General features: G+C 70.9%; 41 protein-coding genes (1 of these 41 running past the window's edge). 16 read left to right on the top strand and 25 right to left on the bottom strand.

Going from position 1 to position 40,556, the window contains the following annotated elements:
• Both FKR81_RS29250 and FKR81_RS29245 read left to right on the top strand, forming a co-directional pair.
• A partial coding sequence (locus tag FKR81_RS29250) for an integrase core domain-containing protein (protein WP_146350006.1) occupies positions 1 to 125 on the top strand: 125 nt, incomplete at its 5' end.
• A 27-nt stretch (positions 126 to 152) separates the two neighbouring features.
• Positions 153 to 863: a class I SAM-dependent methyltransferase gene (locus tag FKR81_RS29245; protein WP_146356623.1), complete on the top strand. Its 711-nt coding sequence runs from the start codon at positions 153 to 155 to the stop codon at positions 861 to 863.
• 1 nt (position 864) lies between these two features.
• Here the strand turns inward: FKR81_RS29245 and FKR81_RS29240 are convergent, their stop codons facing one another.
• The 6 genes from FKR81_RS29240 to FKR81_RS29215 form a co-directional block, all read right to left on the bottom strand.
• The gene (locus FKR81_RS29240; protein WP_146356621.1) at positions 865 to 1,785 is read right to left on the bottom strand and encodes a cation diffusion facilitator family transporter; all 921 of its coding nucleotides are present in this window, start codon (positions 1,783 to 1,785) and stop codon (positions 865 to 867) included.
• Between the two features lie 57 nt (positions 1,786 to 1,842).
• The gene (gene manA, locus FKR81_RS29235; RefSeq protein ID WP_146356619.1) at positions 1,843 to 3,057 is read right to left on the bottom strand and encodes a mannose-6-phosphate isomerase, class I; all 1,215 of its coding nucleotides are present in this window, start codon (positions 3,055 to 3,057) and stop codon (positions 1,843 to 1,845) included.
• Between the two features lie 16 nt (positions 3,058 to 3,073).
• Positions 3,074 to 4,135: an SIS domain-containing protein gene (locus FKR81_RS29230; protein WP_146356652.1), complete on the bottom strand. Its 1,062-nt coding sequence runs from the start codon at positions 4,133 to 4,135 to the stop codon at positions 3,074 to 3,076.
• Positions 4,136 to 4,140: 5 nt separating this feature from the next.
• A complete protein-coding gene (locus tag FKR81_RS29225; RefSeq protein WP_146356617.1) occupies positions 4,141 to 4,338 on the bottom strand; it encodes a Trm112 family protein in 198 nt (65 codons plus the stop codon).
• Positions 4,339 to 4,348: 10 nt separating this feature from the next.
• The gene (locus FKR81_RS29220) at positions 4,349 to 5,701 is read right to left on the bottom strand and encodes a phosphomannomutase/phosphoglucomutase (protein ID WP_146356615.1); all 1,353 of its coding nucleotides are present in this window, start codon (positions 5,699 to 5,701) and stop codon (positions 4,349 to 4,351) included.
• A gap of 72 nt (positions 5,702 to 5,773) precedes the next feature.
• Positions 5,774 to 6,127 carry a DUF3499 domain-containing protein gene (locus FKR81_RS29215; RefSeq protein WP_186763226.1) on the bottom strand — a complete coding sequence of 118 codons (354 nt, stop codon included), beginning with the start codon at positions 6,125 to 6,127 and terminating at the stop codon, positions 5,774 to 5,776.
• A gap of 91 nt (positions 6,128 to 6,218) precedes the next feature.
• Here FKR81_RS29215 and FKR81_RS29210 point away from each other — a divergent pair, with 91 nt between their 5' ends.
• Entirely contained in the window at positions 6,219 to 6,662 is a 444-nt protein-coding gene (locus FKR81_RS29210) for a metallopeptidase family protein (protein ID WP_146356613.1), read from the top strand.
• Positions 6,663 to 6,722: 60 nt separating this feature from the next.
• Here the strand turns inward: FKR81_RS29210 and FKR81_RS29205 are convergent, their stop codons facing one another.
• The 4 genes from FKR81_RS29205 to FKR81_RS29190 all read right to left on the bottom strand — a co-directional run bounded on the left by FKR81_RS29205 (position 6,723) and on the right by FKR81_RS29190 (position 11,706).
• Complete coding sequence (locus FKR81_RS29205; RefSeq protein WP_146356611.1) at positions 6,723 to 7,130, bottom strand: hypothetical protein; 408 nt, start codon at positions 7,128 to 7,130, stop codon at positions 6,723 to 6,725.
• A gap of 102 nt (positions 7,131 to 7,232) precedes the next feature.
• Positions 7,233 to 8,207, bottom strand: coding sequence for an ArsR/SmtB family transcription factor (locus FKR81_RS29200; protein WP_146356609.1), 975 nt, complete (start codon positions 8,205 to 8,207; stop codon positions 7,233 to 7,235).
• Positions 8,208 to 8,267: 60 nt separating this feature from the next.
• Complete coding sequence (locus tag FKR81_RS29195; RefSeq protein ID WP_146356607.1) at positions 8,268 to 11,438, bottom strand: glycosyltransferase family 2 protein; 3,171 nt, start codon at positions 11,436 to 11,438, stop codon at positions 8,268 to 8,270.
• Between the two features lie 31 nt (positions 11,439 to 11,469).
• Positions 11,470 to 11,706, bottom strand: a complete 237-nt coding sequence (locus FKR81_RS29190; protein WP_186763229.1) for a WhiB family transcriptional regulator — start codon at positions 11,704 to 11,706, stop codon at positions 11,470 to 11,472.
• 308 nt (positions 11,707 to 12,014) lie between these two features.
• On the opposite strand from FKR81_RS29190, the gene FKR81_RS29185 reads away from it, so the two are divergent.
• The 4 genes from FKR81_RS29185 to FKR81_RS29170 are packed head-to-tail and all read left to right on the top strand — an operon-like array spanning position 12,015 to position 15,596.
• Positions 12,015 to 12,764 (top strand): site-2 protease family protein, encoded by a 750-nt coding sequence (locus tag FKR81_RS29185; protein WP_146356603.1) that lies wholly within the window; start codon positions 12,015 to 12,017, stop codon positions 12,762 to 12,764.
• A 24-nt stretch (positions 12,765 to 12,788) separates the two neighbouring features.
• Positions 12,789 to 13,757, top strand: coding sequence for a 2-phospho-L-lactate transferase (gene cofD, locus FKR81_RS29180; protein ID WP_146356601.1), 969 nt, complete (start codon positions 12,789 to 12,791; stop codon positions 13,755 to 13,757).
• Positions 13,750 to 15,072, top strand: a complete 1,323-nt coding sequence (locus tag FKR81_RS29175) for a coenzyme F420-0:L-glutamate ligase (protein WP_146356598.1) — start codon at positions 13,750 to 13,752, stop codon at positions 15,070 to 15,072. The genes cofD and FKR81_RS29175 overlap by 8 nt, the downstream gene beginning before the upstream one ends.
• Complete coding sequence (locus FKR81_RS29170; protein ID WP_146356596.1) at positions 15,069 to 15,596, top strand: NUDIX hydrolase; 528 nt, start codon at positions 15,069 to 15,071, stop codon at positions 15,594 to 15,596. Before FKR81_RS29175 ends, FKR81_RS29170 begins: the two co-directional genes overlap by 4 nt.
• Positions 15,597 to 16,166: 570 nt before the next feature.
• Here the strand turns inward: FKR81_RS29170 and FKR81_RS29165 are convergent.
• Both FKR81_RS29165 and manB read right to left on the bottom strand, forming a co-directional pair.
• Positions 16,167 to 17,057 (bottom strand): DNA-3-methyladenine glycosylase family protein, encoded by an 891-nt coding sequence (locus FKR81_RS29165; protein WP_146356594.1) that lies wholly within the window; start codon positions 17,055 to 17,057, stop codon positions 16,167 to 16,169.
• Positions 17,050 to 18,117 (bottom strand): mannose-1-phosphate guanylyltransferase, encoded by a 1,068-nt coding sequence (manB, locus tag FKR81_RS29160; RefSeq protein ID WP_146356592.1) that lies wholly within the window; start codon positions 18,115 to 18,117, stop codon positions 17,050 to 17,052. Before manB ends, FKR81_RS29165 begins: the two co-directional genes overlap by 8 nt.
• Before the next feature lie 98 nt (positions 18,118 to 18,215).
• Between manB and FKR81_RS29155 the strand changes: the two genes are divergently transcribed.
• On the top strand, positions 18,216 to 18,596 hold the full coding sequence (locus FKR81_RS29155) for a hypothetical protein (RefSeq protein WP_146356590.1): 381 nt from the start codon (positions 18,216 to 18,218) through the stop codon (positions 18,594 to 18,596).
• Here the strand turns inward: FKR81_RS29155 and FKR81_RS29150 are convergent.
• The 4 genes from FKR81_RS29150 to FKR81_RS29135 form a co-directional block, all read right to left on the bottom strand.
• Positions 18,593 to 19,462 (bottom strand): glycosyltransferase family 2 protein, encoded by an 870-nt coding sequence (locus FKR81_RS29150; RefSeq protein WP_146356588.1) that lies wholly within the window; start codon positions 19,460 to 19,462, stop codon positions 18,593 to 18,595. The two genes, FKR81_RS29155 and FKR81_RS29150, sit on opposite strands and share 4 nt — an antisense overlap.
• Position 19,463: 1 nt before the next feature.
• Complete coding sequence (locus FKR81_RS29145; protein WP_146356586.1) at positions 19,464 to 19,904, bottom strand: DUF4396 domain-containing protein; 441 nt, start codon at positions 19,902 to 19,904, stop codon at positions 19,464 to 19,466.
• A 67-nt stretch (positions 19,905 to 19,971) separates the two neighbouring features.
• Positions 19,972 to 21,099 carry a glycosyltransferase family 4 protein gene (locus FKR81_RS29140; protein WP_146356648.1) on the bottom strand — a complete coding sequence of 376 codons (1,128 nt, stop codon included), beginning with the start codon at positions 21,097 to 21,099 and terminating at the stop codon, positions 19,972 to 19,974.
• 81 nt (positions 21,100 to 21,180) lie between these two features.
• Positions 21,181 to 22,161: a glycosyltransferase family 4 protein gene (locus FKR81_RS29135; RefSeq protein WP_146356584.1), complete on the bottom strand. Its 981-nt coding sequence runs from the start codon at positions 22,159 to 22,161 to the stop codon at positions 21,181 to 21,183.
• A 20-nt stretch (positions 22,162 to 22,181) separates the two neighbouring features.
• Between FKR81_RS29135 and FKR81_RS29130 the strand changes: the two genes are divergently transcribed.
• From FKR81_RS29130 to FKR81_RS29105, 6 genes are all read left to right on the top strand, one after another.
• A complete protein-coding gene (locus FKR81_RS29130) occupies positions 22,182 to 23,090 on the top strand; it encodes a glycosyltransferase family 2 protein (protein WP_235921834.1) in 909 nt (302 codons plus the stop codon).
• Between the two features lie 69 nt (positions 23,091 to 23,159).
• Positions 23,160 to 23,696, top strand: coding sequence for a hypothetical protein (locus FKR81_RS29125; protein ID WP_146356582.1), 537 nt, complete (start codon positions 23,160 to 23,162; stop codon positions 23,694 to 23,696).
• A complete protein-coding gene (locus FKR81_RS29120; protein WP_146356580.1) occupies positions 23,696 to 24,268 on the top strand; it encodes a hypothetical protein in 573 nt (190 codons plus the stop codon). Before FKR81_RS29125 ends, FKR81_RS29120 begins: the two co-directional genes overlap by 1 nt.
• Positions 24,265 to 24,810, top strand: coding sequence for a hypothetical protein (locus FKR81_RS29115; RefSeq protein ID WP_146356578.1), 546 nt, complete (start codon positions 24,265 to 24,267; stop codon positions 24,808 to 24,810). The genes FKR81_RS29120 and FKR81_RS29115 overlap by 4 nt, the downstream gene beginning before the upstream one ends.
• A 3-nt stretch (positions 24,811 to 24,813) precedes the next feature.
• The gene (locus FKR81_RS29110) at positions 24,814 to 27,303 is read left to right on the top strand and encodes a glycosyltransferase (RefSeq protein WP_146356576.1); all 2,490 of its coding nucleotides are present in this window, start codon (positions 24,814 to 24,816) and stop codon (positions 27,301 to 27,303) included.
• The gene (locus FKR81_RS29105; protein WP_146356574.1) at positions 27,296 to 28,375 is read left to right on the top strand and encodes a glycosyltransferase family 4 protein; all 1,080 of its coding nucleotides are present in this window, start codon (positions 27,296 to 27,298) and stop codon (positions 28,373 to 28,375) included. Before FKR81_RS29110 ends, FKR81_RS29105 begins: the two co-directional genes overlap by 8 nt.
• A gap of 4 nt (positions 28,376 to 28,379) precedes the next feature.
• On the opposite strand, the gene FKR81_RS29100 is transcribed toward FKR81_RS29105, so the two are convergent.
• On the bottom strand, positions 28,380 to 28,853 hold the full coding sequence (locus FKR81_RS29100; protein ID WP_146356572.1) for a peptidase inhibitor family I36 protein: 474 nt from the start codon (positions 28,851 to 28,853) through the stop codon (positions 28,380 to 28,382).
• Between the two features lie 147 nt (positions 28,854 to 29,000).
• Between FKR81_RS29100 and FKR81_RS29095 the strand changes: the two genes are divergently transcribed.
• On the top strand, positions 29,001 to 31,814 hold the full coding sequence (locus tag FKR81_RS29095; RefSeq protein WP_186763225.1) for an AfsR/SARP family transcriptional regulator: 2,814 nt from the start codon (positions 29,001 to 29,003) through the stop codon (positions 31,812 to 31,814).
• Between the two features lie 255 nt (positions 31,815 to 32,069).
• On the opposite strand, the gene FKR81_RS29090 is transcribed toward FKR81_RS29095, so the two are convergent.
• Genes FKR81_RS29090 through FKR81_RS29065 form a run of 6 tightly spaced genes read right to left on the bottom strand, consistent with a single transcriptional unit; the run spans position 32,070 to position 38,315 of the window.
• Positions 32,070 to 33,200, bottom strand: a complete 1,131-nt coding sequence (locus FKR81_RS29090; protein WP_146356568.1) for an acyl-CoA dehydrogenase family protein — start codon at positions 33,198 to 33,200, stop codon at positions 32,070 to 32,072.
• Positions 33,197 to 33,949, bottom strand: a complete 753-nt coding sequence (locus FKR81_RS29085) for an SDR family NAD(P)-dependent oxidoreductase (RefSeq protein ID WP_222598437.1) — start codon at positions 33,947 to 33,949, stop codon at positions 33,197 to 33,199. Before FKR81_RS29085 ends, FKR81_RS29090 begins: the two co-directional genes overlap by 4 nt.
• Positions 33,937 to 34,347, bottom strand: coding sequence for a hypothetical protein (locus tag FKR81_RS44450; RefSeq protein ID WP_222598436.1), 411 nt, complete (start codon positions 34,345 to 34,347; stop codon positions 33,937 to 33,939). Before FKR81_RS44450 ends, FKR81_RS29085 begins: the two co-directional genes overlap by 13 nt.
• Positions 34,344 to 35,660, bottom strand: a complete 1,317-nt coding sequence (locus FKR81_RS29075) for a class I adenylate-forming enzyme family protein (RefSeq protein WP_146356564.1) — start codon at positions 35,658 to 35,660, stop codon at positions 34,344 to 34,346. The genes FKR81_RS44450 and FKR81_RS29075 overlap by 4 nt, the downstream gene beginning before the upstream one ends.
• Positions 35,661 to 35,712: 52 nt before the next feature.
• A complete protein-coding gene (locus FKR81_RS29070; protein WP_146356561.1) occupies positions 35,713 to 36,717 on the bottom strand; it encodes an alcohol dehydrogenase catalytic domain-containing protein in 1,005 nt (334 codons plus the stop codon).
• The gene (locus tag FKR81_RS29065; protein ID WP_146356559.1) at positions 36,714 to 38,315 is read right to left on the bottom strand and encodes an HAL/PAL/TAL family ammonia-lyase; all 1,602 of its coding nucleotides are present in this window, start codon (positions 38,313 to 38,315) and stop codon (positions 36,714 to 36,716) included. Before FKR81_RS29065 ends, FKR81_RS29070 begins: the two co-directional genes overlap by 4 nt.
• A 107-nt stretch (positions 38,316 to 38,422) precedes the next feature.
• Here FKR81_RS29065 and FKR81_RS29060 point away from each other — a divergent pair, with 107 nt between their 5' ends.
• Complete coding sequence (locus tag FKR81_RS29060; protein ID WP_146356557.1) at positions 38,423 to 39,265, top strand: patatin-like phospholipase family protein; 843 nt, start codon at positions 38,423 to 38,425, stop codon at positions 39,263 to 39,265.
• On the opposite strand, the gene rfbD is transcribed toward FKR81_RS29060, so the two are convergent.
• The gene (rfbD, locus tag FKR81_RS29055) at positions 39,262 to 40,083 is read right to left on the bottom strand and encodes a dTDP-4-dehydrorhamnose reductase (RefSeq protein WP_146356555.1); all 822 of its coding nucleotides are present in this window, start codon (positions 40,081 to 40,083) and stop codon (positions 39,262 to 39,264) included. The genes FKR81_RS29060 and rfbD overlap by 4 nt on opposite strands.
• A gap of 1 nt (position 40,084) precedes the next feature.
• Positions 40,085 to 40,556 carry the 3' portion of a dTDP-glucose 4,6-dehydratase gene (rfbB, locus tag FKR81_RS29050; protein WP_146356553.1) on the bottom strand. The gene runs 521 nt beyond the window's last position, so the window shows 472 of its 993 coding nt (coding positions 522-993); its start codon lies off the right edge, out of view; it ends in the stop codon at positions 40,085 to 40,087.

Here is a 40,556-nt window from a genome sequence, read left to right as displayed (position 1 = left end):
AGGCCTTCACCAGCAACACCGAGCGCACTGCCGCCCTTGCTCCCTGGCTCGAGTACTACAACACTCGACGCCGCCACAGCGCGCTCGGAGGCTGCCCGCCCATCAGCCGACTGTCACCAACCTGATGGCCAGATACACCTAGGGTGGCCCGAATGGATCTCTCCACCGTTGCCGTCCCCCACACCCTCACCCACCTGAAGCCGCTGCTGCCCGCACCGCCGGCGCGGGTGCTCGAGGTCGGCTGCGGCCGCGGCGCGCTGGCCGCCGCACTGGCCGACGAGGGCTACGAGGTCACCGGCCTGGATCGCAACGCCGAGATGGCCGCCGCGACTCGCGAGCGCGGCGTGCCCGTCATCCAGGCCGACGTCCACGACGTCTCCGGCGAGTACGACGTCGTGCTGTTCACCCGCTCCCTGCACCACGCCGAAGACCTGGACGGCATCCTGGCCCACGCCGCCACGTTGCTCGCCCCGAGCGGGCAGATCATCATCGAGGAGTTCGCCTGGGAGCGCGTGGACCACGCGGCCGCCGAGTTCGTCTACGACAACTGCGCGCTGCTGGTCGCCGCCGGCCTGCTCACCGCCGAGACCCCCGCCGACGACCTGCTCGCCACCTGGGTCACCGGCCACGACCGACTCCACCAGGGCTCCGCCATGCTCGCCGCACTGGACCGCGCGGGCTCGGATCTGACCACAGTGGAGACGGCCATCCTGTGGCGCCTGCTCGACGGCCGAGGCGGTGCCTGGACCGAGCCGGCCAGCCGCGTCCCCGACGCACTCAACGCACTCCGCCGAGCCGAGGAACGCCGCATCGCCGCGGGCACGCTTCCCGCGGTCGGCTTCCTCGCTTCGGTCCGCCGGTAGGTCAGGACTTCGCGAGCGACCTGTCGAGGTCGGGCTCCAGGTAGATGAGCTTGGCCTGCGGCACCTTGTTCCGCACGCGCAGCTCCGCATCGTCTATGGCCCGCGCGACCTCGTCGAGCGGGGTGCCCGGCGCCAGCGCGATCTTCGCGGCGACGAGCATCTCGTCCGGGCCGATGTACTGCGTCTTGATGTGGATGACGCGCTGCACCTTGCCCGCGGCGATCTCGTCGACGATCACGTCGAGGTCGGCCGCCGAGGCGCCCTCGCCGATCAGCAGCGACTTCATCTCGATGATCAGGATGACCGCGATGACACCCAGCAGCACGCCGATCGCGATGGTGCCGAGCGCGTCGAACACCGGGTTGCCGGTGACCATGGCGAGTCCGACGCCGAACAGGGCCAGCACCAGGCCGATCAGCGCGCCCGCGTCCTCCAGCAGCACGACCGGCAGCTCCGGGGTGCGCGACTGGCGGATGAACTGCCACCACGTCGCGTTGCCCTTGATCAGCCTCGACTCGCCGATGGCGGTGATGAAGCTGTAGGTCTCCAGGCCGATCGCGACGACGAGGATGCCGACCGCGACGAACGGCGACGACAGGGCCTCGGGGTGCTGGAGCTTGTGGATGCCCTCGTACAGCGCGAAGACCGAGCCGAGGCTGAACAGCAGCAGCGCCACGACGAACGAGTAGAAGTACCGGTCGCGGCCGAAGCCGAACGGGTGCAGCGTGGTCGCCTTGCGCTGTGCGGTCTTCTGGCCGAGCAGCAGCAGGCCCTGGTTGGACGTGTCCGCGACCGAGTGCACCGACTCGGCCAGCATCGACGACGAACCAGTGATCAAGAATCCGACGAACTTGGCCGCCGCGATACCTGCGTTGGCCACCAACGCCGCGACGATCGCCTTCGTCCCGCCCCCTGCTGACACGCGCGCTCTCCGATCAGGAAGTCCGTTTTGTCTGGCTGGTTCCGGTCAGGCAGCACATTAGTCGGTGCCGGCGGTGGCGCGGAAAAGCTGCGCACTTTCGGTGCCTGAGGGCCGCACCACAACCGCCGGGTCGGACGCCGCGAGCCAGACCGACTGGCCCTGGAGCAGCTCGAGCCGGTCTCCGAGCTCACTGACCAGTTCCACCGAACCGCGCGTGCACAGCATGATCTGCGGGCCGTCGTGGTTGACCCGCGTCTCGCCGGTCACCTCCAGCCGCGACAGCTCGAACTCGGGCGCGGGCGTGCGGTAGACGCTCACGCCGGGCGTGGTCTCCTCGCCGCGCAGCACCGGCATGTCGCCGCACGTGAAGTCCAGCACGCGCAGCAGTTCCGGCACGTCGACGTGCTTCGGCGTGAGACCGCAGCGCAGCACGTTGTCCGAGTTCGCCAGGATCTCGATGCCGGTGCCGTGCAGGTACGCGTGCAGGTTGCCCGCGGGCAGGTGGATGGCGTCGCCCGGCTGGAGCACGATCCGGTTGAGCAGCAACGCCGCCAGCACGCCCGCGTCACCGGGGTAGGCCTCGCCCAGCTCCAGGATCGTGCGGCACTCGGCGTCGAACTCGCCGTGCTCCTTCACGTGCAGCACGCACGCGTCCAGCACGTGCGGCAACAGCGCGCCGAGCGCCGTCTGCGGCAACGTGATCAGCGTCGTGAACAGCGCGCGCAGGCCGCCCGAGTCCGGCTGGGCGGCGAGCAGCTCGGTGTACGGCGCGAACTCCGGCACGTCCAGCGTGCGCAGGAACGTCACGGTGCGGTGCGGCTCGCGGAAACCGGCCAGCGCGTGGAACTCCGTCAACGCGCAGATCAGCTCCGGCTTCGCGGCCGGGTCCTTGTAGTTGCGGATCGCCGAGTCGCGCGGGACGCCCGCGGACTCCTCGGCCGCGAAACCCTGCGCGGCCTGCTCGGCGGACGGGTGGGCCTGGAGGCTCAGCGCCTCCTCGGCGGCGAGCACCTTCAGCAGGAACGGCAGCCGGGTGCCCCAGCGGTTCGCGCAGCGCGTGCCGAGCTGGCCGTCCGGGTCGGCGGACAGCAGGTCGAGCAGCGAGCGCTCGACACCGTCCGCACCCACGATCCGCGACGGGTCGCCGGGGTGGGCGCCCATCCACAGCTCGGCCTCCGGGTGCGGTGTGGGCACCTCCTTGCCCAGCAGCTCGGCGATGGCCGTGCGCGACCCCCACGCATACGGCCTCACCGCGTTGTGCAGCAGGTCCACTGTTCCGTTCAGCTCCTCAGTAGGGGTTGCCGCCGAGCGAGCCCGCGGCGAGTCCCAGGTACAGCGCGGCCAGCTCGAACCGCAACGCGAGCAGCGCCGCGCACACGGCGTCGCCACCCGTCACTTCCTCGGCCGGCTCAAGCACGTCTGCTCCCGGCAAGGTGTCTTCGGCGGCCCGGCGCGCGGCCTCGGCGGCCGGGCCCTGGCGCACGGCGAGCAACAGCACGCGCACGAGCCCGCCCTGTTCGTCTTCCGGGTCCGCGAACAGGTCCGCGCCCGATGTGCCCTGCACCGCGCGGCGGTGCAGCACGGGCCGGGTCAGCGCCTGCGGGTACCCCGCGACGTCCGACGCGACACCGGCGTAGCCCGCCAGCACGTTCGCGCCGTGCACGCCGACCGCGGTGGCCACGTCGTCCAGGCCCCACAGCAGCGGCACCCGGTCTGCCACGCGCAACGCCAGCGACTTCGCCGGGTTCACGAACGACTCGTGCATCGGGTGGTCGCGCTCGGCCTCGCGGTCCAGTTCGTCCGCGATCTGCGCGACCTCGACCTTCACCAGGCCGAGCGACTTCAGCACCGTCAGCCAGGCGGCGAGCGCCCGCGGGTAGCTGAAGCCGGGCGGCACGGTGATTCGCGGCGGCAGCAGCACGGCCTTGCCCGCGGCGGCCGCGGCGACCGGGCCCTCGTTCGGCGCGGTCAGCAGCACCCGCGCGCCACGACGGCACGCGCGGTCGATCGACTCGGCGAGCTCACGATCGCCGGGGTCCTCGGTGTGCGTCAGCACGACGTCGAGCGCGCCCACCCAGGGCGGCACGTCGTCGGACACGACCACCGGCACCGGGCAGGCGGGACCGAGCAGCGCCGCGACGAGGTGCGCCACCGCCAGGCCCACACCGGGCCTGACGACGAGCACGACCGCGCGCGGGCGTTCGGAGAAGATCCGCTCGACGCCGGCCTCGGCGGCGGCCTCGGCCGTCGACCGGACCTGCGCGCCCGCGCGGGCAGCGGCGCGCAGCCAGCCGCCGGTGTCCGCGTCGGCGAGCCTCGTCGGGTCGTCGAGCAGGGTGTCGTCCAGCACCGTGGTCACTCCGCTGAGGGTTCGACAGCCTCGTCCAGCAGCAACACCGGGATGCCGTCGCGGACCGGGAAGGACCGGCGGCACGCCGTGCACGTGAGGAAGTCTGCCTCTGGGTCGTCCGGCGTGCCCACCTGCAACGGCGCGTGCTCCGGGCACGGGCAGGCGAGGATCTCCAGCAGCTGGGCTTCGAGCTGTACGGCCACGTTGTCCCCCTCAGGCCCGCACGATCGCGAGGACCTCGTCGCGCAGTGCGGCGACGGCCTCGGGAGTGGCGGCTTCGACGTTCAGGCGCAGGAGCGGCTCGGTGTTGCTGGCCCGCAGGTTGAACCACGACCCGTCCGGCAGTGCGACGGTGAGACCGTCCAGCTCGTCGAGCGTGACGCCGTCCTTGGCACCGTAGGTGTCCTTGATCGCCTTCAGGCGGCCGGCCTGGTCGGTGACCGTGGAGTTGACCTCGCCGGACGCCGCGTACCGCGCGTAGTCACGCGTGATGTCGCTCAGCGGACTGTCCTGCTCACCCAGCGCGGCCAGCACGTGCAGCGCGGCCAGCATGCCGGTGTCCGCGCGCCAGAAGTCGCGGAAGTAGTAGTGCGCGGAGTGCTCACCGCCGAAGATGGCGCCGGTCCTGGCCATCTCCTCCTTGATGAACGAGTGGCCCACGCGCGTGCGGACGGCCTTGCCGCCGTGCTCGGTGACGATCTCCGGCACCGCGTGCGACGTGATCAGGTTGTGGATGATCGTGCCGCCGGGGTCCTTCTTCAGCTCGCGCACGGCCACCAGCGCGGTGATCGCGCTCGGGCTGACCGGCTCGCCGTGCTCGTCGACCACGAAGCAGCGGTCCGCGTCACCGTCGAAGGCGACACCCGCGTCCGCACCGACCTCCCTGACCTTGGCCTGGAGGTCGACGATGTTCTTCGGGTCCAGCGGGTTCGCCTCGTGGTTCGGGAAGTTGCCGTCCAGCTCGAAGTACAGCGGGATGATCTCGAACGGCAGGCCGGCGAAGACCTCGGGCACCGTGTAGCCGCCCATGCCGTTGCCCGCGTCGACGACGATCTTGAGCTGACGGTTCTGCCTGAGGTCGACCAGCTGGTTCAGGTACGCCGCGTACTCGCTGAGCATGTCGCGTTCCTGCAGCGAGCCCGGCGTGACGCCCTCCGCGTCCGGCACCTCGTTCTCGGCGTCCTCGCGGATCTGACCGAGCCCCGTGTCCTGCCCCACCGGCGCCGCACCCGCGCGGCACAGCTTGATGCCGTTGTACTGCGCCGGGTTGTGGCTGGCGGTGAACATGGCGCCCGGCAGGTTCAGCTTGCCCGAGGCGAAGTACAGCATGTCCGTGCTGGCGAGCCCGATGCTCACCACGTCGACACCCTGCTTGGTGACACCCTCCGCGAACGCGGCCGCGAGGCCGGGCGAGGAGTCACGCATGTCGTGACCGATGACGACGGCGGGGCCGCCGACCAGACGAGCGAACGCCGCGCCGAAGTCGCGCACCACATCCGCGTCCAACTGCTCGCCCACGACTCCGCGGATGTCGTAGGCCTTGACGATGCCGGACAGGTCGCGCACGCCCACTCTCCCTCTTGACGACTACTGGGGAGGCAGCCTACCGGCGCGAGCATCAGTGCTGCGTGTGGTCGCTCAGTCCTCGTGCGGATCCGGCAGAACCCGCAGGTGACCGCGCCTGGACGTGCTGATCTCGGGCAGCTCGACCGGCCGGTCGGCACGCCCCGCTTCCCGCACTGCCTCGGCCAGCGCCGTCAGGTCGTCGACCGTCGGCTCTGGGGCCGCGAACTCACCCTGGTGCCGCACGACGTCCCATCCGCGTGGCGCGGTGAGCCGGACCGCGTGCTCCTCGCACAGGTCGTAGCTGTGCGGTTCCGAGTACGTGGCGAGCGGCCCCACGACCGCGGTGGACTCCGCGTAGGCGTAGGTGAGCGTGGCGACAGCCGGGTTAGCACACCCGGTTCGCGAGCACCGTCTCACGCTCCGCACGCGGGGGACGATAGCGCGTCGGACCGGGAGCGTGTGTGAGCCACGCTGTGTTTGCTTGTCAGACGCGCCGACTAGGCTTCTAGATGTGGTGATGGCTCGGGGATCTCGGCGACAAGGGTCGTCTCGGCGACGCAACCGCGACCGGCACGGTCGAGGGCTGCGCGGGCCGCTGTACCCCGCGACGCTGCCCGCCGCCCGTTCGCGGGCCGAGCGGTTCGACGCGTTGGTGATCGAAGCGCTCGAGCCGATCGAGGCGCGGTGGCGCACCGAGCTCACGCAGCTCGACGTGGCCGTCGACGACGTGCCTGACGTGCAGGTCGAGGGTGAGGACGGGGTCGTCGAGGACGGCAACGTGCCACTCGCCCGGCTGCTGCCCGCGGGCACGGACAACCGGGCGCGGATCGTGCTCTACCGGCGGCCGCTCGAAGCGCGCGCCAAGGACGGCGCGGACCTGTCCGACCTGGTGCACGACGTGCTGGTCGAGCAGATCGCCAACTACCTGGGCCTCGACCCGGACGTGGTCGACGAAGGCTGAAGATCCCGAAGATCCCCTTGCCGCGGAGCGCGACAAGGGGATCCCGTTCGTGGAGCTCGGTCAGCCGGGCGTGACGCCGACCCAGCCGCCGATACCCGCGTCGCCAGCGGCCGCGCGCCGCTGGCACCGGACGTTGAAGCCGGTGTTGTCCGGGACGTTCTGCGCCAGGTACTTGCGCCCGCCGTCACCGGCGTTGATGTAGACCCACGGCGTGTGACCCCGGCCGTTGATGAACAGCCGGCAGCGCTCGCCACCGGCCGCGTGGTTGTCGATCCGCACGTAGATGTCGACGTAGCCGATCGTGTAGATGGGCGCCGGGTCGCACACCGTTTCGGTGTCGGCACCCGCGCAGTAGAACGAGAGCTCGGCCAGCGCGCCGACCGACTGCTCCGGTGCCGCCGCCGATGCGATCGACGGCGTCGTGAACAGTGCGCAGAACGCGATGAGGACAGCCAGCATTCGTGTCATTTGATCTCCCCCTGGAGACGAACGAACTCGACGTGCCCGAGTCTCGCCAGGCCGGGTGGCCGCGACGACACCATTCGGCCGGTGCCGAATCGAGGTCCCACGTCATGCGTCGAGACATCCCCTGACCAGGCCTGATCCCAGTCTGGTCGGGCAGTGCAGGACCGAGCGCCCCTGGCGGCGGGAGGCCAGCAGGCCCGAGTCCCGCAGCACGCCGACGTGCTCGCTGACCGACGCGGGCGACACCCGCAACCTGCGGGCGATCTGGCTCGTGGAACTGCCGTAGGCGGCGGAACGCAACACCGCGGCCCTGGTCCGGCCGAGCAGTGCCTCGAGGTGCCGGTCCTGGTCCGGGAACCGCATCCAGTCCGGGTCGGGATCGACCGGGTAGACCAGCACGGGCGGCAGGTCGTCGTCCGCCAGGCTCACCGGGGTCAGGTGGCAGAAGAACGACGGGACGAGCAGCAGGCCGCGGCCGCCGAGGTGCACCTCCCGGTGCACCGGGTAGTCGACCTCCAGCACCGGCGCCCGCCACCGCATGAGCGGTCCGAAGCCGGACAGCATCCGTTCGGTCCCACCGGCGAGCAGCTGCGCGACCCTGGCGTTCCGATCGGCGTCCAGCCGCTGCCCGATCCGGTTCCAGTGCGGTCCGATCAGCACGTCGTGATAGGTCCGCAGCGCCGCGGCGAGGCCGTCGAGCTGGGCGCGAGCGCCGTCGCGCAGGCCCTGTCCCCACTGCGGCAACCGGTCCAGCCTGCCGAGCTCCTCCCGAAGCCTGCGGCGCGGCGTCCGGACGACGATGTCGATGCCCTCGTCGATCGAGGCGAAGTGCTCGGGCGGGGTGAGGAAGTCCGGGAAGTACCCGCGGACCGGGATCAGGGTGCCGAGCACGCGCGCGGCGGCGTGCGCTCGTGAACTGCCGATGGTGCGCACCCAGCCGGTCCAGTCCTCGTACGACCTCGCCGAGCGCGGCCGGTGCAGCCGGTGGACGCTCAACGTGAGCTCCCACAACGGATCGGACGCCGGGGCGAGCCGGACCCGTGCCAGGTCCTTGTGGGAGAACACCAGTCTCAACGCCACGAAACCGCCCCCCGATCCCCTTGGGGCGTGAACGTAAGAGCGGCGGCTTTCAGGTCCCTTTCAGACTCGGCGGCGGGACGGGATCGCGGTCAACAGCGTGAAGAGCACCGCCGCGGCCTGAGCGAGCAGGAGGAAGTCGCGCAGGGTCGTGGACATCCGGACGTGCACCTCGGAGGCGGTCGCGGGCAGCGGCACCCCCACGAGATGGCCCCACGAGCGGACCACGGGCACCTGACGCCCATCCACGTCGATCTTCCAGCCCGGCTCGTCCTCGGCCGCCAGCACGAGCAGCCGTCCCTCCGGCCCCTCGGACACCCGCACGTCCACGTCCGGCAGCGGAGTCTCGACCGACGCCACCCCGGCCGTGGTCACCTCGGCCGGCGGCTGGCCACCGGTCCGCGCCCGCCGAGCCAGCTCGGGTGAGATCAGCACGGCGTTGTCGGCGGTGAGCACCAACCGCAGGACCGGACGTCCGTCGGACGTCCGGTTCGCCTCGGCGAGCAACGTCCCCGCCGCGCCGCGCATGCGTTCGGAAGCGGCGGTGTCGGGCAGCACGACGAAGCCGACACCGGAGGCGGCGGCCTGCGCGAGGGTGACCTTCACCGACTCGGACGAGCCGCCCAGCAGCTCGGCGTGCCAGCGGCGCAGGCGCGAGATGGACGACGCGGTCGGCACGAGGTCGTCGTCGCCGAAGCGGGGCGTGCGGCCGCCGACCTGCCGCGTCACGGCGCCCAGGATCAGCACGGCGCGACCGGTGCGGGCGACCTCCTGCTCGACGGTCGACGGGAGGCGCACGCCGCCGTCCGCGCGGACCGGGCCCTGGCGCAGGTCGAGCACGCCCGCCACGGCCAGGCACAGCAGCGTCACGACGCCGACCAGCGAGACCGCGCGACGGATCCGGACGCGTCCGGCGAGGCCCGGCGTGACACCCCGGCGGCACGCGGCCAGCACGATCCACACGATGCCCCACGCCAGCATGACCAGCGGCGTCCCCGGCCACGCCTGGACCGCGGCGCACGCGGCCAGCGCGCCGATCGCCAGGACCACGACGGCCAGTCCGGGGAGCATCGCGGCGTTCGGGCGCAGCACCGCGGCCGCGAAACCGGCCACCGCGAACACCGAGCACACGATCAGGTTCGGCGGCGGCGAGGTGAACACGCCGCCCACACCCGACAGGACCATCTCGGGGTGCTGCAACAGCACGGCGGGCCACGGCAGCAGCAACGCCAGCGGCAGCAGCACGACCGCGAACAACGCGGCGATGCGGCGAGGTCCGCCGCCCGCGACGGCGACGAACCCGACCAGTGCGCCGATGAGGGCGACGATGTGCGCGAGCGGCGAGAACGCGCCCAGCACGGCCATCCCCAGCGCGGTCCCGGACGCGATCGGCAGCCACGCCGACGACGAGGCCGCGCGCAGCACGGCCACCGTCCCCGCGAACACCAGCGGGCCCACGACGTGCACGACGACGACGTCCAGGCGTCCCTCGCCCGCGGCCGTCGTCGCGACCGGCAGCAGGCCGTACGCGGCGCACACCACGGCGCGCACCGAACGCCGCACCCGCATGCCGCGGCTCGCGATGTACGCGGCCAGCGCGGCGAGCGGGATGTTGCCGAGCAGCAGCAGCGCCACCGCGAACTGCGGACCGCCCGGCACGATGCCGAGAACGGCCAGCGCGGCGGGCGCGGGCGCGGCGGTGCCGCCCTGCACCGCGTGCCACGACGCCAGGTACTCCGACCACGTCGACACGAAGTCCGGCACGGGCAGCAGCCGGCCACCGGCGAGCGAGAGGCCGAGCCGACTCCAGTTCGCGATCAACGCCACCAGGCTCAGCCCGGCGACGAGCAGCACCGGTGGCGACAGCAGCAACGAGCGCAGCACGCGGCCCTGGTCGACCTCGTAGAACACGACCTCCGCCGGACGCGAGCCGCGCGGCATCGGCGACGGGCGGGGTTTCGGCGACGGGAGAACCGTGCCGGGCAGCGTCGCGTCGACCGGGACGACCGACGGCGGGCGGCGCAGTCCGGCCGAACGCGGACGGCGCAGCGCTCCCGCGGGGAGTGCCGCCGGTCCGACGACCGGACGTCCGTTGTCCACTTCGGACGGTTCGAGCCACGACGTGCCCGCGTCGGACGCGGGCAGCCTGCCCAGCGCGGCGTCGGCCTCGACGCGGCGGCGGATCAGGAACGCGGCCGCGGCGCGGACGGCGTTGCGAATGCGGGTGAGCCTGCTGGTGAACAGTCCACGAACAACGGCCGATCCCCGGCGGCGGCGCCGGCCTGCCGCGAGCTTCGCGCGGCCGCTCAGCAGATAGCGCAAAGCGCCCAGCTCGGCGTGCGCGTCGGAGAATCTCCGCAGCAGCGAGAAACCCACCGCGCGCAACACCGCGAGCACGGGGAGTCGCAAGATGCCGAACAAATAGGAAATCGACGAGGTGTTGATCAGAAAAATGCGCATTCCGTGCGCGCGGTCAACCCCTCGAACGGATGGACCTGGTCGAGCTACGGCGGCGTCGAGTCGTCGCAGACCGCGAGAAGCGGCACGGGCGTGCCTCATTCGTGCGACCGGGACGCACAGCACCAGGTGACCGGCGCGGTTGACGCGCCAGCCGAAGTCGAGGTCGTCGCGCAGCAGCGGCATGACCTCGTCGTAGCCGCCCAGCTGGTGCCAGACCTCGCGCCGGATCAGCGATCCGGCCGACGACACGGCGAGCACCTCGCTCGACTGCTGGAAGCTGCCTGCGAACTCGTGACCACCGATTCCGGTCTGCCGATGACCGGATGCGTCCGTGGAGATCCCGGCCTCGACGACGAGCCTGGGATCCACCCAATCGAGGCACAGCGGGCCGAGCACGGCTGCCGAGGGTGACACGTCGGCTGCGGTGAGCAACGTTGCCAGGCAATCAGGTTCCGGCGCGCTGTCGTCGTGGAGCAACCAGATCCACTTGCCGGGATCGCCCCACCGCTCGACGGCGTGCTCGACCGCGTGCCGCACCGCCGTGCCGAAACCCGTGCCTCGCGGCAGGGTCAGCACGCCGTCCAGATCTTCGGCCTCGGCCAGGATCTTCGCCGTCCGGTCCGTCGAACCGGTGTCCACCGCCAGCACGTGGCGTGGGCGAATTCGCTGACGCCGCAAGGCGGACAGCGCGGTGCTGAGCCACTCGTCGCCGTCGTGGCACACCACGATGGCCAGCACCGGCGCGGTCCGCAGTCGCGGTTGAGGACTCGTCACGTCCTCAAGCTAGAGCACGAAGATCACGCTTCTAGACGGCTCGCTTCTTCAGCTTGCGGCGCTCCCTCTCCGAGAGACCGCCCCAGATGCCGAAGCGCTCGTCGTGCTGCAACGCGTACTCCAGGCACTCCGAGCGCACCTCGCAGCCGAGGCAGATGCGCTTGGCCTCCCTGGTCGATCCACCCTTTTCGGGGAAGAACGCCTCGGGGTCGGTCTGCGCGCAAAGTGCCCGTTCCTGCCAGTCCTGCTCGTCGCCCTGGTCGAACATGTAGAGCTCACCCAACTCGTGGGTGCTCCCCTGCTCGACGCGATCTTCTTCGAATTCACGCATTTCGTCCGCCTCCTCGCCTTCCGCTCTCCCCGGTTGGCGGACGCCAGTCGCCGTTCCCACAACGACGAATGACACCGATGTGATTACACCTGCGTCACAGCAAAGGGTCAAGCGGAGTCCACACGTCGGGGGATATTCGCGCGGATGGCCGCAAAAACCTTGACTCCTCCTACCGTCAGTGCTCATGCCCGCGCAAGTCGGCCCCGAACGGCCCACGAGCACAGAGGACACGCCACACTGATGTGGTGAAGCGATCAGCGGTGCGCCCCAGTCCACTGTTCATCGGCTTGCTCGTGGCGACCATCGCCGGAGCCGTCCTGACCCTGGTCGACACCAGCGCGGCGAGGATCGGCGGAACCGTCCTCTTCGTGCTCGGCGGGTGGGCGGTTTCCTTGTGCCTGCACGAGTTCGGCCACGCCGCAGTCGCCTACAAGGGTGGTGACCACTCGGTCCGGGCGAAGGGTTATCTGACGCTCGACATCCGCCGTTACACCGATCCGGTGCTGAGCATCGTGCTGCCGCTGGTGCTGCTCGCGTTCGGCGGAATCCCACTGCCGGGTGGCGCTGTGTGGATCAACCACCACGCCCTGCGGTCGAAGAAGGTCGAGTCGCTGGTGTCGCTCGCGGGCCCGATCTCGAACCTGATCCTCGGCGGAGTGCTCATCGCGGCCGTCGCGATCTTCAACCCTCCGTGGGCGCTCGGCGCCGCGCTGTCGTACATGGCGGCGCTGCAGATCATCGCGTTCGTGCTGAACATCCTGCCGATCCCCGGCCTGGACGGCTGGGGCGTGCTGGAGCCGTTCATGTCGTACCAGGCGCAGCAGTTCGGGGCCAAAGCACGGCCGTGGGCGCCGCTGATCCTGTTCGCGGTGCTGATCGGGTTCCCGGCGATCAACCGGCTGTTCTTCGGGTTCGCCTACAACGTCTTCGAGATGCTCGGCGGCGACCGGAGCTCCGCGGCGTCGGGTATGGAGAACTTCTTGTTCTGGCTGTGAGGCCATGTGGAAGCATGGCCCGCCGTGAAGGTTGTCGTACTGGTCGGCGGAGTTGGCGGTGCACGGTTCCTGGTGGGGCTCAAGGCCTTGCTACCAGGAGCGGAGCACGAGATCACCGCGGTGGTGAACACCGGTGACGACGTGTGGATGCACGGCCTGCGGATCTGCCCGGACCTCGACACCTGCATGTACACGCTCGGTGGCGGCATCGACACCGAGCGGGGCTGGGGCCGTTCCGGCGAGTCCTGGACGGTCAAGGAGGAGCTGGCCGCGTACGGCGCCGACCCGGACTGGTTCGGGCTCGGCGACCGGGACACCGCGACGCACCTGATCCGCACGCGCATGCTGCGCGCCGGGTACCCGCTGTCCGCGGTGACCGAGGCGCTGTGCGACCGCTGGCAGCCCGGTGTGCGACTGCTGCCGATGTCCGACGACCGGGTGGAGACCCACGTGGTCGTCGAAGACGCCGACGGCGCGGAGAAGGCGATCCATTTCCAGGAGTGGTGGGTGCGGCACAAGGCGCAGCTGCCCGCCCGGTCGTTCGCGTCCATCGGTGCCGAGCAGGCCACCGCTGGTCCGGGCGTGGTGGACGCGATCACCTCCGCGGACGCGGTGCTGCTGGCGCCGTCGAACCCGGTCGTGTCGGTCGGAACGATCCTGAACGTGCCCGGTGTGCGGGACGCGCTGCGCAAGACCGAGGCAGGCGTGGTCGGCCTGTCGCCAATCGTTGGCGGGAAACCGTTGCGCGGCATGGCGGACGCCTGCCTGGACGCGATCGGCGTCGAGACGTCCGCCGAGGCCGTCGGACGGCACTACGGGTCGCGGCAGTGCTCGGACTCGGGCATCCTCGACGGCTGGCTCGTGCAGACCGGTGACCGCGCTGACGTGCCAGGAGTGGCGGTGCGCGCGGTGCCGCTGCTGATGTCCTCAGTGGACGCGACGGCCGAGATGGCCCGGATCGCACTCGATCTCGCGGGAGTGGGCGTTGACTGATCACGCCGCGGCCGGCTTGGAGCTGCTGCCGGTCCCCGGCCTGCCCGAGTTCCGCCCAGGTGACGACCTCGCCGGTGCCATCGCCGCCTGCGCGCCGTGGCTGCGCGACGGCGACGTGGTGGTCGTGACGTCCAAGATCGTGTCCAAAGTGGAGGGCAGGCTGGTCCGCGTGCCCGCCGACCCCGACGAACGCGACGAGATCCGGCGCGCGCACGTCGAGGCCGAGGCCGTTCGGGTGATCGCGCGCAAGATGCGCACGCTGATCACCGAGAACAAGCTGGGCATCGTGCAGGCCGCGTCCGGCGTCGACGCGTCGAACGTCGCAGGTGACGAGATCGCGCTGCTGCCCGTTGACCCGGACGCCTCCGCTTCGGCTTTGCGTTCGGCGCTGCTCACCCTGCTGGGCGTGTCCGTGGCGGTCGTGATCACCGACACGATGGGCCGCGCGTGGCGGATGGGCCAGACCGACGCCGCGATCGGGTCAGCCGGGCTGCGGGTGCTGCACAACTACGCGGGTGCCGTCGACGGCCAGGGCAACGAGCTGTTCGTGACGTCGATCGCGATCGCGGACGAGATCGCGGCCGCCGCCGACCTGGTCAAGGGCAAGCTCGGCGCGGTACCGGTGGCGGTCCTGCGCGGGTTCCCGATCGAGGACGACGGCTCCTGTGCGCGCGATCTGACGCGTCCGGTGCACGAGGACCTGTTTCGGCTGGGGACCGAGGAGGCGCTGGCTCAGGGCCGCGCTGAGGCCGTTCTGATGCGGCGGTCCGTCCGGTACTTCTCTTCTTCACCAGTGCCCCTCGATGCCCTGCGGCGTGCGGTGGGGGCGGCTCTGACCGCTCCGGCGCCGCACCACACGTCTCCGTTGCGGTTCGTGCACGTGCGTGAACGACGTTCCGCGCTGCTCTCCGCGATGCGCACGCAGTGGGAGTCCGACCTGCGCGCCGATGGTTTCTCTCCCGAACAGATCGCGCGCCGCGTACGCCGCGGTGACCTGCTCGTGGAGGCCCCGGAGATCGTGGTGCCGTTCCTGGTGCGCGATGGTGCGCACTCCTACCCGGACGCACGGCGTGCCGCGGCCGAACACACGATGTTCACCGTCGCCGGTGGCGCCGCCGTGCAAGGCTTGCTGGTGGCACTGGCCGCCGAGGGCCTCGGCTCGTGCTGGGTGTCGTCGACGATCTTCTGCGCCGACGTGGTGCGCTCGGTGCTCGATCTTCCACCAGCGTGGGAACCCCTGGGCGCGGTCGCCGTCGGGTGGCCGCTGGACCCGCTGACCCCACGCGACCCGCGCGAAGGACTGATCTCGCTGTGAGCTTGCACGCCGACGCCGTCTCGGTGCTCTCCCGGTTCGCCGGCCAGGACGCGCTGCGGGAGGCCTACCTCGGCTTCCTCGCCGCCCGTGAGGACGCCTGCCAGCGGTCCTGCGCCGCCGGGCACATCACCGCCTCCGCACTCGTGCTGGACGCGACCGGGTCGTCGGCCCTGTTGACGTTGCACCCGCGTGTAGGGCGGTGGCTGCAGCTCGGTGGGCACTGCGAGCCGACCGACTCGACGTTGGCCGGGGCCGCTTTGCGTGAGGCTTCCGAGGAGTCCGGGATTCGCGGGTTGCGGATCGAGCCGACGCCGATCCACCTGGACGTGCACCCGATCACCTGCTCGCTCGGGGTGCCCACTCGGCACTTCGACGTGCGGTTCCTGGTGCGGGCTCCTGTTGGGGCTCGGCCTGTTCGGTCTGCGGAGTCCGTTGACCTGCAGTGGTGGCCGCTCGACGCGCTTCCGTCCAACGTGGACGACCTCTACCCGTTGATCGAGTCCGCCCTGGCCCGGCTGCGCTAAGGGTGCTGGGCCGCGAGGAGCTCCTTGACCCTCGCCCGGTACGCCTGAACACCGCGGCTGAACTCCGTCCCGTCCTCATCCAGGGGCGAGGCGCTACCAGGCAAGTTCGCGCCTACTACCGCACCGGTAGTCGTCGCGCTTGAGAACCTCCATGCGCAGCCTGCGGGTGGGCGCACGACGAGTCGCCGCGTCGTTGTCGAGATGCTCGGTGACGATGAACCCGACACGTCCGGCACCAGGCGCTCCCGATGCTCCGCACGACAAGGGCGTTTCCACCGAGCCGCAGGTACAACGCGAACTGATGTTCCGAGTGAACAGCGCCCCAGCCTTGCCCAACGTCGTCCCGCAGGCTCGCCATCGCACAGGGCTTCACCAAGCTGCTGTCCGGATCTCCCAGCCCTCACAGCGCAGTGTCATCCAACATGGCCGACCTGTACCAGCTGATCGAGTCCGCGCTCAGCCGCCTGTGCTCACGCAGAGGTCCCCGCCAGGGGGTCCCCTGCTTTCAGCTTGCCGCGAAGCACCGACAATCCGGGGCGCGAGCGGCGCAGCCTGTGGACAACTCGGCGATCAGAAGCCGCGGTAGTCGCGCGGCGAGAACCGGGGCGCCCGCCGAGGCCGCTGCACCCCGGCAGCCTCGATGTACCGCACAGCCCGATGCCGCTGCGGCGCATAAGGCGCGAGCAACTCAGCCATCCCGTCATCATCAACAGGCGTACCGGTGAGCGCGTACCCGACGTTCTTGGCGATGTGGAAGTCCCCGAAACTGACGGCGTCGGGATCGCCCCAGGCCCGCTGCGCCACCTCGGCGGCGGTCCACACGCCGATGCCGGGCACCTTGCGCAGCAGCGCCCGCCCCTCCTCGCCCCGCAGCTCAGCGGCCTTCTCCAGCCGATGAGCGACCTGCGCGCAGGCGACCAGGGCCCGCCGCCGGGCCCCGTCGAGCCCGGCCCGGTGCCACTCCCAGTCGTTGATCCGCAGCACGGCGTCCGGCGTGGGCGGCACTTTCAGCCCCAACGGCCCAGGCGCGTCCACGCCGAACCCGCGGCACAGCGCGCGCCACGTGCGCCAGGCCTCCTTGCCGGTGACCTTCTGCTCCAGGATCGACGGGAACAGCGCGTCCCAGACGCGCCCCGTCGACCCCAGCCGAAGCCCTGGCAAGCGCCGCTGCGCCTCCGAGACCAGCGGGTGGTGTGCGACGAAGTCCGAAAGCGGGTCATCGGCGCCCAGCAGGGCGGGCAGCCCGTCGAGCAGCCAGACCGCCCCGTCGCCCCAGGCCGAAGCGTGCACGACGCCGGACGAGCGCGTCACCTGCAGAGTTCCCGGCCCGCACGGCGTGTTGGCCGCGAACGCCAACCCGCCAACGGTCGAGAACGCCGGGTCCCCCGCGCCGCGGCGCAAGGGACCCAGCACCGCCCCCACATCAAGCAGGAACGGTGGTGTCCAGTCCCGACTATGCATCCGTGGAGAAGCGCACGCCGGCCTCCGGCAGCACCACTCCCGGCCACACTCGCGCCCCGCCGATCAGCTCGCATCGCGCGCCGATGACGGCGCTGTCGCCGATCACCGCGTCGCGCAGCACGACGCCCGCCTGCACCAGCGCGCCCGCGCCGACGATGGAGCGTTCGACCACGGCGCCCTCGCCGATCACGGCGCCGTCGAACAGGATCGAGCCTTCGACGACCGCGCCGGCGGCGACCGTGCAACCGGCACCGACCGCCGAACCGCCGCGCACGATCGCGGTCGGCTCGACCACCGAGCCCTCGAGCACCAGGAAATCACCCGGTTCAGCGACCGCGGCCGAAGGCGCCACACCTCGCACGAGGTCCGACGAGCCCTGCACGAACGCCTCGGGCTTGCCGAGGTCCAGCCAGTACGAGGCGTCCACGTGGCCCTGGAGGCGACGGCCCGCGGCCAGCAGGCCGGGGAACGTCTCGCGCTCCACCGACACCGGGCGACCGGCCGGGATCTCCTCGATGACCTCGCGGCGGAAGACGTAGCAGCCCGCGTTGATCTGGTCGGTCGGCGGGTTGTCGGTCTTCTCCAGGAACGCCTGCACGCGGCCCTCGGCGTCGGTCGGCACGCAGCCGAACGCGCGCGGGTCCTCGACCTTCACGAGGTGCAGGGTCACGTCCGCCTCGGAACTGCGGTGCGTGTCCACGATCGCCGGAAGGTCGACACCCGAAAGAATGTCGCCGTTGAAGACCATCACGTCCTGCTCGCGCAGCTTGTGCGCGACGTTGCGAATGGCTCCCGCCGTATCAAGTGGCACGTCCTCGACGACGTACTCGAGCTCGAGTCCGAGCCTCGATCCGTCGCCGAAGTACTCCTCGAAAACTTCGGCCTTGTACGAAGTTCCGAGCACCACGTGCGTGATGCCGGCCTCCTTGATCCGCGACAACAGGTGCGTCAGGAACGGCACACCCGCCGTCGGGAGCATCGGTTTGGGGGCGGACAGGGTGAGGGGACGAAGGCGGGTACCCTTGCCGCCCACCAGGACCACCGCTTCGACGCCGTGCACCTTTTTCCTCCTCCGCGTTACAGCATGCCGTTCGACGGAATACTCTGACACGAAGCAGATCGACGGACGGGCAGTGGTCCCGGCAAGGAGTAATCCGAATGGACCCCCGCGACCGGGCCGACGCGCTCCTAGCCCGCGCCCGCGCGCGCGGGCGGAACATCGTCACGCCGGACAACATGACGTCCCCGATGGACGCGTCCGACACCCAGCAGATCCCCCGCACGCTGGTCAACTCCGTGGACCCGCGGATGGACCCGGACTCCACGATGATCCTTCCCGCGGAACGGATCCAGCACCCGCAGCAGCAGTACCACCAGCCGCCGCCACAGCCCCACCACCACCAGCAGCCTCAGCCACAGATGCAGCAGCAGGGCGAGGTCACGCAGACCGTCGTCGCGCCGGGTGCGGTGCCGACCGTGCAGCACCACAACGTCTCCCGGCCCTCCCTGTCGCAGCGGCTGAACGGCGGCGAGAACTAACCCTTCAGGGTGAGCAACTTCACCCGCAGCGCCAACCCCGCCTTGATCACGACCAGCAGCGGCTTCCACCGCACGCCCTGGTGGCGGTCGGCGAGGTAGCGGTACGCGCTGTTGTGGTGCTCGGCGAGCATCCGCGTGGACGCGCGCGCCGTCGAGTGGCCGCCGATGTGCACGACCTCGGCGTCCGGCACGTACACGTTCAACCAGCCCGCGCGCGCGACGCGGTCACCGAGGTCGACGTCCTCGAAGTACATGAAGTAGCGGGAGTCGAAGCCGTCGACCGAGTCGAACGCCTCGCGCCGCATCAGGAAGCACGAACCGGAGAGCCACTCCGAGGTGCGCTCCTCGATCGCCGCCTTCTCCTGCCGGTACTCCCGCGTCCACGGGTTGCCCGGCCAGATCTTGCAGAACACCGCGTGCCCGACGCCGCGGCCCAGCGACGGCAGCAGCCGTGCGGACGGGTAGACCTCGCCGTTCGGCTCGCGGATCAGCGGGCCGAACGAGCCGCCGCGCGGCCAGCGCTTCGCGGCCTCCAGCAGCTTGTCCAGCGAGCCGACGCCCCACTCGATGTCCGGGTTCGAGATCGCGACCCAGCCGACGGACTGCGGCAGCGCGGCGACACCGCGGTTGGCGCCGCCGCCGTAGCCGAGGTTGCCGCCGGTCGGCAGGAACTCGACGTGCTCGTGCTCCTGCGCGGCCCGCTCGGGGACGCCGTCGGTGGAGCCGTTGTCCGCCAGCACCACGTGCACCGGCCGGGTCGTGGCCTTCGCCAGGCTGGAGATGAAACTCTCCAGCGTCTCGCCCGGCGAGTAGGTGACCGTCACGACCGCCAGGTCATCGCCGTAGGAAGCTGTCACACCGGTCAGGTTAGTGGTGGGTGTGGTGCACGACGGCGTGCCCCTTGCCGCGCGCGATGAGCCAGCGGTTGACCGGCACCGTCAGCACGAACGCGACGACGAGCGAGAACGCCAGCGCGCCCCAGAAGAGAACGCTGGTCAGACCGGCGTTCATCGCGCCGGGAACGAAGACCATGACGCTGTTGTCGACGACCTCCATCACGAGGATCGAGATCGTGTCCGCCGCGAGCGCGAGCTTCACGGCCTGGCCGAACGTGACGCCCGCCTTCAGCACGCCGCGCATCGTCAGCGCGTAGCCGAAGAAGAACGCGAGCACCACGGCGAGCACGATCGTGCCCAGGTTGGAGAAGCCCGCCGCGGTGCCGATGACCATGCCCAGGACCTCGCCGATCGCGCAGCCCGTGAGGCAGTGCAGCGTGGCCGAGATCGCCGTCTTCCACGAGGAGTCCATGCGCCTACCATACCCCCAGGGGGTATCTGATGCACGTGGTGAAACGCAGGCGGGTTGAGCTGCGGGTTCAGCGGCGGCGGTGGATGAGGGCAGCGCGTTCGTACGCGAGGCGGTGCCGTTCGGCGCTCATGGACCAGGAGAAGTCCTTGGCGCGCTGCTGCGCGGCGGCCGCCAGCGAGGCGCGGTGCGCGGGGTCGTCGAGCAGCTCGCTGATCGCGGCCGCGATGTCACCGGCGCCGACGCCGCAGTACGCGACGGCCTCGCCGCCGACCTCGGGCAGCGACAGCCGCCGGGTCGTCAGCACGGACGCGCCGCACGCCATGGCCTCCAGCACGGGCAGGCCGAAGCCCTCGCCGAGCGACGGGTACGCGACCAGCTCGGCGCCACCGAGGAACCCGGCGAGCTGCGCGAACGGCAGGTACCCGGCGCGGATCACCCGGATCCGGTGCGGCACCGCGTCGAGCGCGCGTTCGACCTGGCTGTCCCAGCCGGGCTGGCCGGCGAGCACGAGCGCGGGTGGGTTCTTCCGGTCGCGCACGGCCTGCGCGAAGCCGCGGATCAGCGCGGGCACGTTCTTGCGCGGCTCCAGCGCGCCGAGGAACGCGACGTAAGGCATGTCCCCCAACGACAACGTCCTGCGCACCGCCAGCACCTCGTCCGGCGACGGCGGGTGGAACCGCTCGCTGTCGACGCCGTGCTGCGCGATGTGCAGCACCCGCCTCTCCGCGCCCGCGACGCGCACCAGCTCGTCCGCGGTGGCCTGCGACGGCACGACGGACAGCGCGGCCCGCTTGAGCGACGCGCGGGTCCAGGCGCGGAAGAACCGGGCCTTGACCGACGAGTGCAGCACCGGGTCCGTGAAGAACGTCGCGTCGTGCAGCGTCACGACGGACGCGGCCGAGTTCGCGAGCGGCAGCGTGTAGTGCGGGGAGTGCACGACGTCCACCCGCAGGCTGCGGATCAGCCTCGGCAGCGTCGTCTGCTCCCAGGTCAGCCGGGCCGTGCGGGTCGCGACCGCCTCCGCCGCACGCACGATCCGCGCGTTGGGCGCGAGCTTCGTGAACAGCTCCACGTCGCGGGGCTGGCACACCACGCTGAGTTTTGTGCCGTCGGAGTCCAATGCCGCGACGAGTGAGTCCACATAACGACCGACGCCACCTCGGTCGGCGGGGACCGCGGTGGCGTCGATCAGCACGCTGGGTTCGACGGTCGGCACGTTCTGCAGCGTACGGTCAACAGACCCTCTGTTCTGCGCGAATGATGCAAATCGAGACCCTCACACGTGCAGGCGCCAGACGGCCTCCGCCGCCTTTTCCCAGGTGAACGCCGCGGCCCTGCGCGAGCCGTCCGCGACGGTGTGACCAGGATCAGCCAGAACGGTGCGCAACGATCGGGTCAACGCTGCCAGATCGCCTCGGGCGAACACGGTCCCCGCGCCTCCCGCGACCTCCACGAGCGCGGGCGCGTCCGAGTGGACGACCGGGATGCCCGCGGCCATCGCCTCGACGACCGGCAGCCCGAAGCCCTCCGCGTAGCTCGGCGCGGCGAGCACGGTCGCGTGGTGGAGCACGTAGCCGAGTTCGGCGTCCGTGATGCGGCCCAGCAGGTGCACGTGCGGTGCCCGGAGGTCGATCCCGCCCCAGCCCTGCGGGCCCGCGACGACCAGCGGGACCTGGAGGGTTTCGGTGGCTTTGACGAGCAGGTCGAAGCCTTTGCGCGGCTCGATCGTGCCGATGGCCAGGACGTACTTCTCGGGGACGTCGACGTGTTGTTCCCCGGTCAGCTTCGTGACGCCGTTGGGGATCACGTGGACCGGGACCGGCCCCGGCGCGTAGTGGCCGAGCTCCTCCTTGACCGTCTCGGTCGGCACGACGATCGCCTTGGCGGTCCTCGTCGCGCGGGTGATCACCTTGCGGTGCCACGCGACGCCGCGCGGGGTGAGGGTCTCCGGGTGCGTCCACGGGACGGTGTCGTGGACCGTGACGACCGCGCCCTTGGGAGGCGCGAGCGGAGTGGGGGCGTGCACGTGCAGGCCGACGCCGTACGGCAGACCCTGTTCCCACGCCGCGACGAGCGCCCGTCGCGGCAACGGCAGCTTCCGCGACGCCAGCTCGTGTCTGCTGGTCGAGGCGCCGACGACCGTCCAGCCCGGTGGCGCGGTCCTGGCCAGTGCGGCGTACAGCTCGGCGGTGTAGCGGCCGGTTCCACCGGGAACGGGCGCGAGTAGTTGCTCAGTCAGCACTACGAGCTCGGGCACGTCGCGTACCGTCTCACGCCGTGACCGCGTTGAGCACCGTGGTGGTCGTGACGTGGCGGGGCCGTGAACACATCGGCGCGTGCCTCGACGCGCTCGAGACCCAGAAGAGTCCACACAGGACGATCATCGTCGACAACGCGTCCGACGACGGCACAGCGGCGCTGATCCGCGGGTACGAGGTGTTGCGGCTGGATCGCAACCGCGGGTACGCGGGTGGGTTGGCGGCCGTGCTCGACCTGGTGCGCACGCCCTACGTCGCTTGGCTGAACGACGACGCCGAGCCCGACCCGACGTGGTTGTCCGAGCTGGAGACGGCTCTCGAGGACGATCCCACGGCCGCTGCCGCCACCTCGTCGATGTTGCTCGCCGATGGTTCCACGCAGTCGTCCGGTGTCGCGTTGACCGCTGATGGCTACGGCAAGGACATGGTGCTCGCCGGGCGCGAGGTGTTCGGGTTCTGCGGTGGGGCCGCTTTGGTGCGAACTTCGGAACTGCGACGTGCGGGTGGGGTGCCCGCCTCGTTCTTCTGCTACTACGAGGACACCGACACGTCGTGGCGGCTGCGGTTGAACGGGTCGCGGGTCATCTCCGTCGGGCCTGCTCGGGTGCGGCACCGGCACGGGGCGAGCACTCGGCTCGGGTCCGCGCTGTTTCACCGGTGGAACGAGCGCAACCGGCTGTTGATGTTGCTGCGGTGTGCGCCTCTCTTCGTCGCCTTGCGCGAGCTCGGGCGGTTCGCGGTGATCACCTCGCTGCTGCCGTTCAGGAAGAATGTGCCCCAGGCGGCCAACTTCCGGGTCGGGTTGCGGCTGCGGGTGCTCGGAGAAGTGCTGGTCAGGTTGCCGGTGACGATGGTGCAGCGGTGGCGGATCGGGTGGCGCGCGTCCGTCTCGCGGAAGGTGGTCTGGCGCGACTGGGGAGGACGCTGAGTGGGACGCAAGAGCAGGCGCAAGCGGGAGCTGAGGTCGTTCCCCGTCACCAGGCCGGCCCCTCAGCCCATGTCCAGGCGCACCGCGTGGCAGCTGATCGGCGCAGGCCTGCTGGCCATGGCCATCGGCATCCCCGGCAGCATGGTCCTCCCCGACGGCTGGCACGTCCTCCTGATCACCGCGACGGTCCTGGCAGGGCTCGCGTTCTTCATCGGCGTGGCAGGCCTCGCCAGCCAGAAGTGGATCCTGGTCCCGGCCTTCATCGCAGCCGCCTTCGGCCCGATCATCCTGGCCGTGATCGGCCACGACGCCCTGCTCGGCACGTACGGCACCCCGGAGCAGTGCACGCTCCGCACCACCGAGGAACACCGCACGACCAAGCACCCGAGCGTCGACCACGTGCTGGACTGCCCGAGCGGCGAGCAGGAGATCACCACGGCGTGGAGCGAACGGCTCCGCGCACAGCAAGCCACTGTCCTCACCCTCCCCCCGTTCCGCCCGATGCTCGCCGAGACGACGAGCTTCAGCCTCGGGCTGCTCGCCGCCATCCCGGTGGCGATGGCCGCGCTGGTGATCACGGCCGGGGCCGTCAGGAAGGAGAGCTAGTGCGTTCACTCAGACCAACGCTGATCATGAAGGCCACGCCGATGAGCAAGAAGAAGGCCTGGCTGATGATCGGCGGTGGGCTGCTCGGCGTCGTGGTCGGCACCGGGCTCAGCATGGTCGTCGGCGGGTGGTTCTACCTCGCCACGATCGCCGCCGCGGTGGTGTTCTTCCTCGGGGTCACCGGGCTCGCCGGGCACGGGCTGGTGCTGATGGTGCCCGCGTTCGTCATCGGGGTGATCGGGCCGACGCTGTTCGCGGTGCTCGGGCACCAGGCCGTGCTGCGGCAGTTCGGGCACGAGGAGACCTGCCAGGTGAACCAGGCCGACGCGCACCTCGACGTGAAGCGGCCGTACGTGGACTACGTGATGAGCTGCCCGGAGGCGGGACGCGTGGAGATGCGGTTGCCGTTCAGCTCGCGGCTGCCGGAGAACGAGCCCGCGCGGCTGCTCACCAGGCCTCCGCTGAACCCGCTCGTCGCGAGCGAGGTGTCGTACAACGGGCGGCTGCTGCTGGGGATCCCGGTCGCCATGGTGGCGTTGGTGCTGGTCGCGGCCGCGGTGAGGCGCAAGTGAAGAACCCGGTCTTGTGGATCGTGTGCGGGCTGGTCGCGATGGCCGCCAGCGTGTTCGTCGGGGCGGTGGTCCCGGACGGGTGGGAGCTCGCGGTCATGGTGCCCGGCATCCTGCTGTCGCTCGCGTTCGTCGCCGGGGTCGGCGGGCTCAGCCGGTCCGGGTGGCTGATGATCCCCGCGTTCGTCATCGCGATCACCGGCACGACCGTGCTGGTCGGCGACGGGCAGCGGGCCATCGTCGGCACGTTCGGCGCGCCCGAGGAGTGCACGGTCACCGCGGTGCGGGACCTCGGCAGGCAGGACACCCAGGCCTTCGAGCACGACGTGACGTGCCCAGGCGGCACCGAGAAGATCGTCGTCCTCGGCGAGCGGACGATGCCGCCCGGACCGGTGACGGTGCTGCGGCTGAAGCCGATGCGGCCCGTGTTCCGCGACCACAACGACTACTCGCGCGAGTGGGTGCTCGGCACGCCCGTCGCGATCATCACGTTGCTGATCGCAGCAGCCGCGCTGCGGGCGCGGAGAGTGATGAGGCAGGCTTAGCGCGTGGAGCGAGGGAACCTGCCAGTCGTGTCCGTGGTCGTGGTCAACTACCGCGGCGCGGACGACACCGTCACCTGTGTGCGCGCGCTGTCCGAACTGGACTACCCGGCCGAGCTCCTGCAGGTCATCTGCGTCGACAACGCGTCGAATGACGGCAGTGTCGAGAAGATCCGCAAAACCGGTGCACTGGTCGTCGAGTCGGCCGAGAACCTCGGCTTCGCCGGCGGCTGCAACCTGGGCGTGCGGCACGCGACCGGCTCGGTGGTGGCGTTCCTCAACAACGACGCCAAGCCGGACGCGAACTGGGTCAGAGCAGCGGTCAAGACGCTCCAGGCCGAGCCGACCGTCGGCGCGGTGGCGAGCAAGGTGCTGGACTGGGACGGCCAGCACATCGACTTCGTCGACGGCGGGCTCACCTGGTTCGGCATGGGCTACAAGCGGCACGCGGGCGAGCCGGACGAGAAGAACGACGGGCCGCGCGACGTGCTCTTCGGCACCGGCAGCGCGTTGTTCGTGCGCGCGGAGCTGTTCCGCGAGCTCGGCGGGTTCGACGAGCGGTTCTTCATGTTCTACGAGGACGTCGACCTCGGGTGGCGGCTGAACCTGCGCGGCTGGCGGGTGCGCTACGAGCCGAAGTCGCTGGCCTACCACCGGCACCACGCGTCGATGACGGAGATCGACCACAGCCGCGAGCTGTTCCTGTTGGAGCGCAACGCACTCGCGGCGCTCTACAAGAACTTCTCCGACGAGACGCTGGCCAAGGTGCTCCCGGCCGCGCTCGCGCTGGTGATCCGCAGGGCCACCGCGCGCGGCGAGATCGACGCGACGCAGCTGGAGATCACCAAGCGGCCGGCGAACAAGCAGGACGACGCGGCCCCCGTCCCCGTCGAACGCTCGGCGCTCGCCGGGTTCCTCGCGGTGGACCAGTTCGTCGAGCTGCTGCCGTCGCTGCGCGAGTCGCGCGAGGAGGAGCAGGCCAAGCGCCGGGTCACCGACGTCGACCTGGTTCCGTTGATGCGCAAGGCGATGGAGCCCGCGTACCCGCTGCCGCGCTACCTCGCCGCGCACGACGTGCTGGTCGACGTGTTCGCGCTGGAGGAGGTCTTCGGACGGCCGCGGCGCATCCTGGTGATCACCGGTGACGCGATCTCGGACCGGATGGCTGGCCCGGCGATCCGCGCGTGGCACATGGCGGACGTGCTGTCCGGCGAGCACACCGTGCGACTGGTGACGACGAACCCGCTGTGCGCGGCGCCCGAAGCGCCGTTCGAGATCCACCGGGCGTCGACCAAGGAGCTGCTCGGGCACGTCGACTGGGCCGACGTGGTCGTCCTGCAGGGACACGCGCTGGAGAAGCTCGCGCACCTCAAGCGCGCGGACTCCACGAAGATCGTCGTCTGCGACATGTACGACCCGATGCACCTGGAACTGCTGGAGCAGGGCAAGGACGACACCGACGACAAGCGCGAGGCCGACCTCCAGGTCGTCACCAGGATCCTCAACGCCCAGCTGGAGCGCGGCGACTTCTTCCTGTGCGCGTCGGAACGCCAGCGGCACTTCTGGCTCGGTCACCTCGCCGCGCTCGGCAGGCTCACACCCACGTTGTACGACAACGACCCCACGACGCAGTCGCTGCTCGGGATCGTCCCCTTCGGACTGTCCGGCAAGCCGCCGACGCGCACCGGGCCCGCGATCAAGGGCGTGGTGCCGAACGTCGGCGACGACGACAAGGTCGTCATCTGGGCTGGTGGCGTGTACAGCTGGTTCGACCCGCTGACGCTCATCCGGTCGATCGAACGCCTGCGGCACAAGCGATCCGACGTGAAGCTGTACTTCCTCGGGATGAAGCACCCCAACCCCGAGGTGCCGGAGATGGACATCGGCGGTCAGACCCGCGCGCTGGCGGGGCAGCTCGGACTGACCGGCGAGCACGTGTTCTTCAACGACGGCTGGGTGCCCTACACCGACCGGCAGAACTGGCTGCTGGACGCGAGCTGCGGCGTCACCACGCACTACGAGCACGTGGAGACGACGTTCGCGTTCCGCACCAGGGTGCTGGACTACCTGTGGGCGGGCCTGCCGATCGTGACGACGTCCGGCGACTCGTTCGCGGACCTCGTCGCACGCGAAGGACTCGGCGTCGTGGTGCGGCCGGAGGACCCGGACGCGCTGGCGGACGCGCTCGAGAAGGTGCTCTACGACGAGGAGTTCGCGGCCGCGTGCCGCGAGCGCATCGCCGTCGTCCGTGAGCGGTTCACCTGGGAGACGGCGCTCGCGCCGCTGGCGGAGTTCTGCCGCAACCCCAGGCCCGCCGCGGACCGCTTGTCCGGCTCGGCCCCGATGGTGCGCAAGGCGCCGCTGGGCACGGGCGGCAAGCTCAAGCGGGACATCGCTCTGGTGCGCGAGTACCTGAACGACGGAGGCCCGACCGAACTGGCCAAGCGGGCGACGGGGCGCCTCCTCAAGATCGCGCGTGGTGGCAGGAATGGCTAGACCTATCAGGGTCCTCCTCGACGGGACCCCGCTGCTCGGACATCGCACCGGAATCGGGCGCTACACCGCGGCACTCGCCGAGGAGCTGGCGTCGATGCCGGACGAGGTGCAGGTCCGGGCGGTCGCGTTCACCCTGCGGGGCTGGCGCGCGTTGCGCACGGTGCTCCCGCACGACGTCATCGCCCGCGGCCTGCCCGTGTCGGCGCGGGCGCTGCGGCAGATGTGGCTGCGCTTCCCGTTCCCGCCGGTCGAGTTCCTGACCGGGTTCACGGACGTCATGCACGGCACGAACTTCGTGCTCCCGCCGACCATCAGGGCCGGTGGCGTGGTGACGATCCACGACCTCGCGTTCCTCGACGCGCTGGGCGACCTGCCGCCGTCCGACCGGCGGCTGCCCGAGCTGGTGAAGCTCTCCGCGCAGCGCGCCGGTGTCGTGTGCACGCCGACCAGGGCGGTCGCTTCCGTGGTGGAGGAACGGTTCTCCATCCCGGCGGACAAGATCAAGGTGACGCCGCTGGGCGTCGACCCGGCGTGGTTCGCCGCGCTGCCACCGAGCGACGCGCTGCGGGCCAGGCTCGGGTTGTCGAAGCAGTACCTGCTGTTCGTCGGCGCGGGCGGTCCGCGCAAGGGCCTCAAGTACCTGATCGAGGCGCACGCGGCCGACCCCTCGTTGCCACCGCTGGTGATCACCGGACCCGGCCCGTCCGGAGTGGACGGACGCGTGCTGCGCACCGGGTACCTCTCGGACGTGCACCTGCGCAGCGTCGTCGCGGGCGCGTCGGTGCTCGTGCTGCCGTCGCGCGACGAGGGCTTCGGGCTGCCGGTGCTGGAAGCGCTGGCGTGCAACGTGCCCGTCGTGTGCTCGGACGTACCGGCGCTGCGCGAGGTGGCCGGTGGGCACGCCACGCACGTGCCCGTCGGCGATGTCGAGGCGTTGAAGGTGGCGCTCGCCGACGCCGTCGCGGCGCCGGCGACCACCGTCTCGCAGGCGGCCCGGCGCGCGCACGCGGCCGAGTTCACCTGGCGGCGGTGCGCGGAAGCGACGGTCGAGGCCTACCGCCGCTCCCGCTGAGCACCTACCTGGTGCAGGTGTTGCTCCACTTGTGGGACGAGATCCGCTCGTTCCACCAGCCGACCGGCGTGTCACCGGTCGCCGCGTTGCGCAGGTCCGGGATGTGCGTGTTCGCGGGCACGCACGCCCAGTTGCCGGTGTAGTCCGGGCCGTCGAAGATCACCACGAACTGCCGGTCGCCCTGGTTCCACACGCCCGACGCCTTGTTGCTGACGGTCACGCCGGACCAGTAGTTGTTGGCGTAGTTGCCGTCCGAGCCGAACCAGGTGTACCGGTAGTTGTTGTTCGTGGCGTTCGGGTCGCGCCAGATGCACCAGTACAGGTTCGAGCACGACACGGCCATCGCGCTGACGTCGTCCGCCGCGACGGTGCTGGTGAGCACCTTGTCCTCGCTGTGCGGTGCGGCCGCGGCCGGCGCGGCGGCGCCGATCGAGAACACCGCGGCGACGGCCGCGGCCGCCATGAAGAAGCGCTTCACGAGTCTCCCCCTCGTCGAGCGGGCCCCTTGCGGACCCACCGGGAACGATGGCGGAGCGGCCGCACAACACGCGCACTGATTCCATACAGGATGGAATGGGCTTTCCTGAGTAGGCTGCGCGCTCGGGGGGAGACCGTGGAATTTCGTGTGCTCGGATCTTTCGAGGTCCGCGACGGTGCCGAGGTGCTCGCGCTCGGCGGGGCGAGACAGCGCTCGCTGCTCGCCGCGCTGCTGCTGCGCGCCAACGAGACCGCATTCATCGACTACTTGACCAACGCGCTCTGGGAACGGCCACCGGTCGCGCCGGAGGCCAACATCCGCACCTACGTCTCGGCGCTGCGCCGCAGGCTGGGGACCGACCGGCTGACCACCCGTCCAGGTGGTTACCTGCTGCGGGTCGAGAGCGACGAGCTGGACCTGGCGGCGTTCCGCAGGCTCACCGGACGCGCGGACCAGGCCGTGCGGGACGGTGACCCGGCCACCGCCGCGGCGGACTACGGCGAGGCGCTGAAGCTGTGGCGCGGCGCGCCGCTGGCCGGCCTGGAAACCGGGCCCGAGCTGCGCGCCGAGCTGGACCGGCTGGCCGAGCAGCAGATCACCGTCGTCGAGCGGCACACCGACGTGCGGCTCGCGCTGGGGCAGCACGCCGAGCTGGTCGCTGAGCTGCGGTCGCTGGTCGCGGCGAACCCGCTGCGCGAGCGGCTGTGGGAGCGGCTGATGCTGGCGCTGCACCGGTCCGGCAGGCGGGCCGACGCGCTGCACGCCTACCAGGAGATCTACCGGATCCTGGACACCGAGCTGGGCATCGCGCCGGGCGGGTCGCTGCAGCAGCTGCACGCGACGCTGCTCGCCGACGACACCGAGGTCACCACCCGCGCGCTGGAGCGCAGGCCCAACCAGCTCCCCGCGCAGACCGCCCACTACACCGGACGCGCCGACGAGCTCAGCGGCGCGGTGGCGCAGCTGAGCCGCGTGACGGACACGCCGTCGGTCGTCACGGTCACCGGGCAGCCGGGTGTCGGGAAGACGGCGTTCGCCGTGCGGCTGGCGCACCGGACCGAGTTCCCGGACGGCCAGCTGTTCGTCGACCTGCGCGGCGCGAGCGCGGCACCGCCGGACCCGAGCGACGTGCTCGCCCGGTTCCTGCGCGACCTCGGCGTCGCGGGCGTCGACATCCCGCAGGCGCCGGACGAGCGCGCGGCGGCGTTCCGGGATCGCCTGTCGGGCAAGCGGATGCTGCTCGTGCTGGACAACGCGGCCAACGAGGAGCAGGTCCGCCCGCTGCTGCCGGGCGAACCGGGCTGCGGCGTGCTGGTGACGAGCAGGCGCAGGCTCACCGGACTCGACGCGAGCCACCAGGTGCGCCTCGAACCGCTGGCGCCCGCGGACTCCGTCGCGCTGCTGACATCGCTGTCCGGCGACTCGGAGTCGCCTGCGCGGGAACGGATCGCGCGACTGTGCGGCGGGCTCCCGCTGGCGCTGCGGATCGTCGGCACGAAGCTGCGCTCGCTCAGCCACCTCACCAGCGCGGGCCTCGCGGAACGGCTGGAGAACGAGCGGGACCGGCTCGACGAGCTCGTCGGCGGTGACCGCGAGGTGCGGGCCGGGTTCGCGCTCAGCTACTCCGGTCTCGACCCCGTCGACCAGCACGTCTTCCGGGTGCTCGCGAAGCTGCCCGGCACGAGCTTCCGCGCGTGGGCCGTCGCGGCGGCGCTGGGCGAGGACCTGCGCGTGACGGAACGGACGCTGGACCGGCTCGTGGAGGCGAACCTCCTCGAAGCGGGCGGCCGCTACCACTTCCACGACCTGATCCGGCTGTTCGCGGAGGAACAGGAAGTCGAGGCGCACGAGCAGATCCGCGACCGGGTGCTCGCCGCGTACCTGCACGTGGCGCAGCGGGCGGACCGCGGGCTGGAGTTCGGCGGCCTGCCGCGGTTCACCGCGCCGGGGTTCGGCATCGACGTCGACCCGCTCGTGCGCGACCCGGCCGCGTGGTTCGACGAGGAACACCCGAACGTGCTGGCGGCCATCCGGATCGCGGCCGACGCGGGTCTGGACGAGCTGGTGTGCCAGCTGTCCGCGACCATCGCCCCGTACTGCGAGCTGCGCGCGCAGTGGGACCACCTGACCGAGGTCGCCGAGGTGTCGCTGGGTGCCGCGCGGCGCATCGGCAGCGCGTACTGGGCGGCGTACGCGTTGTTCGCGCGCGGGCTCGCGGCGCGGGAGACGCGTGACTTCGCCCGTGCCGAGGCGTGGTTCCGCGAGTGCGTCCGGCTGCTGCCCGAGGCCGCCGACCCGCGGCTCGAGGTGATCACGATGCTGGCGATCGGCGTCGCGCGGCGGTTGCAGGGCAAGTGGGACGAGGCGCACGCGTGCTTCGACGCGTGCCTCGCCAAGGACCCCGACCTCGGCTGGCGCGCGTACACGTTGCGGGAGAAGGGGATCCTGCACCGCTACCGGGGCGAGTGGGAGCTGGCCGAACGCGCGTTGCGGCCCGCGGCGGACATCTACGAGTCATTGGGCAGCCCGCGCTGGCACGCCGCGTGCCTGCGTGAGCTGGGCGTGGTGCGGCGCGAGGTCGGCGACTTCGCGGGCGCGCACGAGCTGCTGACGACCGCCCGCGACACGTTCCGCGAGGTCGGCGACCGGCGGCGCGAGGCGTCGGCGTGGCGCAGCCTCGCGTTCAACCACCGGGCGGCGGACCGGATCGAGATGGCGTACGCGTGCGCGGTCGAGAGCAGGCTGGTGTTCTCGCTGACCCTGGACGAACACGGCGCCGCGGGCACGTTCGTCTGCCTCGCGGAGCTGGAGTCGTTGCGCGGCAACTCCTCCGCGGCGGCCGGGCTCGCCGCGCAGGCGTTGGAGGTGTTCGAGCGGCAGGGTGACCAGCGGTGGATCGCGAAGGCGGCGACCTGCCTCGACCGGATCCGGGCGAGCACTGCGAGCGGGCTGGGCGGATGACCGCACCAGCCCGGCCTCAGCGGCTGTGACCCACCGGAGGCCGGTGGTCCTTCAGCTCACTCATCGACACCTGCCGCGAACTGGTCACGGCGGCGACGCAACGCAGGAAGCGCTGCCGGTCGGAATCCCGCTTCATCGGAGGACGCTCGGGGGCACGTCCGCTGTCGAACATGGCGCATAGGTTCTCGCATCAGGCACGGCCGTGCCAGACAGGTCACCCCAACGGCCCAGCCCGATCACAGAGCGTTGGCGGGTTCAGAAGGACAGGGGAAGGCCCAGGTCCAGCCGGCCGAACGTCGCCGCCCAGTTGCCGACCTGGGCGTTCGAGTGCGTCCGGTACATCTGCACGTCCCGCAGGTAGCGCTGCATCCGCTGCCCGGCCAGCACGGACGCGGTCCCGGACGCGGCGGCGAGCATCTCGACCGCCTGCGCGGCCAACTGGCCCGCCTGGTTGCACACGACCGCGAGCCGGTAGTCGTCGGCCAGCGACATGCCCGAGCGGTAGTCGTCGGCCACCGACAGCACGGTGCGGCTCGCGCTCTCGGCCAGACCCGTTGCCACACCGAGGATCCGCTGGTACTCGGGGTGCTCGCGGCGCGGCTGGTGCGGCGGCTGGATGAGCCGTTTCGACGACACGATCCGCCGGTACTCGTCCAGCGCGGCGAACGCGCACCCGACGACCACCGGGGTCAGCTCCAGCTGGAAGAACGTCATCAGCCGCCCGCCGTACATCGGGTTGCCGTGCACGGCCTCGCCGGTGGCCTCCCAGTCGAGCACGAAACCGGGCAGCACCCAGTCCGCTGGCACGTGCACGTCCGACACGACCACGCTGTTGGAGCCGCTGCCGCGCATGCCGAGCGCGCGGTCCCAGTCCTCCAGCACCTCGAACTCGGGCACGCACGCGATGCCGGGCACGCCGTCGATCAGCACGCCGGCGATCACGTGCGTCGACACCATCACGCCGGACGCGTAGCCCCACCGGCCGTTGACCACGTAGCCGTCACCGGATCTCACCGCCGTTCCCGTCGGCGCGACGGGCATCGCGGCGCGGAAGTCGCCCGACCCGAAGATCTCCCGCTGCGCCGAGAGCGGGAACAGCGCGGCGATCGTGTGCGAGTGGCCCGCGGCGAGCGCGAGGTTCCACCCGGTCGACGGGCAGCCGCGGGAGATCTCGATGACGACCTCGACGAACGTGCGCAGGCTCGTCTCCAGCCCGCCGAACGAGCGGGGTAAGAGCATGCGGTACAGCTCGGCGTCGAGGCAGTCCAGGTGGGTCTCCTCGGGCACGCGGGTCAGCTCGTCCGTCAGCGCCTGCCGGTCGAGCAGCCGGGGACGCATCTCCCGCGCACGCGTGACGAGCTCGGCCGGGGCGAGCGTCGAGGTCATGACTTCTCCTTCACGAGTGCGGCGATGTCGTCATCGGCGGTCAGGTAGCTGCCGCTCAGCGGGTCCGCGGTGCCGTCGAGCAGGAGGAGCAGCGTCTCGAGCGCCTGGCTGAGCGGGGTGAACCGGCCCGCCTTGCGCTCCATGCGCAGCCAGATGCGGATCTGGTTGCGCCACGGGTCGGTGGAGCGGCGTTCGTTGAGGTGCCCGCCCGCCATGCCGATGTCGAGCAGTCCGGGGTGGAAGCTGAACACCGAGACACCGCGGTTGCGCAGTTCCTCGGCGACGTTCTCGGTGAACTTGATGACGGCCGCCTTCGAGACGGAGTACGAGCTGACCGACGGCCAGGTGAGCCTGCCCGCGTTGCTGACGATGTTGATCACCCGGCCGGAGTGCCTGGCGAGCATGCCGGGCAGGACGGCGTGGCAGGCCTGGACGGTGCCGCGGACGTTGACCTCCATCGCCTCCCACCAGTCGCGGTCGGCGACCTCCCAGCTCGGGCCGATGGGGCCGGTCACGCCCCCGTTGTTGACCAGCACGTCGACGCGCCCGCTCAGCGCGGGCCCGATGGTCGCGGGATCGGCAAGGTCGAGGTACCGCACCTCGCCGCCGGTCGCCGCGGCCACACCGCGCAACGCGTCCAGGTCGCGGCCGAGCAGGAGCAGGTCCGCTCCCGCGTCCGCCGCTCGTTCCGCGATGGCACGGCCCAGTCCCCGGTTCGCGCCGGTGACGGCGACGGTCAGCCCACGCACGAGCACAGCACTCCGACGGCACCGTCGACCGTCCGCATCCGGGTCAGGCTCTGCTCGTCGATGTCGAGCGTCACGCCGTACCGCTGCTCCATGGAGTTGAGCAGCCACAGCAGTTCCATCGACTCGATCTCCTCGATGACCTCGCTGGTGCCGCGCACCTCGGCGAGCACCGCGAGCACGTCCTGCCGGGTCGGCGGCCTCGCGACGCGCGTCCTCTTCAGCAGTGCCTTCGTCAGCTCGACGAAGTTCTGCCAGGACAGGCGGGGAAGCGACTCGATCTCCTCGTCGGAGAACCGGATCCGGAACTGCCGCTCGACCCGCAGCGCGAGGTCGAGCCGCGCCCGCGCGTCGAGCGCGGCGAAGTCGCCGTCGACTCCGACGAACTCGGCGATGTTCATGTCAGTGATCCCTCCAGTACGGCGGCGTTCAACTGGTCGAGAGCGCGCACGACCTTCCCCGACGGGGTGCGCGGCAACGCGGACACGGTGTGGACGACCCGCGGCCGCTGGTGCGGTGCCAGCACGCGGTCGAGCTCGTCGGTGTCCACGGTTCCCCCTTCGCGCAGCACCACGAACGCCTTGAGCACGCCGTCGTTCACGACGACCGCGTCCGCGACGCCGGGCAGCGCGGAGAGGATCGACTCGACGGAGGTCAGGTCCACCTTCAGGCCGCCGACGGTGACCTGAGCGTCCATCCGGCCGTGCAACGTGAGCAGCCCGCCCGGTCCGGCCGACGCGGCGTCACCGGTGCGGAACCAGCCCGCTTGCCACCTGCCGGCCTCCGCGAAGCCCAGATACGGCGAGGCGTCCATGCGCACCTGCAGTTCGCCGTCCGGCGTCCGCACGTCGACACCGGGCGCGAGCCTGCCGACGGAGGGGCGGCACGAGCCGTCGAGGTCGCCCGCGATCATGCCGGTCTCGGTCATCCCGTAGATCTGGCCGACCGGCACGTTCAGCCGCGACGCGACCATCTCGCCCAGCACCGGTTCGATGCGCTCGCCGGACGACACGACGCGCGCCAGTCCGGGCATGTCGGCGTTGAGCGACGCGAGCAGCCGCAGGTGGAACGGGACGCCGAACACGGTCGCCGGACCGCTCGCCTCCGCGACGGCCGTCGCGATGCCGCGCGCCGTCGGGTGTTCCGGCACCACGACCCGCGCACCGGAGTGCAACCCGTGCAGCAGACCGGCGAACAGGCCGTAGGTGTGCGCGAACGCGGCCAGCACGACCGCGCTCTCCCCGCGTCCCGGCATGCCGGGCAGCCGCCCGGTCTTCACCACCTCGGCGACGATGTCGGTGAACGTGCGGCCGACCAGCTTGGGCGCACCGGTGGAGCCCGAGGTCACCTGCACCAGCACGTGGTCGGTCCGGGGTGTCCACACCGGACGCTGGCTGATCCGCTCGACCGTCACAACCGCCTTCGGCCGCAACACCGCGAGCACGTCGTCGAAGCCGGCCCTGGTGACCCGGTGGTCGACGGTCACGAGCTGCGCGCCGAGCCGCCACACCGCGAGCGCCGTCGCCACGTGGTCGAGCGAGGCGGGCTGCTGCATCGCGACCGAGTGGACCGGCCCGACACCCATGTCCCGCAACAGGTTCTGCCGACCGGCGACCGCCGTTCGCAGCTCCGAACGGCGCACCGGCCCACCGAGCTGCAAGCACACCTCGTCGTCCGGCCCGGCGAGCAGGAAGTCGTCGACCCACGATGTCATAGCCGGACCTCCACTCCGCAGCAGCGAACGTGACCGACCAGCCAGTTGGTCCTCATGGCAGCACCACCATCCGAAATCGTGCGGAACCGTCCAGCATGCGGCTGAACGCGCGTTCGATGTCCTGCAACGGCACCGTCTCGACCATCGGCCGGATGCCGGTGAGCGCGCAGAACGCGAGGGTGTCCTCGATGTCCTTCGGCGTGCCGACGAGGCAGCCGGAGATCCGCCTGCCCTGGTCGATCAGCACACCGGTGTCGACGCCGATCGCGTCCGCGCAGGCACCCGCGACGATCAGCTCGCCGCGGGGCGCGAGACCGCCGACGGCCGCGCTCACGGCGGGCGCGTGCGTGATCGTGGAGAGGATCACCCTGGCGCCACCGAGATCGCGCAACGCCCCGGCGACGTCGGTCGTCCGGCTGTCGACGAAGTGCCTGGCGCCCAAGTGGTGCGCGAGCTCCTGCTTGTCCGTGCCGCGCGACACCGCGACCGTGTCGAAACCCATCTTCGCGGCGAACTGCACCGCGAGGTGGCCGAGCCCGCCGAGCCCGAGCACCGCGATGAGGTCACCGCCGGACGCGTCGCTGTGCCGCAGCGCGTTGAACGTCGTGACGCCCGCGCACATCAGCGGCGCGGCGTCCGGTGCGGAGATCTCGTCCGGGATCGCCGACAGCGCACCCGCGGGCACGACGAGCCCCTCGGCGAAGCCGCCCCGGTGCGTGATGCCGGTGATGGCGCGGCTGGTGCAGAAGACGAAGTCGCCCGCGCGGCACGGCGAGCACCGCCCGCACGAGCCGGCGCAGAACCCGACGCCGACCCGGTCACCGGTCCGCCAACCGTCCACATCGGACCCGAGCTGCTGGATGGTGCCCGCGACCTCGTGTCCGGCGACCATCGGGAACCTGGCTCCGGGGAACAGCCCCGCGGTGAACATGGCGTCGGTGTGGCAGATGCCGCAGGCGTCGACCTTGACCAGCACCTGGCCGAGTCCCGCCTCGGCGGGCCCGTCCTCGACGAGCTCGAACGGTTTGCCGGGTGCCCCGACCAGCGCGGTCCTCACCTGTCCTCGCCGAACTTCTCGGCGATGGCGCCGAACGCACCGGACTTGATGACCTCGACGAGAGCGGACAGATCGCCGTCCAGCCTGCGATCCCGGTCGAGGAACGCGATGTGCTCGCGGACCAGGTCGTACGCGGCGCGGGTGCCCTGGCCGAGCTTGTCGGCACCGCGCAGGTCGATGGCCTGACAGGTGGCGGCGAGGTTGATCGCCGCGACCTGGCGCACCAGCTCGACGACGGTTCGCGCGTCGCGCGCGCCGATCGTGCCCATGCTGACCTTGTCCTGGTTGTGCGCCTCGGTCGACCGGGAGAACGCGGTCGCGGGCATGCCGAGCTTCAGCGCCTCCGCGGTCAGCGCGGACGCGGCGAGCTGCGTGCCCTTGAACCCGTGGTGCAGGCCCAGTTCTTCGTCGTCGTCGGTGAACGGGATGAGGTTCGGCGTGAGGCCGATGTTGAACTTGTCGTCGACGAGGTGCGCGAGCTGGCGGTCGAGCAGGTCGCCGACGCTGCCCACCGCGACCTTGAGCGAGTCCATCGCCTGCACGACGTGGCCGCCGTAGAAGTTGCCGCCGTTGCGGATCGTGGCGGCCTCGATGTCGAACAGCGGGTTGTCGTTCGTGGAGTTGATCTCCACGTCGACCCAGCGGGTCGCCCACTCGACGGTGTCGTACAGCACGCCCGTCACGTGCGGTGCGCAGCGCAGCGAGTAGCGGTTCTGGATCGAGTGCTCCAGCTCCTGGAAGCGGTTGCCTCCCAGCGCCTTGTTCGCGGACAGCACCTGCGAGTACTCGCGGGCCAGCTCGGAGCCGTCGAGCAGGCCGTGGATCGTGGCGGCGCTGCGCAGCTGGCCGGGGTGCGGCTTCTGCTCGTGGATGAACGACTCGAAGTGGCCGCGGTTGCCGAGCAGCGCCTCCATCGCGAGCGCCGTGCAGACGTCCGCGACCGCGGCCAGCTCGGCCGCGTCACTGAGCGCCAGCGACGCGAACGCGGACATGAACGACGTGCCGTTGATCAGGCCGAGGCCCTCCTTGGCCTCCAGCACGACCGGTTCGAGCCCGCACTCGCGCATCGCGTGCCGCGCCGGGACGACCGAGCCGTCGAACAGCACCTCGCCGTCCCCGGTCAGCGCGTTGGCCAGATAGCACAGCGGCACCAGGTCGCCGCTCGCGCCGACCGACCCGCGCTCGGGGATCATCGGCAGGATGTCGTTGTGCAGGCAGTCGACCAGCAGGTTGATCACCTCGGGACGCACGCCCGAGTACCCGCGGGACAGGCAGTTCGCGCGGATCAGCATGGTCGCGCGCACGACCTCGGGTTCGGCCATCGGGCCGAACCCGTTCAGGTGGTACTGGACCAGGTTGCGCTGGAGCGCGACGACCTTGTCCGGGCTGATCTGCCTGACGCAGCTGTCCCCGAAACCCGTGGTGATGCCGTACATCGGCTGTCCGGTGGCGATGAGGTCGCGCATCAGCTGAACGGAGCGGACGACGCGCTTCTCCGCCTCGTCGTCCAATCTGATGACTCTTCCGTCCGGGCGACGCGCGAACGACGCGGCAGCGGACGACGTGAGCTCATCAGAACCGAGCAGAATTGATGCCATGGGAAAATCCTTCCCCGTTTCACCGACCGCACTTCAGGGGCGTGATCAAGCATAGAATCCCTAAAGCTAGGGAAACTTAGAGAACCGATAGGTTCAGACTTCCAACAATGAGGGATGAACGGGCACTCGTACTCGGTGGTGGCGGGCTGACAGGGTTCGGATGGCTGGTAGGCATGCTCGCCGCGCTCACCGAAATAGGCATTGATCTGCGTGGAAGCGATCTCACGATCGGCACTTCCTGCGGGTCGGCAGTCGGCGCCCAACATGCTTCCGGCGTCGATCCGCGAGAAATATTCGCGAAGCTAATCACGAATAACAACCCAGGGCCTGCGAGATTGCTCACTTCACAGGCGATGGCCGAGCTCGGCGCGTTGATCAGCAGCGGGAAGAACCTGGAGCTCGCTCGAGCTCGTTTGGGGCGCACCGCATTGGAAACGCCGCCCCTGGCGACGGAAGAGGAGCTGAGAGCCGGAGTTCTGGCGTTGTGCCCGTTTTCGGACTGGCCGGCGCAGCGGCTGCTCGTCACCGCCGTCGACGCGGAGAGCGGCGAGTTCGTGGCGTTCGACGCGAACAGCGGGGTGTCGCTCACCGACGCGGTGACCGCCAGCTGCGCGCTGCCGTTCGTCTACCCGCCCGCGCAGGTCGGCGGGAGGCGGTGGGTCGACGGGTTCATCCGCTCGCCCGCGAACGCGGACCTGGCCGGGAAGTGTCAGCGAATCCTCGTGCTGGCACCGATGGCGGAGGGCTTCAGCCCGATCGGCAACGTGCCGGAGCAGGTGAGCGAACTGCGCGCGCGGACGGGCGCTTCCGTCGTGACGGTGTTCGCCGACGAGACGGTCGAGGCGGTCAACACGAACCCGATGGACCCGGCGCTGCTGCCCGCGGTCGCGGAGGCCGGCTATCGCCAGGCCTCCGCGGTCGCCGCACAGGTTGCCGAGCTCTGGGGCTAGAAACCGTTCTTGAACGCGGTGGCCAGCGCTTCGCGCCAGTGCCGCAGCGGGGTGAGCCCGGCATCCGCCCACGACTTCCCGGACAGCACCGAGTAGGCGGGACGCGGTGCCGGGCGCGGGAAGTCCGCGGTGGTGCAGGGCTTCACCCGCTCCGGGTCGGCGCCCAGCTCCTCGAAGATGGCCCGTGCGAAGCCGAACCACGTCGTGTCGCCGCCGCCGGTCGCGTGCAGCAGCCGCTGCTCCGGCCGCACCCGCACCAGCTCCAGCAGCCCGGCGGCGAGGTCGGCCGACCACGTCGGCGAGCCGCGCTGGTCGTCCACGACGGACAAAGTGTCCCTTGTGGACTCCAGGTTCTGCATGGCGCGCACGAAGTTGTTGCCGGACACGCCGTACACCCACGCGGTGCGCGCGACCCAGCCGCCCGCGGCGAGCACCCGCTGCTCGCCCGCGAGCTTCGTGCGCCCGTACGCGGTGCGCGGGCCGGTGGCGTCGGTCGGCTCGTACGGCCGGTCCGCGTCACCGGGGAACACGTAGTCCGTGGACACGTGCACGAGCGGGATTCCGCGCTCGGCGCACGCCTCGGCGAGCAGGCCCGGTCCGACGGCGTTCACCTCGAACGCGCGGTCCTCGTCCGTCTCCGCCGCGTCGACGGCCGTGTAGGCGGCGCAGTTGATCACCGCCGAGGCGCCGCGGACAGCCGCGGAAACCGCTGCGGCGTCAGTGATGTCGAGCTCGGACGACGGCAGCGCGCGCACGTCGTCCGACAACGCGGCGAGGTCGTGGCCGAGCTGGCCACGACCTCCTGGCACGAGGATCACGTCAGCTCCCGGCCAGCGCGGCGCGTTCCTTCAGCGGCTCCCACCACGCGCGGTTGTCGCGGTACCACTGGACGGTGGCGGCGAGCCCCTCGGCGAAGTCGACCTGCGGCTTGTAGCCCAGCTCGGTGGAGATCTTCGAGATGTCCACGGAGTACCTGCGGTCGTGGCCCTTGCGGTCGGTGACCGGCTCGACGAACGACCAGTCGCGGCCGGTCGCCTCCAGCAGCCGCTCGGTCAGCTCGCGGTTGGTCAGCTCGGTGCCGCCGCCGATGTTGTAGATCTCGCCGGGGCGCCCGCCGTCGACGACGTGCTGGATGCCGCGGCAGTGGTCGTCGACGTGCAGCCAGTCGCGCACGTTGAGGCCGTCACCGTAAAGAGGGACCTTGCGCCCGTCCATCAGATTGGTGACGAATAGAGGGATCACCTTTTCGGGGAACTGGTGCGGGCCGTAATTGTTCGAGCACCGGGTGATG

Source organism: Lentzea tibetensis, assembly GCF_007845675.1.
GTDB classification, from domain to species: Bacteria; Actinomycetota; Actinomycetes; order Mycobacteriales; family Pseudonocardiaceae; genus Lentzea; species Lentzea tibetensis.
Note: the sequence above shows the minus strand (reverse complement) of the source record. Positions and strands in the feature narration are given on the sequence as shown.

Bases quoted from the DNA above. Each gene is read 5' to 3' on its own strand.
- FKR81_RS29245 (WP_146356623.1), top strand. From the start codon at position 153: ATGGATCTCTCCACCGTTGCCGTCCCCCACACCCTCACCCACCTGAAG.
- FKR81_RS29210 (WP_146356613.1), top strand. From the start codon at position 6,219: ATGGCTCGGGGATCTCGGCGACAAGGGTCGTCTCGGCGACGCAACCGC.
- FKR81_RS29205 (WP_146356611.1), bottom strand. From the start codon at position 7,130: ATGACACGAATGCTGGCTGTCCTCATCGCGTTCTGCGCACTGTTCACG.
- FKR81_RS29190 (WP_186763229.1), bottom strand. From the start codon at position 11,706: ATGTTCGACCAGGGCGACGAGCAGGACTGGCAGGAACGGGCACTTTGC.
- FKR81_RS29165 (WP_146356594.1), bottom strand. From the start codon at position 17,057: ATGCATAGTCGGGACTGGACACCACCGTTCCTGCTTGATGTGGGGGCG.
- FKR81_RS29155 (WP_146356590.1), top strand. From the start codon at position 18,216: ATGGACCCCCGCGACCGGGCCGACGCGCTCCTAGCCCGCGCCCGCGCG.
- FKR81_RS29145 (WP_146356586.1), bottom strand. From the start codon at position 19,904: ATGGACTCCTCGTGGAAGACGGCGATCTCGGCCACGCTGCACTGCCTC.
- FKR81_RS29125 (WP_146356582.1), top strand. From the start codon at position 23,160: ATGTCCAGGCGCACCGCGTGGCAGCTGATCGGCGCAGGCCTGCTGGCC.
- FKR81_RS29105 (WP_146356574.1), top strand. From the start codon at position 27,296: ATGGCTAGACCTATCAGGGTCCTCCTCGACGGGACCCCGCTGCTCGGA.
- FKR81_RS29090 (WP_146356568.1), bottom strand. From the start codon at position 33,200: ATGACCTCGACGCTCGCCCCGGCCGAGCTCGTCACGCGTGCGCGGGAG.
- FKR81_RS44450 (WP_222598436.1), bottom strand. From the start codon at position 34,347: ATGAACATCGCCGAGTTCGTCGGAGTCGACGGCGACTTCGCCGCGCTC.
- FKR81_RS29075 (WP_146356564.1), bottom strand. From the start codon at position 35,660: ATGACATCGTGGGTCGACGACTTCCTGCTCGCCGGGCCGGACGACGAG.
- FKR81_RS29065 (WP_146356559.1), bottom strand. From the start codon at position 38,315: ATGGCATCAATTCTGCTCGGTTCTGATGAGCTCACGTCGTCCGCTGCC.
- FKR81_RS29060 (WP_146356557.1), top strand. From the start codon at position 38,423: ATGAGGGATGAACGGGCACTCGTACTCGGTGGTGGCGGGCTGACAGGG.